The 55,673-nt window shown below is 61.9% G+C and carries 54 protein-coding genes, 1 other RNA gene and 1 pseudogene (2 of these 56 running past the window's edge); 28 read left to right on the top strand and 28 right to left on the bottom strand.

Translation table 11 applies throughout. The features are described 5' to 3' along the window. From AB4O22_RS28185 to AB4O22_RS28165, 5 genes are all read left to right on the top strand, one after another. Window positions 1-203: the 3' portion of a hypothetical protein gene (locus AB4O22_RS28185; RefSeq protein WP_460097637.1), read on the top strand. It extends 136 nt beyond the left edge of the window; 203 of the gene's 339 nt are visible here — the last part of the coding sequence; its start codon lies off the left edge, out of view; it ends in the stop codon at window positions 201-203. A gap of 144 nt (window positions 204-347) precedes the next feature. Continuing rightward, window positions 348-2,132 (top strand): GspE/PulE family protein, encoded by a 1,785-nt coding sequence (locus tag AB4O22_RS28180; protein ID WP_003206666.1) that lies wholly within the window; start codon window positions 348-350, stop codon window positions 2,130-2,132. Between the two features lie 186 nt (window positions 2,133-2,318). Beyond that, window positions 2,319-3,239, top strand: a complete 921-nt coding sequence (locus AB4O22_RS28175; RefSeq protein ID WP_003206668.1) for an SPFH domain-containing protein — start codon at window positions 2,319-2,321, stop codon at window positions 3,237-3,239. A 9-nt stretch (window positions 3,240-3,248) separates the two neighbouring features. Next, window positions 3,249-3,698: an NfeD family protein gene (locus tag AB4O22_RS28170; RefSeq protein WP_003206671.1), complete on the top strand. Its 450-nt coding sequence runs from the start codon at window positions 3,249-3,251 to the stop codon at window positions 3,696-3,698. A 65-nt stretch (window positions 3,699-3,763) separates the two neighbouring features. Next, on the top strand, window positions 3,764-4,084 hold the full coding sequence (locus AB4O22_RS28165; protein ID WP_170846005.1) for a DUF2388 domain-containing protein: 321 nt from the start codon (window positions 3,764-3,766) through the stop codon (window positions 4,082-4,084). Window positions 4,085-4,203: 119 nt separating this feature from the next. On the opposite strand, the gene gcvH is transcribed toward AB4O22_RS28165, so the two are convergent. The 8 genes from gcvH to AB4O22_RS28125 form a co-directional block, all read right to left on the bottom strand. Further along, window positions 4,204-4,587 (bottom strand): glycine cleavage system protein GcvH, encoded by a 384-nt coding sequence (gcvH, locus tag AB4O22_RS28160; RefSeq protein WP_223472086.1) that lies wholly within the window; start codon window positions 4,585-4,587, stop codon window positions 4,204-4,206. 51 nt (window positions 4,588-4,638) lie between these two features. Beyond that, window positions 4,639-5,721 carry a glycine cleavage system aminomethyltransferase GcvT gene (gcvT, locus tag AB4O22_RS28155; protein WP_003206676.1) on the bottom strand — a complete coding sequence of 361 codons (1,083 nt, stop codon included), beginning with the start codon at window positions 5,719-5,721 and terminating at the stop codon, window positions 4,639-4,641. A gap of 155 nt (window positions 5,722-5,876) precedes the next feature. After that, the gene (locus tag AB4O22_RS28150) at window positions 5,877-7,493 is read right to left on the bottom strand and encodes an ABC transporter permease (RefSeq protein ID WP_223472085.1); all 1,617 of its coding nucleotides are present in this window, start codon (window positions 7,491-7,493) and stop codon (window positions 5,877-5,879) included. A gap of 87 nt (window positions 7,494-7,580) precedes the next feature. Further along, window positions 7,581-8,585 carry an extracellular solute-binding protein gene (locus tag AB4O22_RS28145; protein WP_013694512.1) on the bottom strand — a complete coding sequence of 335 codons (1,005 nt, stop codon included), beginning with the start codon at window positions 8,583-8,585 and terminating at the stop codon, window positions 7,581-7,583. Window positions 8,586-8,831: 246 nt separating this feature from the next. Further along, a complete protein-coding gene (locus tag AB4O22_RS28140; protein WP_460097764.1) occupies window positions 8,832-10,049 on the bottom strand; it encodes a 2-octaprenyl-3-methyl-6-methoxy-1,4-benzoquinol hydroxylase in 1,218 nt (405 codons plus the stop codon). A gap of 67 nt (window positions 10,050-10,116) precedes the next feature. Further along, complete coding sequence (ubiH, locus tag AB4O22_RS28135; protein WP_223472083.1) at window positions 10,117-11,304, bottom strand: 2-octaprenyl-6-methoxyphenyl hydroxylase; 1,188 nt, start codon at window positions 11,302-11,304, stop codon at window positions 10,117-10,119. Continuing rightward, on the bottom strand, window positions 11,301-12,635 hold the full coding sequence (gene pepP, locus AB4O22_RS28130; protein WP_013694516.1) for a Xaa-Pro aminopeptidase: 1,335 nt from the start codon (window positions 12,633-12,635) through the stop codon (window positions 11,301-11,303). The genes ubiH and pepP overlap by 4 nt, the downstream gene beginning before the upstream one ends. 25 nt (window positions 12,636-12,660) lie before the next feature. Then, window positions 12,661-13,215 carry a YecA/YgfB family protein gene (locus AB4O22_RS28125; RefSeq protein WP_003206685.1) on the bottom strand — a complete coding sequence of 185 codons (555 nt, stop codon included), beginning with the start codon at window positions 13,213-13,215 and terminating at the stop codon, window positions 12,661-12,663. A gap of 129 nt (window positions 13,216-13,344) precedes the next feature. Between AB4O22_RS28125 and AB4O22_RS28120 the strand changes: the two genes are divergently transcribed. From AB4O22_RS28120 to AB4O22_RS28105, 4 genes are all read left to right on the top strand, one after another. Next, entirely contained in the window at window positions 13,345-13,554 is a 210-nt protein-coding gene (locus AB4O22_RS28120; protein WP_003177365.1) for a TIGR02449 family protein, read from the top strand. After that, window positions 13,551-13,868 (top strand): cell division protein ZapA, encoded by a 318-nt coding sequence (locus AB4O22_RS28115; protein WP_003177364.1) that lies wholly within the window; start codon window positions 13,551-13,553, stop codon window positions 13,866-13,868. Before AB4O22_RS28120 ends, AB4O22_RS28115 begins: the two co-directional genes overlap by 4 nt. A gap of 30 nt (window positions 13,869-13,898) precedes the next feature. Then, window positions 13,899-14,078, top strand: a non-coding RNA gene (gene ssrS / locus AB4O22_RS28110) — 6S RNA. Between the two features lie 114 nt (window positions 14,079-14,192). After that, window positions 14,193-14,798, top strand: a complete 606-nt coding sequence (locus AB4O22_RS28105; RefSeq protein ID WP_013694517.1) for a 5-formyltetrahydrofolate cyclo-ligase — start codon at window positions 14,193-14,195, stop codon at window positions 14,796-14,798. 35 nt (window positions 14,799-14,833) lie between these two features. Here the strand turns inward: AB4O22_RS28105 and AB4O22_RS28100 are convergent, their stop codons facing one another. Further along, a complete protein-coding gene (locus AB4O22_RS28100; protein WP_003206689.1) occupies window positions 14,834-14,980 on the bottom strand; it encodes a hypothetical protein in 147 nt (48 codons plus the stop codon). A 195-nt stretch (window positions 14,981-15,175) separates the two neighbouring features. On the opposite strand from AB4O22_RS28100, the gene AB4O22_RS28095 reads away from it, so the two are divergent. From AB4O22_RS28095 to AB4O22_RS28080, 4 genes and pseudogenes are all read left to right on the top strand, one after another. Further along, window positions 15,176-15,625, top strand: a complete 450-nt coding sequence (locus AB4O22_RS28095; RefSeq protein WP_003206690.1) for an EVE domain-containing protein — start codon at window positions 15,176-15,178, stop codon at window positions 15,623-15,625. A gap of 81 nt (window positions 15,626-15,706) precedes the next feature. Next, the gene (locus AB4O22_RS28090; protein WP_003206693.1) at window positions 15,707-16,672 is read left to right on the top strand and encodes an HlyD family secretion protein; all 966 of its coding nucleotides are present in this window, start codon (window positions 15,707-15,709) and stop codon (window positions 16,670-16,672) included. Next, a pseudogene (gene rbbA / locus AB4O22_RS28085) lies at window positions 16,669-19,391 on the top strand (ribosome-associated ATPase/putative transporter RbbA). Before AB4O22_RS28090 ends, rbbA begins: the two are co-directional and overlap by 4 nt. Continuing rightward, window positions 19,391-20,509, top strand: coding sequence for an ABC transporter permease (locus AB4O22_RS28080; protein ID WP_013694520.1), 1,119 nt, complete (start codon window positions 19,391-19,393; stop codon window positions 20,507-20,509). The pseudogene rbbA and the gene AB4O22_RS28080 overlap by 1 nt, the downstream one beginning before the upstream one ends. Before the next feature lie 67 nt (window positions 20,510-20,576). Here the strand turns inward: AB4O22_RS28080 and AB4O22_RS28075 are convergent, their stop codons facing one another. Further along, window positions 20,577-20,993: a flagellar basal body-associated protein FliL gene (locus AB4O22_RS28075; protein WP_003206698.1), complete on the bottom strand. Its 417-nt coding sequence runs from the start codon at window positions 20,991-20,993 to the stop codon at window positions 20,577-20,579. Window positions 20,994-21,143: 150 nt separating this feature from the next. Between AB4O22_RS28075 and AB4O22_RS28070 the strand changes: the two genes are divergently transcribed. Next, complete coding sequence (locus AB4O22_RS28070; protein WP_013694521.1) at window positions 21,144-22,121, top strand: NADPH:quinone oxidoreductase family protein; 978 nt, start codon at window positions 21,144-21,146, stop codon at window positions 22,119-22,121. A gap of 216 nt (window positions 22,122-22,337) precedes the next feature. Beyond that, window positions 22,338-23,687 (top strand): glycerol-3-phosphate transporter, encoded by a 1,350-nt coding sequence (gene glpT, locus AB4O22_RS28065; protein WP_003206703.1) that lies wholly within the window; start codon window positions 22,338-22,340, stop codon window positions 23,685-23,687. On the opposite strand, the gene AB4O22_RS28060 is transcribed toward glpT, so the two are convergent. The 6 genes from AB4O22_RS28060 to AB4O22_RS28035 form a co-directional block, all read right to left on the bottom strand. Beyond that, entirely contained in the window at window positions 23,663-24,331 is a 669-nt protein-coding gene (locus tag AB4O22_RS28060) for a gamma-glutamylcyclotransferase (protein WP_003206704.1), read from the bottom strand. The two genes, glpT and AB4O22_RS28060, sit on opposite strands and share 25 nt — an antisense overlap. A 322-nt stretch (window positions 24,332-24,653) precedes the next feature. After that, window positions 24,654-25,622, bottom strand: a complete 969-nt coding sequence (locus tag AB4O22_RS28055; RefSeq protein ID WP_003206708.1) for a CDP-6-deoxy-delta-3,4-glucoseen reductase — start codon at window positions 25,620-25,622, stop codon at window positions 24,654-24,656. After that, window positions 25,622-27,088 carry a 4-hydroxy-3-polyprenylbenzoate decarboxylase gene (gene ubiD, locus AB4O22_RS28050; protein ID WP_460097634.1) on the bottom strand — a complete coding sequence of 489 codons (1,467 nt, stop codon included), beginning with the start codon at window positions 27,086-27,088 and terminating at the stop codon, window positions 25,622-25,624. The genes AB4O22_RS28055 and ubiD overlap by 1 nt, the downstream gene beginning before the upstream one ends. 124 nt (window positions 27,089-27,212) lie before the next feature. Then, on the bottom strand, window positions 27,213-28,472 hold the full coding sequence (gene rho, locus AB4O22_RS28045) for a transcription termination factor Rho (protein ID WP_003206716.1): 1,260 nt from the start codon (window positions 28,470-28,472) through the stop codon (window positions 27,213-27,215). 241 nt (window positions 28,473-28,713) lie between these two features. Then, a complete protein-coding gene (gene trxA, locus AB4O22_RS28040) occupies window positions 28,714-29,043 on the bottom strand; it encodes a thioredoxin TrxA (RefSeq protein ID WP_003206727.1) in 330 nt (109 codons plus the stop codon). Window positions 29,044-29,164: 121 nt separating this feature from the next. Continuing rightward, complete coding sequence (locus tag AB4O22_RS28035; RefSeq protein WP_003206729.1) at window positions 29,165-29,872, bottom strand: FadR/GntR family transcriptional regulator; 708 nt, start codon at window positions 29,870-29,872, stop codon at window positions 29,165-29,167. Window positions 29,873-30,125: 253 nt separating this feature from the next. Between AB4O22_RS28035 and AB4O22_RS28030 the strand changes: the two genes are divergently transcribed. The 5 genes from AB4O22_RS28030 to ppx all read left to right on the top strand — a co-directional run bounded on the left by AB4O22_RS28030 (window position 30,126) and on the right by ppx (window position 34,688). Continuing rightward, complete coding sequence (locus AB4O22_RS28030) at window positions 30,126-30,911, top strand: transporter substrate-binding domain-containing protein (RefSeq protein WP_460097633.1); 786 nt, start codon at window positions 30,126-30,128, stop codon at window positions 30,909-30,911. A gap of 21 nt (window positions 30,912-30,932) precedes the next feature. Next, complete coding sequence (locus AB4O22_RS28025) at window positions 30,933-31,613, top strand: amino acid ABC transporter permease (RefSeq protein WP_003206733.1); 681 nt, start codon at window positions 30,933-30,935, stop codon at window positions 31,611-31,613. Further along, on the top strand, window positions 31,610-32,260 hold the full coding sequence (locus AB4O22_RS28020) for an amino acid ABC transporter permease (protein ID WP_003206735.1): 651 nt from the start codon (window positions 31,610-31,612) through the stop codon (window positions 32,258-32,260). Before AB4O22_RS28025 ends, AB4O22_RS28020 begins: the two co-directional genes overlap by 4 nt. After that, on the top strand, window positions 32,247-32,984 hold the full coding sequence (locus tag AB4O22_RS28015) for an amino acid ABC transporter ATP-binding protein (RefSeq protein ID WP_003206736.1): 738 nt from the start codon (window positions 32,247-32,249) through the stop codon (window positions 32,982-32,984). Before AB4O22_RS28020 ends, AB4O22_RS28015 begins: the two co-directional genes overlap by 14 nt. Before the next feature lie 201 nt (window positions 32,985-33,185). Continuing rightward, window positions 33,186-34,688, top strand: coding sequence for an exopolyphosphatase (gene ppx / locus AB4O22_RS28010; protein WP_003206738.1), 1,503 nt, complete (start codon window positions 33,186-33,188; stop codon window positions 34,686-34,688). A 100-nt stretch (window positions 34,689-34,788) separates the two neighbouring features. Here the strand turns inward: ppx and ppk1 are convergent, their stop codons facing one another. Then, window positions 34,789-37,005 carry a polyphosphate kinase 1 gene (ppk1, locus tag AB4O22_RS28005; RefSeq protein WP_003206739.1) on the bottom strand — a complete coding sequence of 739 codons (2,217 nt, stop codon included), beginning with the start codon at window positions 37,003-37,005 and terminating at the stop codon, window positions 34,789-34,791. Window positions 37,006-37,022: 17 nt separating this feature from the next. After that, window positions 37,023-38,036 (bottom strand): porphobilinogen synthase, encoded by a 1,014-nt coding sequence (gene hemB / locus AB4O22_RS28000; protein ID WP_003206741.1) that lies wholly within the window; start codon window positions 38,034-38,036, stop codon window positions 37,023-37,025. Window positions 38,037-38,241: 205 nt separating this feature from the next. On the opposite strand from hemB, the gene AB4O22_RS27995 reads away from it, so the two are divergent. After that, window positions 38,242-38,865 carry a DedA family protein gene (locus tag AB4O22_RS27995; protein WP_057449464.1) on the top strand — a complete coding sequence of 208 codons (624 nt, stop codon included), beginning with the start codon at window positions 38,242-38,244 and terminating at the stop codon, window positions 38,863-38,865. Here the strand turns inward: AB4O22_RS27995 and AB4O22_RS27990 are convergent. Continuing rightward, complete coding sequence (locus AB4O22_RS27990; protein WP_223472077.1) at window positions 38,846-40,093, bottom strand: sterol desaturase family protein; 1,248 nt, start codon at window positions 40,091-40,093, stop codon at window positions 38,846-38,848. The genes AB4O22_RS27995 and AB4O22_RS27990 overlap by 20 nt on opposite strands. A gap of 123 nt (window positions 40,094-40,216) precedes the next feature. On the opposite strand from AB4O22_RS27990, the gene elbB reads away from it, so the two are divergent. Then, entirely contained in the window at window positions 40,217-40,885 is a 669-nt protein-coding gene (gene elbB / locus AB4O22_RS27985) for an isoprenoid biosynthesis glyoxalase ElbB (RefSeq protein ID WP_003206746.1), read from the top strand. A 122-nt stretch (window positions 40,886-41,007) separates the two neighbouring features. Here elbB and AB4O22_RS27980 read toward each other — a convergent pair whose 3' ends face one another. Together AB4O22_RS27980 and AB4O22_RS27975 are read right to left on the bottom strand one after the other, a co-directional pair. Beyond that, window positions 41,008-41,463, bottom strand: a complete 456-nt coding sequence (locus AB4O22_RS27980; RefSeq protein WP_003206748.1) for a YaiI/YqxD family protein — start codon at window positions 41,461-41,463, stop codon at window positions 41,008-41,010. A 111-nt stretch (window positions 41,464-41,574) separates the two neighbouring features. Next, window positions 41,575-43,473 (bottom strand): FTR1 family protein, encoded by a 1,899-nt coding sequence (locus AB4O22_RS27975; RefSeq protein ID WP_460097630.1) that lies wholly within the window; start codon window positions 43,471-43,473, stop codon window positions 41,575-41,577. A gap of 313 nt (window positions 43,474-43,786) precedes the next feature. On the opposite strand from AB4O22_RS27975, the gene AB4O22_RS27970 reads away from it, so the two are divergent. The 4 genes from AB4O22_RS27970 (at window position 43,787) to AB4O22_RS27955 (ending at window position 47,102) form a co-directional block, all read left to right on the top strand. Next, on the top strand, window positions 43,787-45,181 hold the full coding sequence (locus AB4O22_RS27970) for a COG3014 family protein (RefSeq protein WP_027912773.1): 1,395 nt from the start codon (window positions 43,787-43,789) through the stop codon (window positions 45,179-45,181). An 18-nt stretch (window positions 45,182-45,199) separates the two neighbouring features. Beyond that, window positions 45,200-45,571, top strand: coding sequence for a YcfL family protein (locus AB4O22_RS27965; RefSeq protein WP_460097629.1), 372 nt, complete (start codon window positions 45,200-45,202; stop codon window positions 45,569-45,571). 196 nt (window positions 45,572-45,767) lie between these two features. Beyond that, window positions 45,768-46,355, top strand: a complete 588-nt coding sequence (lpoB, locus tag AB4O22_RS27960) for a penicillin-binding protein activator LpoB (protein ID WP_003177333.1) — start codon at window positions 45,768-45,770, stop codon at window positions 46,353-46,355. Between the two features lie 3 nt (window positions 46,356-46,358). Further along, on the top strand, window positions 46,359-47,102 hold the full coding sequence (locus AB4O22_RS27955; protein WP_003206756.1) for a hypothetical protein: 744 nt from the start codon (window positions 46,359-46,361) through the stop codon (window positions 47,100-47,102). A 100-nt stretch (window positions 47,103-47,202) separates the two neighbouring features. Here AB4O22_RS27955 and rhtB read toward each other — a convergent pair whose 3' ends face one another. The 3 genes from rhtB to AB4O22_RS27940 form a co-directional block, all read right to left on the bottom strand. Beyond that, complete coding sequence (rhtB, locus tag AB4O22_RS27950) at window positions 47,203-47,835, bottom strand: homoserine/homoserine lactone efflux protein (protein ID WP_460097628.1); 633 nt, start codon at window positions 47,833-47,835, stop codon at window positions 47,203-47,205. A gap of 142 nt (window positions 47,836-47,977) precedes the next feature. After that, window positions 47,978-48,559 carry a mechanosensitive ion channel family protein gene (locus AB4O22_RS27945; protein WP_003206760.1) on the bottom strand — a complete coding sequence of 194 codons (582 nt, stop codon included), beginning with the start codon at window positions 48,557-48,559 and terminating at the stop codon, window positions 47,978-47,980. After that, the gene (locus AB4O22_RS27940) at window positions 48,559-50,469 is read right to left on the bottom strand and encodes an ATP-binding cassette domain-containing protein (RefSeq protein ID WP_460097626.1); all 1,911 of its coding nucleotides are present in this window, start codon (window positions 50,467-50,469) and stop codon (window positions 48,559-48,561) included. The genes AB4O22_RS27945 and AB4O22_RS27940 overlap by 1 nt, the downstream gene beginning before the upstream one ends. A gap of 50 nt (window positions 50,470-50,519) precedes the next feature. Here AB4O22_RS27940 and AB4O22_RS27935 point away from each other — a divergent pair, with 50 nt between their 5' ends. Continuing rightward, a complete protein-coding gene (locus AB4O22_RS27935; RefSeq protein ID WP_223472075.1) occupies window positions 50,520-50,984 on the top strand; it encodes a TIGR02444 family protein in 465 nt (154 codons plus the stop codon). Here the strand turns inward: AB4O22_RS27935 and AB4O22_RS27930 are convergent. Then, window positions 50,981-52,126 (bottom strand): AlgP family protein, encoded by a 1,146-nt coding sequence (locus AB4O22_RS27930; RefSeq protein ID WP_223472074.1) that lies wholly within the window; start codon window positions 52,124-52,126, stop codon window positions 50,981-50,983. The two genes, AB4O22_RS27935 and AB4O22_RS27930, sit on opposite strands and share 4 nt — an antisense overlap. A 191-nt stretch (window positions 52,127-52,317) precedes the next feature. Here AB4O22_RS27930 and AB4O22_RS27925 point away from each other — a divergent pair, with 191 nt between their 5' ends. Continuing rightward, on the top strand, window positions 52,318-52,983 hold the full coding sequence (locus AB4O22_RS27925) for an FKBP-type peptidyl-prolyl cis-trans isomerase (protein ID WP_013694534.1): 666 nt from the start codon (window positions 52,318-52,320) through the stop codon (window positions 52,981-52,983). 59 nt (window positions 52,984-53,042) lie between these two features. Here AB4O22_RS27925 and AB4O22_RS27920 read toward each other — a convergent pair whose 3' ends face one another. The 3 genes from AB4O22_RS27920 to AB4O22_RS27910 all read right to left on the bottom strand — a co-directional run. After that, window positions 53,043-53,501: an Rsd/AlgQ family anti-sigma factor gene (locus AB4O22_RS27920; RefSeq protein WP_003206770.1), complete on the bottom strand. Its 459-nt coding sequence runs from the start codon at window positions 53,499-53,501 to the stop codon at window positions 53,043-53,045. 174 nt (window positions 53,502-53,675) lie between these two features. After that, window positions 53,676-54,218, bottom strand: a complete 543-nt coding sequence (locus AB4O22_RS27915) for a disulfide bond formation protein B (RefSeq protein ID WP_003206773.1) — start codon at window positions 54,216-54,218, stop codon at window positions 53,676-53,678. A 304-nt stretch (window positions 54,219-54,522) separates the two neighbouring features. Continuing rightward, window positions 54,523-55,673: the 3' portion of a heme biosynthesis protein HemY gene (locus tag AB4O22_RS27910; protein ID WP_003206775.1), read on the bottom strand. 97 nt of this gene lie beyond the right edge of the window; only the last 1,151 of its 1,248 coding nucleotides appear in the window; its start codon lies off the right edge, out of view; it ends in the stop codon at window positions 54,523-54,525.

Raw genomic sequence — 55,673 nt, 5'->3', positions numbered from 1 at the left:
TTGCCTTGCAGGGCCTGACGCCGCAGCAGGTTCATGTCGAGCGCCTCGGCGATGTGCTGGCGCTGGACATCGTCATGGATGGGCTGAGCTGGCACCGTGCCCAGGTCATCGCTGAAAAATTACGTAACCTGATCAGCGTCTGTTCGGTGGACCTGCAAGACGCTGATATTGCGCACGTTGGGCCGGCCCAAGGCGTCTGTTGAACGCCCATGGGCAAGAACTGGTAACGCATTGGTCGGGTAGTGGCCCAACGGTCTACGGGGTCGGGACTATTCTTTTGCAGACCGAGCGAGGACGCCGAAGCGTCTGTATCGCGGCTTTGCTGCAATTGTCCAATAGGAACCCGCATGTCCACCAAACACGCCACTCAGGACCGCTGGCTGGACCTCAACGATCTGCTGCGCCAACTGGTCACCCAGGGCCTCATCAGCCAGGACTCAGCCGAAACCGCGCTGAACGCCCGCCGACGCCACAGCGCCAATAGCCAGTTGCATCCGCTGGAGTTCATCGCCAACCAGCATCTGGACGACCTCAGCCGGCCCGGCAAGCGCCTGGACCTGGAGAACCTGACCCTGTGGCTGTCCCAGCAGGCCGACCAGCCCTACATGCGCATCGACCCGTTGAAAATCAACGTCGCGGCCGTGACGCCCTTGATGTCCTATGCCTTTGCCCAGCGCCACAAGATCCTTGCGGTGGCGGTCGATCGTGACGCCGTCACCGTCGCCAGCGCACAGCCCTACGTCAACAGCTGGGAAGCCGACCTGACCCACGTGCTCAAGCTGCCGATCAAGCGGGTGATCGCCAACCCGGTGGACATCCAGCGCTTGAGCGTGGAGTTCTATCGCCTGGCCAAATCGGTCAGCGGCGCCACCGCGGTCGATCAGCAGCCGAGCAACCTGAGCAATTTCGAACAGTTGCTCAACCTGGGGGCCAGCGACCAGGAGCCGGACGCCAACGACGCCCACATCGTCAACATTGTCGACTGGCTGTTCCAGTACGCCTTCCAGCAGCGCGCCAGTGATATCCACATCGAACCGCGCCGCGAGCAGGGCACCGTGCGGTTTCGCATCGACGGGGTGCTGCACACCGTCTATCAGTTCCCACCGCAGGTCACGATGGCGATCGTCAGCCGTCTCAAGAGCCTGGGGCGGATGAACGTCGCGGAAAAACGCAAACCCCAGGACGGCCGGGTCAAGACCAAGACCCCGGACGGTGGCGAAGTGGAGTTGCGCCTGTCGACCTTGCCCACCGCGTTCGGCGAAAAAATGGTCATGCGGATCTTCGACCCGGAAGTGTTGCTCAAGGACTTCGACCAACTCGGCTTCTCCGCCGACGACCTGCGTCGCTGGCAGGACATGACCCGCCAGCCCAACGGCATCATCCTGGTGACCGGGCCCACCGGTTCCGGCAAGACCACCACCCTCTACACCACCCTCAAGAAACTGGCGACGCCGGAAGTGAACCTCTGCACCATCGAGGACCCGATTGAAATGGTCGAGGCCTCCTTCAACCAGATGCAGGTCCAGCACAACATCGACCTGTCCTTCGCCGCCGGGGTGCGGGCGCTGATGCGACAAGACCCGGACATCATCATGATCGGTGAGATCCGCGACCTGGAGACCGCCGAGATGGCGATCCAGGCGGCGCTCACCGGGCACCTTGTGCTGTCGACGCTGCACACCAACGACGCACCGAGCGCCATCAGTCGCCTGCTGGAGCTGGGTGTGCCCCATTACCTGATCAAGGCCACCGTGCTCGGGGTCATGGCCCAGCGGCTGGTCCGCACGCTGTGCCCTCAATGCAAGGCCCCCCTGACCCTGGATGAAGACGACTGGCAAACCCTGACGCGGCCCTGGCAGGCGCCGCTGCCGAGCAATGCCCAACAGGCCGTCGGTTGCCTGGAGTGCCGCGACACCGGTTACCGCGGCCGCGCCGGCGTCTACGAAATCATGCAACTGACCGACAGCGTCAAGGCCTTGATCCACCCCGACACCGACCTGCTGGCAGTACGCCGCCAGGCATTCAAGGAAGGCATGCGCAGCCTGCGCTTGTCGGGGGCGCAAAAGGTGGCGGCGGGCTTGACCACGGTCGAGGAAGTGCTGCGGGTGACGCCGCAGAGCGAGCAGAAGTAGTTGTGGCGGCACCTGTGGCGAGAGGTTCTGGGAGCAAGGCTTGCCCGCGATGAAAATGACGCGGTCTCCCGGGGAAGCAAGGCGCCTGCATCGCGAGCAAGCTTTGCTCCCACATAGCGAAGATACTGGCCGCGTGCCCTACACTCAGGGCTCGCAGGTCCATCTCAATTCGCACAGGGAACCGTCATGCAGATCGGTAGTGTACTTTTACTTTTCATCGGCCTCGTGGTCGCCATCCTGTTCATGGGGTTCAAGGTCGTGCCCCAAGGCTACCAATGGACCGTCGAGCGGTTCGGCCGCTACACCAACACGCTCAAACCCGGCCTGAATATCATCATCCCGGTGATGGATCGCATCGGGCGCAAGATCAATGTCATGGAAAGCGTACTGGACATCCCGCCCCAGGAAGTCATTACCGCCGACAACGCCACGGTGCAGATCGACGCCGTGTGCTTCTTCCAGGTGGTCAACACCGCCCAGGCTGCCTATGAGGTCAACAATCTCGAGCACGCCATTCGCAACCTGCTGCAAACCAATATCCGTACCGTGCTGGGGTCCATGGAGCTGGACGCGATGCTGAGCCAGCGCGACGGTATCAACGAAAAACTGCTGCGCACCGTCGATGAAGCCACAGCGCCGTGGGGCATCAAGATCACCCGGATCGAGATCAAGGACATCAGCCCGCCGGCCGACCTGATGGCCGCCATGTCGGGGCAGATGAAAGCCGAACGCATCAAGCGCGCCCAGATCCTCGAAGCCGAAGGCCTGCGAGCGTCGGCGATTCTCACCGCCGAAGGCAAGAAGCAGGCGCAAATCCTCGAGGCCGAGGGCAGCCGCCAGGCCGCGTTCCTGGAGTCCGAGGCCCGCGAGCGCCAGGCACAAGCCGAAGCGCTGGCCACCCAGGTGGTGTCCCAGGCGATTGCCGACGGTAACGTCCAGGCGGTGAACTACTTCGTCGCGCAGAAATACATCGATGCGCTGGGCAAACTGGCTTCGGCCAACAACAGCAAGGTAATCCTGATGCCACTGGAAGCCAGCCAGGTCATCGGTGCGGTCGGCGGCATTGGCGAGATCGTCAAGGCCACCTTCGACAGCAAGAAAGCCTGAGGCGCGCGTATGTGGATGTTCCTGCAACACATGTCGTACTGGGACTGGCTGGCGCTGGGCGTCATCCTGCTGATCCTCGAAGTGTTCGGCGCCGGCGGCTACTTGCTGTGGATCGGCATGGCCGCCGCGGCAGTCGGCGTGCTCACGTTCATCCTGCCGCAGATGCCGTGGGAGCTGCAGTTCCTGTTGTTCGGCCTGTTCGCCATCGCGACGGCACTGTACTGGTGGCGACGCCAGCGCAGCGCGGTGCGCCAAAGCGATCAACCGCACCTGAACCTGCGCGGGCAAGAGCTGATCGGCAAGGTCTTCCAGGTTCATGAAGCGATTGTCGATGGCCGCGGCAAGATCAAGGTGGCTGACAGCGTCTGGCTGGCCAAGGGACCCGAGTCGTCCGTGGGCACGCGGGTCAGGGTGGTGGCGCAGGAAGGCGCGGTGCTGCAGGTGGAGCGGGCTGACTGAGAGGTCATGGAACTGAATAGAGGCGCCGGTAATCCAACGTCATAGTTAACCCAGTGGAGTCACCTATCATGCGTCTCAAACTTGCTGTCGCTACCCTAGCCTTGCTGTCTCTTCCTGTTGGCTCGGCAATGGCCGACACGTTTTGGCGTAACGTCATCTCATCCGGTGCAACCACCGGTTCCACCTACCTGACCTTCAAGGATCACAAGCTGATCGTCGCCGCCCAGGATGATGCCGGCAGCTTCGTCGCCAGTGACGGCGGTATTCGTGGCCCTTACCTGGAAGCGGCGATGCAGAAAGTGCGCGCCGACAACCCAGGCCTGCAAGCCACCGACATGGAACTGGCCAACGCTATCCTGGCGAAAAACGCCGTCGCCCAGGACTGATGCCCGGCCAATAAAAAATGCCGCTCGATTGAGCGGCATTTTTTTTGCCGGTGAACACCCCAAGGCTGTCCCAACACTTGTGGGAGCGAGCTTGCTCGCTCCCACAAGTGCAGTCGTCCTTATTCGCCAATAGCAGCCTTGTAGCCTGCCGCATCAAGCAACTTGCCCACCTCGGCCTTGTCGCTTGGCTTGAGCTTGAAGATCCAGGCGCCATACGGATCGGAATTCAGCAGCTCCGGCGAACCGCTCAGCTCTTCATTGACCGCAATCACTTCACCTGCAACCGGCGAGTAGATATCGGAAGCCGCTTTGACCGACTCGACCACACCCGCCGGGTCATTGGCGGAAAAAACCGTACCGACTTCTGTCAGCTCGACAAATACCACATCGCCCAAGGCTTCCTGCGCATGATCACTGATGCCCACGGTGACGGTACCGTCAGCTTCCAGGCGTGCCCACTCATGGCTTTCGGCAAAACGCAGTTCGGCAGGGATATCACTCATATTCTGTGTCCTCAAGAGAAGTGTCAGCGGCCAGCGGCCCGCCGCAAAAGGTTAGATCAGGGTTTTGCCATGGCGGACGAAGGTCGGTTTGACCACCCGTACCGGATACCACTTGCCGCGAATTTCTACCTCGGCACGGTCGGCGGTAGCCATCGGAACACGTGCCAGGGCGATCGACTTGCTAAGCGTAGGAGAAAAACTACCACTGGTGATCTCCCCTTCGCCAACATTGGCGATGCGGACCACCTGATGGGCGCGCAAGACACCCCGTTCTTCCAGCACCAGCCCGACCAATTTGTGCTGCACACCGCTGGCAAGCTCGGCTTGCAGCGCACTGCGCCCGATGAACTGACGGCTCGCCGGTTCCCAGGCGATGCTCCAGGCCATGTTCGAGGCCAGGGGCGAAACATCCTGATTGATGTCCTGGCCGTAGAGGTTCATGCCGGCCTCCAGGCGCAAGGTATCGCGGGCGCCGAGGCCAATCGGCGAAATACCGGCCCCTACCAGGTCGTTGAAGAAACTCGGGGCTTCCTGGGCGGGCAGGACGATTTCCAGGCCATCTTCGCCGGTGTAGCCGGTCCGGGCGATGAACCATTCGCCGTCGGCGCGACCTTCGAAAGGCTTGAGTTGCTGGATGATCTGCCCACGCGGTTGCGTCACCAGTTCGGCAATCTTCTGCCGGGCCTGGGGGCCCTGGATCGCCAGCATCGCCAGTTCGGGGCGCTCATGCAACTGCACGTCGTAGCCACCGAGCTGTGCCTGCATCCAGGCCAGATCCTGATCGCGGGTCGAGGCGTTGAAGACCAACCGATAACCGTCCTCGACACGATAGATGATCATGTCGTCGACGATGCCGCCGCGCTCGTTGAGCATCGCGCTGTACAAGGCACTGCCTGTGTCCTGCAAACGATCGACGTCATTGGCCAGCAAACGCTGCAACCAAACCTTGGCCTGGGGGCCGGCGACATCGATCACGGTCATGTGGGATACATCGAACACTCCGCAGTCGCGACGCACCTGATGGTGTTCTTCGACTTGCGAGCCGTAGTGCAAAGGCATATCCCAACCGCCAAAATCGACCATCTTCGCGCCAAGGGCGAGATGAAGGTCATACAGAGGCGTACGCTGTCCCATGGGTTTCTCCTTCCGGGCTTGGCGAAGGTGCGGACGGGCACTGCATAACGCGAACGTCTGAAAAAAGGAGTTTTCTGACGTTCTCAGTTGCCCGGTCCGACAGACGGACCGCACCGAATGCCGCGCATTGTAGCCGCATGAGGTGGGACTGACACCTAGCTGTTTCGATGGGCCGAACGTCGTATCAATCCGATGACTGGCAACAACCCCACCAGTACCAACGTCAGCGCCGGCAGCGCGGCCCGGGCCCACTCCCCTTCGCTGGTCATCTCGAAGATCCGCACCGCCAGCGTATCCCAGCCGAACGGGCGCATCAGCAGGGTCGCGGGCATTTCCTTGAGCACGTCGACGAACACCAGCAACGCCGCGCTCAAGGTGCCGGGCAACAGCAAGGGCAGATACACTTTGAAAAACAGTCGTGGCCCACTGACCCCAAGGCTGCGTGCAGCCTCGGGCAAGGACGGACGAATTCGCGCCAGGCTGCTCTCCAACGGACCGTAGGCCACGGCCAGGAAGCGCACCAGATACGCCAGCAACAGCGCCGACAGGCTACCCAGCAACAACGGTTTGCCTGCCCCACCGAGCCAGGTCGACAGCGGGATGACCAGCTCACGGTCCAGGTAGCTGAATGCAAGCATGATCGATACCGCGAGCACCGAACCGGGCAAGGCATAGCCCAGGTTCGCCAGGCCGACGCCGGCACGAATCGGGCGGGTTGGCGCCAGCCGTCGGGCGAACGCCAGCAGCAAGGCCACGCAAACGGTGATCAGCGCGGCCAGGCCGCCCAGGTAGAGGGTGTGGACGATCAGCCCGGCATAACGTTCGTCCAGGTCGAAACGACCGCGTTGCCAGAACCACACCACCAACTGCAGCACCGGAATGACAAAGGCACAGGCGAACACCAGGAAACACCAACTGCTGGCTGCCACGGCCTTGAGACCGCGCAACGTATACAAAGCCTTGGCTCGGGGACGCTCGTTGCTGGCTCGGTGGGCACCGCGGGCCCGGCGTTCGCCATAGAGCACCAGCATCACCGCCAGTAACAGCAGGCTGGCCAGTTGGGCTGCGCTGGAGAGGCTGAAGAAGCCGTACCAGGTCTTGTAGATCGCGGTGGTAAAGGTGTCGAAGTTGAACACCGATACCGCGCCGAAATCCGCCAGGGTCTCCATCAGCGCCAACGCCACGCCCGCACCGATGGCCGGCCGGGCCATCGGCAGCGCCACGCGCCAGAACGCCTGCCACGGCGACTGCCCGAGCACCCGTGCGGCTTCCATCAAGCCCTTGCCCTGGGCCAGGAATGCACTGCGCGCCAGCAGATAGACGTAAGGGTAAAAGACCAGCACCAGCACCAGGATCACCCCACCGGTGGAACGGACCCGGGGCAGGCGCAGGCCGCTGCCGAACCATTCACGCATGAGTGTCTGCACGGGGCCTGCAAAGTCCAGCAGGCCAACGAAGACAAACGCCAACACGTAGGCCGGAATCGCAAACGGCAGCATCAACGCCCAGTCGAGCCAGCGTCGCCCGGGGAATTCACACAGGCTGGTGAGCCAGGCGAGACTGACACCCAGCAACGTCACCCCGACACCCACGCCAAGGATCAACGTGAGGGTGTTGCCCAGCAAGCGCGGCATTTGCGTGTCCCACAAGTGGGACCAGATCTGTTGGTCGATGCTCTGCCAGGACAGCAGCAAGACGCTCAAGGGCAACAGGACCAGCGCGGCAATGGCAAAGACCAGGGGGTACCAACGGCGTTGGGCGGGGTGGGCCAAGGGGTGCTCTCGTTTAAATGATGATGCCCGCGCATTCGCGCGGGCACCTATCTTACAACCGCCACAGGGAGCCGTGCCTGAGTTGGATTAATTCCAGCCAGCGCGATCCATCATGCGTATGGCTTCGGCCTGGCGTCTACCCGCGACTTCCACCGGCAGGGTATCGGCCTTGAACTTGCCCCAGGCCGCCACTTCCTTGGACGGCTCGACTTTCGGGTTGGCCGGGAATTCCTGGTTCACGTCGGCGAAGATGCTTTGCGCTTCTGGCGTGGTCATCCACTCCACCAGCTTCTTCGCAGCGTCCGGATGCGGTGCATGCTTGGTCAAGCCAATCCCCGAGAGGTTGATGTGCACGCCACGGTCGGCCTGGTTCGGCCAGAACAGCTTCACCTTCAGGTCCGGCTTCTGCTGGTGCAGGCGGCCGTAGTAGTAGGTATTGACGATGCCGACGTCGCACTGCCCGGCGTTGATCGCCTCAAGCAGCGCGGTGTCATCGGAGAAGACGTCGGTGGACAGGTTCCGGACCCAGCCCTTGAGGATCTCCTCGGTTTTTTCCGCACCGTGGGTTTCGATCAGGGTGGCGGTCAGCGACTGGTTATAGACCTTCTTCGACGTGCGCAGGCACAGGCGGCCCTCCCACTCGTCACCCGCCAAGGCCTCGTAGGTGCTCAGCTCACTGGGTTTGACCCGATCAGTGGAGTAGACGATGGTCCGCGCCCGCAGGCTCAAGCCGGTCCAGGCGTGGGAAGAGGCGCGGTATTGAGACGGGATGTTGGCGTCGATCACCGGCGAGGTGAACGGTTGGAGGATGCCCATCTGCTCGGCCTGCCAGAGGTTGCCGGCGTCGACGGTGAGCAGCAGGTCGGCGGTGGCGTTCTCACCCTCGGCCTTGATCCGCTGCATCAGCGGCGCTTCCTTGTCGGTGATGAACTTCACCGACACGCCGGTCTTCCTGGTGTAGGCATCGAAGACCGGTTTGATCAGTTCGTCGATGCGCGAAGAGTAGACCACCACCTCATCGGCGGCCTGGGCGGCAGTGGTGCCGATCAGGGTCAAGGCGAGGGCGGACAGCAGGCGCTTGGGTGCCGACATGGTAGCGGTCTCTGGATTGTGAACGAAGCGCAAATGATAAGGACTCACATTTGGCATCTCAATCGAACAATGGCTGGACACATTTCCAAATGTTGCAACTTTGAGATGCGCAGTGTTTTTGCGTCCGCCATCGCGGGCAAGCCTTGCTCCCACAAAAGCTCGTCCCACATTGCACACCTGTGGGAGCAAGAGCTTGTGTGGGAGCAAGGCTTGCCCGCGATGAGGCCATAAGCCCCAACCCACCTCTCAGGCCTTGGCCAGATCCGGCAAATCCCCAATCAACCCCAGCGCCTCGCGCACAAACAACGCCTTGGCCTCGGGCATGCGGTCCACCAGCTTCAACCCGGTATTACGCAACCAGCGCACCGGCAATGGATCGGCCTGGAACAAGCGCTCGAAACCTTCCATCGCCGCCATCAACGCCAGGTTATGGGGCATGCGTCGCCGCTCGTAGCGGCTCAGCACCTTCACGTCCGCCAGTCGTTCGCCACGCCCGGCCGCCTGCAACAGCACTTCGGCCAGCACGGCGGCGTCGAGGAAGCCCAGGTTCACGCCCTGCCCGGCCAACGGATGAATGGTATGGGCCGCGTCGCCGATCAATGCCAGCCCTTCGGCCACATAGCGCTTGGCATGTCGTTGGCGCAGCGGCACGCACAGGCGTGGGTCGGCACTCAGTACCGTGCCGAGCTGGCCTTCAAAGGCCCGTTCCAGTTCGCTGCAGAATTGAGTTTCATCGAGCGCCATCAAGCGCTGCGCTTCACCGGGGGTGGTGGACCAGACGATCGAGCACCAGTCGTGCTGGCCGTCACGCTCAAGTGGCAGGAACGCCAGCGGACCGTTGTCGGTAAACCGTTGCCAGGCCGTCATTCGATGCGACCGGGCGCTGCGCACGCTGGTGACGATGGCGTGGTGCAGGTAATCCCATTCCCGCGTGGCAACGCCGGTCAGGCGACGCACGGCGGAATTCGCGCCGTCAGCCGCGATGACCAGGGGCGCGCGCAACGTGCGGCCATCGGCCAGGGTCAGCAGCCAGTCGTCACCGGAACGACGCATCTGTTCCAGCCGGGCATTGGCCAGCAGGCCCAGGTCGCAGTCATGCAGTCGATCCAGCAAGGCGTCCTGCACAACGCGGTTTTCAACGATGTGCCCAAGCGCCTCGGCGTGCAGGCTGGCGGCCGAGAAATGGATCTGCCCGGTGCCGCTGCCGTCCCAGACGTGCATGTCGGTATAGGGGCTGGCGCGCCGGGCGGTGATGCCGTCCCAGACGCCCAGGCGATCGAGGATCCGCTGGCTGGCCGTCGACAAGGCACTGACTCGGGGCTCGAACGCGGCCTGGGGATCGAAGGGTTTGACGCTCATCGGGCTGCCGTCGAGCAACAGCACTTGCAGGCCACTGCCCTGCAACGCCAGCGCCAGGGCGCTGCCGACCATACCGGCGCCGACAATCAGCAGATCTGCACGCAATTCCATGCTCTAAGCCTGTTTTGCTGGCGACATCGGTCGCCCATGAAAAGAAATGACAGCCCCGGCCTCAAGCATCGGGACGCGTCCCCAGCCCCATGGCCTGACGGGCGAACCAGCGCTTGGCCGGCGGCAGCAAGTCGAGGCCCAACAGGCCGAGGTTACGGCCCAGGGACACCAATGGCAGGTTGCTGGCGAACAGGCGCGTGACCTGGTCGGAGAAGCCCACGGTCAGGACCTGATCCATTCGCTGGCGCTCGCGATAGGCTTGCAACACGGCAAAATCCCCAGGCTCGCTTTCGCTGTCGAGCAGGGCATCGGCCAGGGCCTGGGCGTCGCGCAGGGACAGGTTGAACCCCTGCCCGGCAATCGGGTGCAGGCTGTGGGCGGCGTTGCCCAGGATCGCCAGGTGCGGACGGACCTGTTCTTCGGCCTCCACCAGCGCCAGCGGGTACAGATGTCGTATGCCCACCTGTTTCAGGGTGCCCAGGCGATAGCCGAACACGCCCTGCAATTCACTGAGGAAACTGCGCTCGTCGAGGGCCGCCAGCCGTTGTGCGTCCATGCCCTGGCGGGTCCAGACCAGCGCGCAACGATTCTCCGGCAGTGGCAACAAGGCCATCGGGCCGTCATCGGTGAAACGCTCGAAGGCCATGCCGTTGTGGGCTTCGCTGGGGGTGATGTTGGCGATCAAGGCGCTCTGGTCGTAGGGTCGACTGCGCACGCCGATACCCAACTGCTCGCGCAGGCTGGAGCGGCCGCCATCAGCCAGTACGGCAAGGTCGCATTCCAGAGTGGTTTCGTCGTCCAGGGTCAAGCGATAACCGCCGACCAGCGGCTCCATGCGGGTGACCTGCGCCGGGCAGCGCCAACTGACCACCTCCGGGTCCAGGCCTTGCCACAGGCACTGGCCGAGCCAGGCATTTTCCACCACGTAGCCCAGCGCCGGCACGCCCTCTTCCATGGCCGACAGCCGCGCCGTGGAAAACCGCCCGCGGTCGGACACATGGATCTGTTTGATCGGTTCGGCGCGGCGGGAAATCTCCTGCCAGACACCCAGGCGTTGATAAATCTGCCGGGCACCGTAGGACAATGCCGAAGACCGAGCGTCGTAGCTTGGCTGCCAGGCATCGCCGGGGGCGAAGGGCTCGATCAGCATGATCTTCCAGCCACGGGCCTTGGCACCGGCCTGCAGGGCCAGCGCCAGGCTCGCGCCGACCAGGCCGCCGCCGACGATCGCCAGATTGACCCGGCTCATGCCACTTGCGTCCGGGCAGCGGCCATCAGGGCCTCGATGTCGGCGACCGTCTTCGGTACGCCGTGGCTCAGGATTTCACAACCGGTTTTGGTCACTACCACGTCATCCTCGATGCGCACGCCAATGCCGCGCCATTTTTTCGCTACGCTGCGGTTGTTCGGGCCGATGTAGATGCCCGGCTCCACCGTCAGCGTCATGCCGACCTCAAGTACCCGCCACTCGCCGCCGACCCGATATTCACCCACGTCATGCACGTCCATGCCCAGCCAGTGGCCAGCGCGGTGCATGTAGAACGCCCGGTAGGCCTCGCTGGCGATCAACGCGTCCACCTCACCCTCCAGCAGGCCAAGGCGCACCAATCCTTCGGTAATCACCCGCACCGTCGCTTCGTGAGCCTGGTTCCAGTGTTTGTCCGGCGCAATCTGGGCGAACGCGGCTTCCTGGGCAGCCAGCACCACTTCGTAGATCGCCTTCTGCTCGGGTGAGAACTTGCCACTGACCGGCCAGGTACGGGTGATATCGCTGGCGTAGCAGTCGATTTCACAGCCTGCGTCGATCAGTACCAGGTCGCCGTCCTTGAGCAGCGCGTCATTCTGCTGGTAGTGCAGGATGCAGCTGTTGCGCCCCGCCGCGACGATCGAACCATAGGCCGGCATCTTCGCCCCGCCCTTGCGGAACTCATAGTCCAGCTCGGCTTCCAGGCTGAACTCATGCAGCCCCGGACGCGCCGCCTGCATCGCCCGAATGTGCGCCTGGGCGGAAATCCGCGCCGCTTCGCGCATCACTTTCACTTCTGCCGCCGATTTATACAGGCGCATGTCATGCAGCAGATGATCCAGGGCAACGAATTCGTTCGGCGGCTGGGCGCCGAGGTGGGCCTTGGAGCGAATCACGTTGATCCACTCCATCAGGTGCCGGTCGAATTCCGGGTTGCTGCCCATGGCCGAATACACCCGGTCGCGGCCTTCGATCAGGCCCGGCAGGATGTCGTCGATGTCGGTGATGGGAAACGCGTCGTCGGCGGCGTAGTCACGGATCGCCCCTTCCTGGCCGGCGCGCAGGCCATCCCACAACTCACGTTCGGCGTTGCGTTCGCGGCAAAAGAGGATGTATTCGCCATGGGCGCGGCCCGGCATCAGCACCAGCACCGCCTGCGGCTCGGGAAAGCCGCTGAGGTACTGGAAGTCGCTGTCCTGGCGATAGACGTGCTCGACGTCGCGGTTGCGGATCGCAACGGCGGCGGCGGGCAGGATTGCGATACTGTTGGGTTCCATCTGCGCCATCAGGGCCTTGCGGCGACGGCTGTATTCCGATTTCGGGATATGAATCATGGGCAGACGGTGTTCCCTCTAAAAATTAATGCAAGGACGGCTTGGGGGCCGCTGCATCGGTTTTCTTGGTCTCGGTGAACAGCAGCAATGGCGCGACCCGCAGGTACTCCATCACTTCCATGTAGTCGCTTTCGCCGTCATCGGACTCTTCCAGGGCATCCTGGACCTGGGAGATCGCGGCCAAGTCCTGCAACACTTCCTTGGCCTCTTCGCTCAAGGCGTATTCGCGACGGGTCAGGCCGAAGCCGGCGAGGAAGCCTTGGCACCATTGGCCCAGCGCAGCGGCGCGGTCGGCCAAGGGGGCGTCGTCAGTGGGCAGCAGCAGGACGACGGTCATGTCGTCGCTGGTCAGCTCGCCCTTGACCATTTCCTGCAGGCCGATGAGCGCGTTGCGGACGTTGTCCGCCGGCTCGCCTTCCAGCAGTTCGGCGGCGTCGGCCAACCAGCCGTCGGCATCGAAGCCGGCGCCGGCGCAGCTGCGACCGAGCAGCAGGCCATGCAGTTCGGCAGGCGAGACAGGATGACCGCTGGTGCTCAGCAGGGTGGCGAATGCTTGATACGGGGAATTCTGAATGGGCATGGGCAGCTAGGCGCCAGACGGCGCTATGTCTAGAATGGAGGCCTTGTATCCTACATCGACAGACTCGCCAAGACTATCAGAGGCTGTGCGACCCATACCCTCCATCAGACACAATCTTCAGTGGACACAATGGAAGACACCGACCTGCAAGCGCTGATGGCCAGACTCGAACTGCTAATTGACCGGGTCGAGCAACTTAAGAGCCAAAACGGACTCCTATTAGCTCAGGAAAAAACCTGGCGCGAGGAACGCGCGCACCTCATTGAAAAAAACGAAATCGCCCGGCGTAAGGTCGAATCGATGATTTCGCGCCTCAAGGCCCTGGAGCAAGACTCATGAGTTCAAGCAATAGCGTTACCGTGCAGATCCTCGACAAAGAATATTCGATCATCTGCCCCCAGGAAGAGCGTAGCAACCTGGTGAGCGCCGCCCGTTACCTGGATGGCAAGATGCGCGAGATCCGCAGCAGCGGCAAAGTCATCGGTGCCGACCGCATCGCCGTGATGGCCGCCTTGAACATCACCCACGACCTGCTGCATCGCCAGGATACACCGGACCTGCAGGTCAGCGGCTCGACCCGTGAACAGGTGCGCGACCTGCTCGATCGGGTGGATCTGGTGCTCGCCACCGATCCAGACGTCAGCAAGGGCTGATTCGCGAGGCTGCCTGGGGTATACTCGCATCACTCCCTGGGGTGCTTGCCAGTTGGTGATGTCCCTGAGCCGATACGCACAACCACGGGGGTTGCACGTTGGGGCCGGTGTGCATGTCCGCTTGACGGAAAGCCTTAACGCCCCCTGCAACTTCCACCTTGAACTTTCGGGTTCAAGGGCTAAGCCGACAGCGGTTCATCCGGGGAGCCTGATTCCAGACAATGCCAGTCCATGCGGACTGGCATTGTCGTTTCTGGCGCCGGCATTTCTGGGCAGCCTGTTTTGCGGTTACGCTGTGGCATCGCCACTGCGTGAAGCACTGATATGACCGAACCTGCGCTGCTGCCCCGCCCGCAACTTCGACGCCTGCTGCGCCAGGCCCGTCGCGCCCTGACACCCGCCCAGCAACGGCAAGCCGCCCGCGGGCTGTACAAGCAACTGGCCCAGCATCCGCTGTTTCGCCGTGCGCGGCACATCGCCCTGTACCTGCCCAACGACGGCGAGATCGATCCGCGCCTGCTGCTGCGCGCAGCCCAACGCCGGGGCAAGGCTACTTACCTGCCGGTGCTCAGCCCGTGGCCGCAGACCAAGATGGTGTTCCAGCGCATCCACCCCGGCGAAAAAATGCAGCCCAACCGGTTTCGTATTCCTGAACCGCGCAAGAACCTCGCCCGGCAACGCAAGGTCTGGACGCTGGACCTGGTGCTGTTGCCACTGGTGGGGTTTGACGATGCGGGAGGTCGATTGGGCATGGGCGGCGGCTTTTATGACCGCAGCCTGGCGTATCTGGCGCGACGCAAGCAGTGGCGCAAGCCGACGCTATTGGGGCTGGCCCATGAATGCCAAAAAGTCGAACGATTGGCGCAGGCAAGCTGGGACGTGCCGCTGCAGGGAACGGTCAGCGACAGGCAATGGTATATCGCGGGGTAGACGCCGCGGTCATCAGCGGCGCCAGGAAAGCGGGTTCAGCGTTTGAACGATGACGCGGGCTGGGTGATTTCCACCGGCGCGTCGGTCTTGTTGGCCCACAGGCTTTGAGCGTAACCCGTGGTCACGACACCTAGACCGAACAGAATGACCAAGATCCACAACAAATCCGGTTTGCGTTTCATCGATTGCCCCCCTCAAGGCATATCACACACGATGACAGCAGCGGTTTTCTTATTGGCCGTGCAGCAGCGTCAAGCTTGGAAGGCCGGCATTTTGCGGCAACCGGCCCCGACACGCAAACTCTGGCGTCAACCGACTGTCGGTTTGTCATAAAATCGCTGAACTATTTTTTTCAACACCGCCAAGGAGTAGCAATCATGGCCTATTGGCTGATGAAGTCCGAGCCCGACGAATTATCCATCCAAGGCTTGGAAAAGCTCGGCCAGGCACGCTGGGACGGGGTTCGCAACTACCAGGCGCGTAATTTCCTGCGGACCATGGCGGTGGGCGACGCGTTCTTTTTCTACCACTCCAGTTGCCCCGAGCCAGGCATTGCCGGGATCGGCCGGATCGTCCGCGCGGCCTACCCCGATCCGACAGCGCTGGAACCCGATAGCCATTACTTCGACCCCAAGGCCGGCCCGGACAAAAACCCCTGGACCGCGATCGACGTAGCCCACGTCGAAACGTTTCCCCACGTGCTGAAGCTCGACTACCTCAAGCAACAGACCGCGCTGGCTGAAATGCCACTGGTGCAGAAAGGCTCGCGACTGTCGGTGATGCCTGTCACGGCCGAACAGTGGGCCGCAGTGATTGCCCTGCGCTGATCGCCGATGAGTTGATGGATATCAAGCTGGATCGGTCATTGATCCCGCAGACTTCGATGCTATAGCCGCAGGATGCCGGACATGTCGACGAACCATCGTACCTCGCGTTTTTTTGCCTTTGCCTTGATGACCGTGTTGCTGGCCGCCGGCGGTTTCGGCTACTGGAAGTCACGCCACGATCGCCTGCCGGAAGGCTTGAGCATGGGCAACGGCCGCCTGGAGGCCACCGAGGTCCAGATCGCCAGCAAGACGCCCGGACGCCTGGCCGAAGTTCATGTCGACGAAGGCGACAACGTCATCAAGGGCCAAGTGCTGGCGCGCATGGACACCCGCACCCTGGAGGCCCAGCGCAATCAGGCCGAGGCCGAAGTCGTGCGTGCCCGACAGAACCTTGCCGCCACCGAAGCCAACGTACAGTTGCGCCAGAGCGAACAATTGCTCGCTCACCAGGAACTCAAGCGGACCCAGGAACTGTTCAAGCGCGGTTACGCCAGCGGCCAGGTCATCGACCAGCAACAAGCCCGCGTCGACACCGCCAACGCTGCGGTCAACGCCGCTCGGGCCCAGGTATCGGCGGCGAATGCGGCCATCGGCGCGACCCTGGCCCAAGTGGCCCAGCTCACCAGTGAAATAGATGACAGTACGTTGCGGGCGCCACTCGACGGCGTGATCCAGTTGCGCCTGGCCGAGCCGGGTGAAGTGCTGGGCGCCGGCGGCCGGGTGTTGCTGATGATCGATCCGAACGATCAATACATGAACCTCTACCTGCCGGCCTCGGTGGCCGGAAAACTGGCGGTGGGCAATGAAGCGCGCCTGCTGCTCGACGCCCTGCCCGAGCGACCGCTGCCGGCCAAGGTCAGCTTCGTCGCGGCCAAATCCCAGTTCACCCCGAAAGAAGTCGAGACCCGTGATGAACGCCAGAAACTGGTGTTCCGCGTCAAAGTACGCCTGACCCAACCCGGCGAAGTGCCCCAGGCCAAACCCGGCATGCCCGGTGCCGGCTATGTACGCACCGCCCCCATCGACTGGCCGGCCAACCTGCAATGAGCACCGTCCTCGACGAGGCATTGCACGCCTCGGGCATCGAGCATCGCTACGGCCAGCAGGTGGCATTGAGCGATATCGCCTTCAGCCTGCCCGTCGGCACTCGCTGCGGCCTGATCGGCCCGGACGGCGCCGGCAAGTCGAGCCTGCTGGGGCTGATTGCCGGAGTGAAGAAACTCCAGCACGGCCAACTGGACGTGCTCGGCGCCTCGATCGACGACCGACGCCATCGCAACACCCTCTACCGACGCATTGCCTTCATGCCCCAAGGGCTTGGGGGCAACCTTTACCCGGACCTGTCGATACGCGAGAACATTCGCTTCTTCGGCACGCTGTTCGGGTTATCGCGGGCAGACTGCGAACAACGCATGGGCACTTTGCTGCTGGCCACCGATCTGCAGCGTTTTGCCGATCGTCCGGCGGGCAAGCTGTCCGGCGGCATGAAACAGAAGCTCGGCCTGTGTTGCGCGCTGATCCATGAACCGGACCTGCTGATTCTCGACGAACCCACCACCGGCGTGGACCCGCTGTCCCGGCGGCGCTTCTGGGAACTGATAGAAGACGTGCGCCGACAACGCCCGCAACTGACCCTGCTGGTCGCCACCGCGTACATGGAAGAGGCCGAACAGTTCGAGCATTGCCTGATGCTCGACAACGGTCGCTTGATCGCCAAGGGCCTGAGTGCGGAGCTGGCCAAGGTCACCCCGGACGGCAAGCTCGATTCGGCCTTCACCCATTTCCAGGGCGACAGCGGCCGCGATGCCGAGCCGCTGGTGATCCCCCCCAGGAGCGCCAACACCATCGACATTGCCATCGAAGCCCACGACCTCACTTTGCGCTTCGGTGATTTCACCGCCGTCGACAACGTCAGCTTCGCGATTGGTCGCGGCGAGATCTTTGGGTTCCTGGGTTCCAACGGTTGCGGCAAGACCACCACCATGAAGGTGCTGACCGGGCTGATCCCTGCCAGCGAAGGCAGTGCCCGGCTGCTGGGCAACCCGGTCAACGCCAAGGACCTCGCCACCCGCAAGCGGGTGGGTTTCATGTCCCAGAGTTTTTCGCTGTACGGCGAACTGAGCGTGCGCCAAAACCTGGAGCTGCACGCCAAGCTCTTCGACCTGCCCACGACGGACAGTCGCCAGCGCATCGACGAACTGATCCAGCGCTTCAATCTCCAGGCGCTGGCGGACCAGCCTTCCGGCTCGCTGCCACTGGGCCTGCGCCAACGTTTGTCCCTGGCGGTGGCAGTGTTGCATCGCCCGGAAGTGCTGATCCTCGATGAGCCGACCTCGGGTGTCGATCCGGCTGCGCGGGATGATTTCTGGCGGCTGTTGATCGAGTTGTCTCGCGAACAGGGCGTGACAATTTTCCTTTCCACCCATTTCATGAACGAGGCCCAGCGCTGCGATCGCATTTCGCTGATGCACGCCGGCAAGGTCCTGGCTTGTGACACGCCGGCGGCCTTGCAGGCGCAGTTCAACGGCCAGACGCTGGAAGCCGCGTTCGTCACCTGCCTGGAGAAAGCCCAGGGCGAGACGCAACAAGACGCCGCTCCCGTGACCCTCGACAGTGCCGACGCCCCCCGGGACCGGCGCGGCCTGAGCCTCGGTCGCCTGTGGGCCGTTGCCAGCCGGGAGGGCAAGGAGCTGCTGCGCGACAAGGTGCGGATGGCATTCGCCTTGCTGGGCGCCTTGTTCATGATGGTGGTCTTCGGCTTCGGTATTTCCCTCGATGTGGAGAAACTGGCCTTCGCCGTGTATGACCAGGATCAGAGCCCGCAAAGCCGTGCCTACCTGGAAGCGTTCCGCAGCTCGCGCTACTTCGAGGAGCAGCCGATCATCCGCGACGCGAAGGAGCTGCATCGACGTTTGCAGCGCTCGGAGATCAAGCTGGCCCTGGAAATCCCCCTGGGTTTGGACGTGACCTTTACGCTGGCCGCCAGCCGACAGTGGGCGCCTGGCTGGACGGCGGCATACCGTTTCGGGCCGAGACCAGTCGCAACTACGTCCAGGCCGTGCACCAGGCCAACCTTGAGCAACTGGCCGAACTCAGCAGCCGCGCACCGAACCGGCAACCCGGCGCGACGCTGGAGACGCGCTTTCGCTACAACCAGGACGTGGTCAGCGTCAACGCCATCGGCCCTGGGGTCATGGCGCTGATCCTGGCGTTCATTCCGGCCATGTTGACGGCGCTGGGCATCGTGCGGGAGAAGGAGCTGGGTTCGATCACCAATTTCTACGCCACGCCGCTGACCCGCCTGGAGTTCCTGCTGGGCAAACAAGTGCCCTACCTGGCGGTCAGCCTGATCAACCTGGCCCTGCTGACAGCGATGAACCGCTGGCTGTTCGGTGTGCCGTTCAAGGGCAGCGGCCTGACGCTGGCGGTGGGCGGCCTCCTCTATGTACTGGCGACCACCAGCATGGGGCTGCTGATCTCGGCGTTCACCCGCACCCAGATCGCGGCGATCCTCGGCACCATGATCATCACCAGCCTGCCGACCATCCAGTTCTCGGGGCTGATCGTGCCGCGTTCGTCCCTGGACGGCGCGGCCTCGGTGATGGGCCAGTTGTTTCCCGCCGGTTATTTCCTCGATATAGCCGTCGGCACCTTCACCAAGGCCCTGGATCTGCGCCAGCTATGGCCGCAATGCCTGGCGCTGGGCGGGTTTTTCCTGGGTTTCACCGGGCTCAGCCTGATCATGCTGAAAAAGCAGGAGGCCTGATGCACACGCTTTCACATATCTGGCGTCTGGGGCTCAAGGAACTGACCAGCCTGCGGTACGACTCCGTCCTGCTGCTGTTTTTGGGCTACGCCTTCACGGTGGCGATCTACATGCCGGCCGCCGGTTCGGTAATCGGCGTCCACAACGCCAGTGTCGCAATAGTGGACGAAGACCAGAGCCATCTCTCGCGCCAATTGGCCCAGGTCCTGCAACCGCCGGAGTTCCAGAACCCGGTGGCCCTGCCCTATGCCGAACTGGACAAAGTCATGGACAGTGGCCGCTACACCTTTGTCATTAATGTGCCCGCCAACTTCCAGGCCGACCTGCTCGCAGGACGCGAACCGACGCTGCAACTCAACGTCGACGCCACGGCCATGAGCCAGGCGTTCATGGGCGCCGGCTATATAGGACGGATTTTCCAACAGGAACTGACGACCTACGCCGGCCAGGCACAAACGAGCGAAGCAACACCCGTGAGGCTGACCACGCGTTCGCTGTTCAATACCAACCTGGAAGGTGGCTGGTTCCTGGCGGTGATCCAGATCGTCAACAACATCACGATCCTGGCCATCATCCTGACGGGGACCGCGCTGCTGCGCGAGCGCGAGCACGGCACCCTCGACCACTTGCTGGTGCTGCCGCTGACGGCATTGGAAATCATGCTGGCGAAAATCTGGAGCAACCTGCTGGTGGTGGTACTGTGCACATGGGCGTCGCTGGAAATCATCGTCAAGTTCGCCTTGGGGGTTCCACTCGCCGGCTCCATGGTGCTCTTCCTGCTGGTGACCGCACTCTACCTGTTCGCCAGCACCTCACTGGGCATCTTCCTCGCCACCCTCGCTCGTTCGACGCCGCAGTTCGGTTTGCTGGCGATCCCGGTCATCATCCCGATGCTGCTGTTGTCGGGCGGCAGCACACCGCTGGACAGCATGCCGCAATGGTTGCAATGGGTGATGCAAGGCTCGCCCTCGACGCATTTCGTCAGCCTCAGCGCGGCGATCCTGTTCCGTGATGCCGGCCCTGGCGTGATCTGGCCGGACCTGCTGGCGCTGGCGGCCATCGGGCTTTTGTTCTTTGCAATCGCCCTGGCCCGGTTTCGGAAAAGCCTGGCGTCTTGACGAAAAAAAGCAGCCTTGGGCAGCGCCAGGAGATCCGGGCACTGCCAAAGGCTGCGATCGAGCCGGTTTACTGAATGATCAGGTTGTTGAACAACAGGTCATCGACCATCGGCTTGCCGGTTTCGTCGTTCATCACCTGCTGGGTCTGCTTCAACGCTTCCTGGCGCAGCTTTTCCTTGGCTTCCAGGTTATTCATGGCCTCGGTGGTCTGCTGGGCGAACAGCGCCACCAACTGGTTGCGAATCAACGGTTCATTGGCCTTGACCGCCGCCGCAGCAGCATCTCCCGTCACACGCAGGGCCACATCGGCCTTGTAGACCCTCAGCTTCGCCGAACCGTCGAGCCCATAGTTGCCGACAAAGGGTGGGCTGAGGGTGATGTAGCTGACCTTCGGCGCCTCACCTTCCTTCGCTTCCTTGCCCTCTTCGGCCATCGCTGCCACAGGCAACGACAGGGCCAGCATCAACATGATCCACGCTTTCACAATTGATTCCTCATCCGGTTTGCGGCCCAGCATACCGCCCCGCCGTTCAAGCACAAGCTTATAGCCGGCTATCAGGGCAGGGCATGCTCGTTGACCCGTTGTCTCTCACACCTACACTTATCGGCCATCACTCCCAAAGGAATAGCCCTGATGAAAGCCGTGCTGTGCAAAGAATTCGGCCCCGCCGATTCGCTGGTGCTGGAAGACGTCGCCAGCCCCGTCGCCAAGAAGAACGAAGTGCTGCTGGAGGTGCATGCCGCCGGGGTGAACTTCCCTGACACGCTGATCATCGAGGGCAAATACCAATTCAAGCCACCCTTCCCGTTTTCCCCAGGAGGCGAAGCCGCCGGCGTGGTCAGCGAAGTGGGAGAGAAAGTCAGCCACTTGAAGGTTGGCGACCGGGTGATGGCGCTGACCGGCTGGGGCAGCTTTGCCGAACAGGTGGCGGTACCTGGCTACAACGTGTTGCCGATTCCTGCGTCCATGGATTTCAACACCGCCGCCGCCTTCAGCATGACGTACGGCACCTCGATGCACGCCCTCAAGCAACGGGCCAACCTGCAACCCGGCGAAACCCTGCTGGTGCTCGGCGCATCCGGTGGTGTCGGCCTGGCGGCGGTGGAGATCGGCAAAGCCATGGGCGCCCGGGTGATCGCTGCCGCCAGCAGCGCAGAGAAACTCGCCGTGGCGAAGGCTGCTGGCGCCGACGAATTGATCAACTACAACGAAACCAGCCTGAAGGATGAAATCAAGCGTCTCACCGACGGCCAGGGTGCCGATGTGATCTACGATCCGGTGGGTGGCGACCTGTTCGACCAGGCCATCCGCGCCATCGCCTGGAACGGCCGGTTGCTGGTGGTCGGCTTCGCCAGCGGACGCATCCCCGAACTGCCGGTGAACCTGGCCCTGCTCAAGGGCGCCGCCGTGGTGGGTGTGTTCTGGGGCTCCTTCGCCCAGCGCCAGCCTCAGGACAACGCCGCCAACTTCCAGCAATTGTTCGGCTGGTTTGCCGAGGGCAAGCTCAAGCCGCTGGTGTCGCAGGTGTACCCGCTGAGCAATGCGGCACAAGCCATCAATGATCTTGGCCAACGCAAGGCGGTCGGAAAAGTGGTGATTCAGGTTCGCTGATTGCTTACCTGAATTGTTTTATACCGGGCCGTAACCCTACGACCCGGTTTCGCCATTCCCACACCGCCCTTCAGTTATACCTGAGCGACATGTTCATAAAAGAACACAACATCTCCAACATTCCTGCTTTTTTGTTGATGCGAACCGATGCTATTTTCGGTAACGAAACTGTAACATTCGCATCCGCAGTCAAAACAAGAAATCTGGAGCTCTTGAATGTTTGCTTTCTTTCGCCCTGCCGCACATCAGGCTCCATTGCCTGAAGAAAAAATAGACAGCACCTATCGACGCCTTCGCTGGCAGATTTTCGCCGGGATTTTCATTGGGTATGCGGGTTACTACCTGCTACGCAAGAACTTCACCCTGGCATTTCCGGATCTGATCGCCCAAGGCTATACAAAAGGCCAACTGGGGGTGGCGATGTCGGCGATCGCGATCGCCTACGGCCTTTCCAAGTTTTTGATGGGCATCGTGTCCGACCGCTCCAACCCTCGTTACTTCCTGCCCTTTGGCCTGATCGTGTCCGCCGGCGTCATGTTCGTTTTCGGTTTCGCACCGTGGGCAACCTCCAGCGTGACCATGATGTTCATCCTGTTGTTCATCAACGGTTGGGCCCAAGGCATGGGTTGGCCACCTAGCGGGCGCACCATGGTCCACTGGTGGTCGCAGAAAGAACGCGGCGGTGTGGTTTCGGTATGGAACACCGCCCACAACGTCGGCGGCGGCCTGATCGGTCCACTGGCGATACTTGGCATGGGCTGGTTCAACGACTGGCACAGCAAGTTCTACGTACCGGCAGCGGTGGCGCTGCTGGTCGCTGTATTTGCCTTCATTGTCATGCGCGACACGCCGCAATCGACGGGCTTGCCACCCATCGAGAAGTACAAGAACGATTACCCGGAAGGCTACGATGCCAGCCACGAAGAAGAGTTCAGCGCCAAGGACATCTTCGTCAAATACGTGCTGCGCAACAAAATGCTCTGGTTCATCGCGCTGGCCAACGTCTTCGTCTACTTGTTGCGCTACGGCATCCTGGATTGGGCGCCGACCTACCTTAAAGAGGTCAAGCACTTCAACTTCGACAAGACGTCCTGGGCTTACTTCCTGTACGAGTGGGCCGGCATTCCCGGCACGCTGCTGTGCGGGTGGATGTCGGACAAGATCTTCCGGGGCAACCGTGGCCTGACGGGCATGGTGTTCATGGCATTGGTGACCGTTGCGACGATCGTTTACTGGCTGAATCCGCCGGGCAACCCGATGGTCGACATGATCTCGCTGTTCGCGATCGGCTTTCTGATCTACGGTCCGGTCATGCTGGTAGGCCTGCAGGCGCTGGAGCTGGTGCCCAAGAAAGCGGCGGGCACGGCTGCCGGCTTTACCGGTCTGTTTGGCTATCTCGGTGGTTCGGTCGCGGCCAGTGCCATGATGGGCTACACGGTGGACTATTTCGGCTGGGATGGCGGTTTCATCCTACTGGTTGTCGCCTGCCTGCTGGCGATGGCCTTCCTCGCGCCAACCCTGTGGCACAAGCAGATCGCCAGTCAGAGCCGCGAAGCGGTCGCCTGATCCAGCGCTGATTTGCAGCGCTTGAGCCGCGCCTCCAGATTCCGGTCTGGCATGGCGTGGCTGCGCAGGGCGTGGATGGTCTGCTCGACATAATCGCGAGTGGTGCCGTAACGCCCACAGGCGCTTTCAAATACCTGGCTCAGCACATGGTCCGGCAGGTTGCCGGCATAGCTGGGCAGGTGTCGCTCCAGCACGAACCCCAAGGCTTGCACCCGGCTGCCATCCTCGAGACGGCAACTGAGCCAGTGCGGGCGATAGGACGGGACCGGCATCTCGCGTTGCCACAAGGCAAACAGCGAGTCCTCGAGATTCTCCTCCGGCAATCGGTAGGCGAAACCGCTGCACGAGCCGCCGCGATCCAGCCCGAACACCAGCCCCGGCAACTCCGGTGTACCGCGATGCTCGTGGGACCACAGGTACAAACCGCGATGATAACCATGGACCCGGCCGCGCATCCGCTCCACCGCCGTGCATTCGGGCCGCCAGATCAATGAACCGTATGCGAACAGCCAGACCGGACCGCCCTGGTGGAGGCTCATGGTCAATTGCATCGAGGCGAGCAGTTGCTCACGGGTCAATTGCGGCCCCAGCTCGAGTCGTGGCGGGTACAAGGCACAGCTAATGGCGGATTCGATAGCGGTCATGGCCGGTAGCGTTTGGCTCCTCGCGGGTCAAAGAGTTCGGTCGCGCGCCGTCATGATGCTGGCGCACATAGAGATCAAGGCAAGTTGGATGCCACTCCTGCCTATGATGTTGGCATATACCTTAACGACATCTAGTGCGCACGCTAAATATCGAATAGATATATCGTCAGGCCTATAACCCTGTGGGAGCAAGGCTTGCCCGCGATGAGAGCGATGCGGTCTTTCAGAGACCAAGTTGCCTGTTTCGCGGGCAAGGCTTGCTCCCACAAAGCGGAAATTCCCTCGCCACAAAAGCAGACCTCAGGCAAATTTCAAGAGTGGCTCAAGCCCGCGGCGCATACGCAAACACGTCGGCGCGCATTTGATGGGCGTCCATGCCGGCTTCCACCAGCGCATCGAGCGTGGCGTAGATCATGGCCGGCGAGCCGCTGGCGTAGACGTGCACGCCGGAAAGATCGCTGATGTCCTCGCACACGGCTTCGTGGAGCATGCCGCAGCGCCCTTCCCAGCCGCACAAGTCGCTGACGACTTTATGCAGGAACAGGTTCGGCAGTTTTTTCCATTCGTCCCAATGCTCGATTTCATAGAAATCTTCCGGCCGCCGCACACCCCAATACAGGTGCACCGGGTGCTTGAAACCCGCTGCCCGGCAATGCTCGATCAGGCTGTGCATCTGCGCCATGCCGGTTCCGGCGGCGATCAACACCAACGGTCCGTCCGGCAGTTCGGACAAATGCGTGTCGCCAAAAGGCATCTCGATACGCACGCTGGGGTTGCGTCGCAGTTGCTCCAGCAGGGCTTGTGCACTGCTTTCGCGCACCAATACGTGTAATTGCAGCTCGCGCCCCGAATGTGGTGCCGAGGCCAGGGAGAAGGCCGATTTTTCGCCGTTTTCCCGTTCGATCATCAGGTACTGCCCGGCGTGATAGCGCGGCGGCTTGCCGGCCGGCGCACGCAGGTGCACGCGCCAGACATCGCCCCCCACGTCGGCGCACTCGACCACCTGGCACGCCAGGTTGCGTACCGGTAGCTCACCCGGCGACAGCACGCCATCCCACAACACCACGCAGTCCTCCAGCGGCTCGGCGATGCACGTGAAGATCTCACCATGATCGCGCACCTCGCCCGCCTGCTCCACGCGGCCTTCCACCAACAACGCGCCACAGACATGGCAGTTGCCGTTACGGCAGCTTTGCGGGCATTCATAGCCCAGGCGCCGCGCGCCATCGAGAATCCGCTCGGCGGGCCGGATCTCCAGCACCGCCCCGGAAGGCTGCAAGGTTACACGCATCAATCTATTCCTAACTGATTCCAGATGGCATCGATCCGTTGGGTAACGGCCTCATCCTTGACGATAACCCGGCCCCACTCACGGGTGGTTTCACCGGGCCATTTATGCGTGGCATCGAGCCCCATCTTCGACCCCAGGCCGGACACCGGCGAGGCGAAGTCGAGGTAGTCGATCGGCGTATTCTCGATCATCACCGTGTCGCGCTTGGGGTCCATGCGCGTGGTGATGGCCCAGATCACGTCGTTCCAGTCCCGTGCGTTGATATCGTCGTCGGTGACGATAACGAACTTGGTGTACATGAACTGTCGCAAAAACGACCAGACACCGAGCATCACCCGCTTGGCATGCCCCGGATACGACTTCTTCATGGTCACCACGGCCATGCGATACGAACAGCCTTCCGGCGGCAAATAGAAATCGGTGATTTCCGGAAACTGCTTCTGCAGGATCGGCACGAACACTTCGTTCAACGCCACCCCCAGAATAGCCGGCTCATCGGGCGGACGACCGGTGTAGGTGCTGTGGTAAATCGGCTTGATCCGATGGGTGATGCGCTCGACGGTGAACACCGGGAAGCTGTCAACTTCGTTGTAGTAACCGGTGTGGTCGCCGTACGGACCTTCATCAGCCATTTCACCAGGATGGATCACCCCTTCGAGGATGATCTCGGCGGTGGCCGGCACTTGCAGGTCGTTGCCGCGGCATTTCACCAGTTCGGTGCGGTTGCCTCGCAACAGGCCGGCGAACGCATATTCGGAGAGGCTGTCAGGCACCGGCGTGACGGCACCGAGGATGGTCGCCGGGTCCGCGCCCAGGGCCACCGACACCGGGAATGGCTGGCCGGGGTGTTTTTCACACCACTCACGGTAGTCCAGTGCGCCGCCGCGATGGCTCAGCCAGCGCATGATGACCTTGTTGCGACCAATCACCTGCTGACGATAGATGCCCAGGTTCTGGCGATCCTTGTTCGGGCCTTTGGTAACGGTCAGGCCCCAGGTGATCAGTGGCCCTACATCACCCGGCCAGCAGGTCTGCACCGGGAGCATGGACAGGTCGACATCTTCGCCCTCGATCACCACTTCCTGGCAGATCGCGTCCTTGACGACTTTCGGCGCCATGGAAATGATCTTGCGGAAAATCGGCAGCTTGGACCAAGCGTCCTTCAGGCCTTTGGGCGGCTCGGGCTCCTTGAGGAACGCCAGCAGCTTACCGATTTCGCGCAGTTCGCTGACGGCTTCGGCACCCATGCCCAGGGCCACGCGTTCCGGCGTGCCGAACAGGTTGCCCAAGACCGGAATGTCGTAGCCCGTCGGGTTTTCGAACAACAGCGCCGGGCCTTTTGCACGCAGGGTGCGGTCGCAGACCTCGGTCATTTCCAGGACGGGGGACACCGGCACCTGGATGCGCTTGAGTTCGCCGCGCTGTTCCAGCCCGCTGATAAAGTCGCGCAAGTCGCGATACTGCATGCAAAAGCCTCATGGTGGCCGTGGCGTTCGGGGGCCCGAGTTTAACGCCGCCCGTCCAGAATAGTGAATGCACAGATAGCAAAAAGCCGGGTTTCCCCGGCTCTTGCTGGCCTGTCTTGTCGAGTTACTTGCGTTTCATCGACAGGAAGAACTCGTCGTTGGTCTTGGTCGTCTTCAGCTTGTCGACCAGGAACTCGATGGCGGCGACTTCATCCATCGGATGCAGCAGCTTGCGCAGGATCCACATGCGCTGCAACTCGTCGTCGGCGGTCAGCAACTCTTCGCGGCGTGTGCCGGAACGGTTGATGTTGATGGCCGGGAATACACGCTTCTCGGCGATACGGCGATCCAGAGGCAGCTCCATGTTGCCGGTGCCCTTGAATTCCTCGTAGATCACTTCGTCCATCTTCGAACCGGTTTCAACCAGCGCGGTGGCGATGATGGTCAGCGAACCGCCTTCCTCGATGTTCCGCGCGGCGCCGAAGAAACGCTTCGGTTTTTCCAGCGCGTGGGCATCGACACCACCGGTCAGCACCTTGCCGGAGCTCGGGATCACGGTGTTGTAGGCACGGGCCAGACGGGTGATGGAGTCCAGCAGGATCACCACGTCCTTCTTGTGCTCGACCAGGCGCTTGGCCTTCTCGATCACCATTTCGGCAACCTGCACGTGGCGGGTCGGCGGCTCGTCGAACGTCGAGGCGACCACTTCGCCGCGCACGGTGCGCTGCATCTCGGTCACTTCTTCCGGACGTTCGTCGATCAGCAGCACGATCAGGTGAACTTCAGGGTTGTTACGGGCGATGTTGGCCGCGATGTTCTGCAGCATGATCGTCTTGCCCGCTTTCGGCGGCGCCACGATCAGGCCACGCTGACCCTTGCCGATGGGTGCGCACAGGTCGATGACACGACCGGTGAGGTCTTCGGTGGAACCGTTGCCGGCTTCCATCTTCATGCGCACGGTCGGAAACAGCGGGGTCAGGTTCTCGAAGAGAATCTTGTTTTTCGCGTTTTCCGGACGGTCGAAGTTGATCGTGTCGACCTTGAGCAGGGCGAAGTAACGCTCGCCTTCCTTCGGAGGGCGGATCTTGCCAACGATGGTGTCACCGGTGCGCAAGTTGAAGCGACGGATCTGGCTCGGCGAGACGTAGATATCGTCTGGGCCGGCGAGATAGGAAGCGTCTGCGGAGCGAAGGAAGCCGAAGCCGTCCTGGAGAATCTCCAGCACGCCATCACCGGAGATTTCCTCGCCGCTTTTCGCGTGCTTCTTGAGCAGGGAGAAAATCACGTCCTGCTTGCGCGAACGGGCCATATTTTCTATGCCCATCTGTTCGGCCAATTCGAGCAGTTCGGTAATCGGCTTTTGCTTGAGTTCAGTCAGATTCATATAGGAATGACGTAATCATTTATGGAGGGGGGAAATTAAGCTTTTGGCTTAATGAGGCCGCGCCGCGGAGAAGGCGACAGGATCGCGTACTTATTCGAAAGGAGAGCGTCGGCGACGGCTTGCAGGGGGCAATGGAGAAACCAGTGCGGGGCCGAATGTACCACCTGGGTTTGCAAGCGTCTAGCCCCGAATAACGAAAAAGCCCCGCGATTTGCGGGGCTTTTCCAGTGGCATTCGGCGCTTAGATGTTGGCGTCGAGGAAAGCAGCCAGTTGCGACTTCGACAGCGCACCCACTTTGGTGGCTTCGACGTTGCCGTTCTTGAACAGCATCAGGGTCGGGATACCACGTACGCCGTGCTTGGCCGGAGTCTCCTGGTTTTCGTCGATGTTCAGCTTGGCAACGGTCAGCTTGCCTTTGTAGGTCTCGGCAATCTCGTCCAGGACCGGGGCAATCATTTTGCAGGGACCGCACCACTCAGCCCAATAGTCGACCAGTACCGCGCCTTCGGCCTTGAGTACGTCAGCCTCGAAGCTAGCGTCGCTAACGTGTTTGATCAGATCGCTGCTCATGGAAATCTCCGGGGTTGTCAGCAAAAAAACGTGGCCCATCATAGCGGCCCTTCCCGGGTTCAGGAAGCCGCAGTTGATTGAGTCTCGCTATGGCGGTCGATGGCTTTGGGTATGGCCGAGGTCACGAAGCCGCGGGGGCGACGAAGGAAATCCCGGTACGCAGTGCAGCGTTACGTACATGTTCCTGCATGGCTTTTTGCGCAGCGCCTGAAGCCCGACGAGCCAGGGCGCGAAGGATCTTGCGATGCTCCTGCCAGGTTTCCATCGCCCGCTCCGCCCTGATGAACGGTAGTTTCTGGCTTTCCAGGAAGATGTCGGCGCTGGCAGTAAGGATGCTCAGCATCGCCTGATTGCCGCTGGCCAACAGGATTCGCCGATGAAATTCGAAATCCAGCCGCGCGGCGGCGTCGAAATCGCCGATCTTCAGTTCACGGCGCATGGCTTCGACATTGTCTTGCAGCGTGTCCAGCTCATCGGCGCTGAGGGTCACCGCCGCCAACCCCGCCGCGAAACCCTCCAGGGCGTAGCGCAACTGGAAGATATCCACTGGCGAGGCCTGGGCCGCGAACGGCCAGCCCGGCGCCGATTCGCTGCGCGGGGCCTCTACCGGGGCCTGCACGAACACCCCCTTGCCCGGCTGCACGCTAATCATGCCCAGGGCACTGAGGGATGACAGCGCTTCGCGCAGCGACGCCCGACTCACCCCCAATTGCAGCGCCAGGTCCCGTTGCGACGGCAACGCATCGCCCGGGCCGAAGCCTTCATCGACAATCAGTTTGCGGATGGCTTGCAGGGCCACTTCAGGAACGGCGCGAGCGATGGAATTCATGATTTTCAAGACGAACCGGGCCAGTGAGCGGCTAGTTGTAAAGCTATTCGCCGCGCCCGGCAAGTCGTGCCCCAGCAGGGTTCGGCGACAAATACCGACGCCCGATAACGGTGCGAAAAATGCCACGACTGTTCAGACCAGTAAGACCGCTCCCCACCAGCAAAACCGTGGCTTGCCCGCTGAAAAGTCGCCTTGGCATGGCCTGTGCTCTGTCCGAACGCAGAAATCACATCACCGATTGCGGAGATTCGCCATGATTCAGCGTTGCAGCGCCCTGCTCACAGCCCTGTTTGCCAGCCTGATGCTCTGTCAGCTACCCGCCCACGCCGATGGCCTGGAAGACGTGGTCAAGCGTGGCACCCTCAAGGTTGCCGTGCCCCAGGACTTCCCTCCATTCGGTTCGGTAGGCCCGGACATGAAACCCCGCGGCCTGGACATCGACACTGCAAAACTGCTGGCCGACCAGCTCAAGGTCAAGCTTGAACTGACGCCGGTCAACAGCACCAACCGCATCCCCTTCCTGACCACGGGCAAGGTCGACCTGGTGATTTCCAGCCTGGGCAAGAACCCGGAGCGAGAAAAGGTCATCGACTTCTCCAGCGCCTACGCGCCGTTCTACCTGGCCGTGTTCGGCCCGCCTGACGCCGCCATCAACAACCTGGACGACCTCAAGGGCAAGACCATCAGCGTCACCCGTGGCGCCATCGAAGACATCGAGCTGACCAAGGTCGCCCCCGAAGGCACCACCATCAAGCGCTTCGAAGACAACAACTCGACCATCGCCGCCTACCTGGCCGGTCAAGTGGACCTGATCGCCAGCGGCAACGTGGTGATGGTCGCCATCAGCGAACGCAACCCCAAGCGTGTTCCAGCGCTGAAGGTAAAACTCAAGGACTCGCCGGTGTACGTAGGCGTGAACAAGAACGAGCCGGCGCTATTGGACAAGGTCAACCAGATCCTCGCCACCGCCAAGACCGATGGCAGCTTGGAGCAAAACTCCCAGACCTGGCTCAAGCAGCCGCTGCCGGCCGATCTCTGATCGTCGCTTGAGAGGCTGAGCATGGCTTATCAGTTCGATTTTCTGCCGGTGGTGCAAAACACCGAGCTGCTGTTGCGCGGCGCGCTGTTCACCCTGGAACTGACGGCCATCGGTACGTTGCTCGGGGTCAGCCTGGGCATCGTCGGGGCCGTGGTGCGGGCGTGGAACATTCGCCCGTTCGCGGCGATCTTCGGCGTGTACGTGGAATTGATCCGCAACACACCGTTCCTGGTGCAGCTATTTTTCATCTTCTTCGGCTTGCCGTCCCTGGGCCTGCAGATTTCCGAATGGCAGGCGGCGGTATTGGCGATGGTGATCAACCTCGGCGCCTACTCCACCGAGATCATCCGCGCCGGCATCCAGGCGATCCCGCGGGGGCAACTGGAAGCCGCCGCGGCCCTGGCGATGAGCCGTTTCGAGGCCTTCCGCCATGTGGTGCTGCTGCCGGCACTGGGCAAGGTCTGGCCGGCGTTGAGCAGCCAGATCATCATCGTGATGCTCGGCTCGGCGGTCTGCTCGCAGATCGCCACCGAAGAGTTGAGCTTTGCCGCCAACTTCATCCAGTCGCGCAACTTCCGCGCCTTCGAAACCTATGCGCTGACCACGCTCATCTACTTGTGCATGGCGCTGTTGATCCGCCAGTTCCTGAACTGGGTGGGTCGCCGCTGCCTGTACAAAAGCAGCAACGGGAGCGGCCGATGAGCGATTTCACTTTCTGGGACGTGGTGCGCAACCTGCTCACCGGCCTGCAATGGACCCTGGCGCTGTCGCTGGTGGCGTTTATCGGTGGCGGCGTGATCGGCTTGCTGATCATGGTGTTGCGCATCTCCAAGAGCGCCCTGCCCCGCAACATCGCCCGCACCTACATTGAGCTGTTCCAAGGCACACCGCTGTTGATGCAACTGTTCCTGGTGTTCTTCGGCGTGGCCCTGGCCGGGGTGGAGATTTCCCCCTGGATGGCGGCGGCGATTGCCTTGACGCTGTTTACTAGCGCCTACCTGGCGGAGATCTGGCGCGGTTGTGTCGACTCGATTTCCCACGGCCAGTGGGAAGCCTCGGCGAGCCTGGCCCTCAACCCGCTGGAGCAGTTGCGCTACGTGATCCTGCCCCAGGCCCTGCGCATCGCCGTGGCGCCGACCGTGGGCTTTTCCGTGCAGGTGGTCAAGGGCACGGCCGTGACCTCGATCATTGGCTTTACCGAACTGACCAAGACCGGCGGCATGCTCGCCAACGCCACGTTCGAGCCGTTCATGGTCTATGGCCTGGTCGCCCTCGGCTATTTCCTGCTCTGCTACCCCTTGTCCCTCAGTGCGCGCTACCTGGAAAGGAGACTGCATGCCTCTGCTTAGAATTACCGCCCTGCATAAATACTACGGCGATCATCACGTGCTCAAAGGCATCGACCTGAGTGTCGAGGAAGGCCAGGTGGTGGCGATCATCGGCCGCAGCGGCTCGGGCAAATCCACCTTGCTGCGCACCCTAAATGGATTGGAATCGATCAACGACGGCGTGATCGAAGTCGACGGCGAATACCTCGATGCGGCCCGCGCCGACCTGCGCAGCCTGCGGCAGAAAGTCGGAATGGTGTTCCAGCAGTTCAACCTGTTCCCGCACCTGACGGTGGGCGAGAACGTCATGCTCGCACCGCAAGTTGTGCAAAAAGTGCCCAAGGCCAAGGCGGCCGTGCTGGCGCGGCAGATGCTGGAACGGGTCGGGCTTGGCGAGAAATTCGATGCCTTCCCGGACCGCTTGTCTGGTGGCCAGCAACAACGGGTCGCGATTGCCCGGGCGCTGGCGATGTCGCCGAAGGTGCTGCTGTGTGACGAAATCACCTCGGCCCTGGACCCGGAGCTGGTCAATGAAGTGCTCAGTGTGGTGCGCCAATTGGCCAAGGAAGGCATGACGCTGATCATGGTCACCCATGAAATGCGTTTTGCCCGGGAAGTCGGCGACAAGCTGGTATTCATGCACCAGGGCAAGGTGCATGAGGTGGGCGATCCCAAGGTGCTGTTCGCCAATCCGCAGACGGCGGAGCTGGCGAACTTTATCGGGATGGTCGAGCCGGCAGCCTGAGAATCTGCGTTACCGGCTCAGGCCTCATCGCGAGCAAGCTCGCTCCCACAGGATTATCGGTTGCCTGCGATTGTGCACACGACGCAGAACCCATGTGGGAGCGAGCTTGCTCGCGATTGACCGCAAAGCGGTCGCCTTTGCGTTGGCGTAAGCGGTCGATCGTGGCAGGATGACGTGGTTATCGACCGAGACTTTTTGACCATGCCGCCATCCCAAGCCAAGAATCTGTCCCTGATCGCTGCCATAGACCTGGGCTCCAACAGCTTCCACATGGTCGTCGCCAAGGCCCAGAACGGGGAAATCCGCATTCTTGAGCGGCTCGGCGAGAAGGTCCAACTGGCCGCCGGTATCGACGAAGAGCGCAAGCTGAGCGAAGAATCCATCCAGCGCGGGCTCGATTGCCTCAAGCGGTTTGCCCAACTGATCAATGGCATGCCCCTGGGCGCGGTGCGGATCGTGGGCACCAACGCCCTGCGCGAGGCGCGCAACCGTGGCGAGTTTATCCGCCGCGCCGAAGAAATCCTCGGGCATCCGGTAGAAGTCATTTCCGGCCGTGAAGAAGCCCGCCTGATCTATCTGGGCGTTTCCCACACATTGGCCGACACCCCGGGCAAGCGCCTGGTGGCGGACATCGGTGGCGGCAGTACCGAATTCATCATCGGCCAGCGCTTCGAACCACTGCTGCGCGAAAGCCTGCAGATGGGTTGCGTCAGCTACACCCAGCGCTATTTCCGCGACGGCAAGATCACCCCGGCCCGCTACGCCCAGGCCTACACGGCGGCGCGCCTGGAAATCATGAGCATCGAACACGCCCTGCACCGCCTGACCTGGGACGAAGCCATCGGCTCCTCAGGGACCATTCGGGCCATAGGCCTGGCTCTCAAGGCCGGCGGTCACGGCACTGGCGAGGTCAACGCCGAGGGCCTGGCCTGGCTCAAGCGCAGGGTGTTCAAGCTCGGCGAAGCGGACAAGATCGATTTCGAAGGCATCAAGCCTGATCGCCGGGCGATTTTCCCCGCGGGCCTGGCCATCCTCGAGGCGATTTTCGACGCCCTCGAACTGCAACGCATGGACCACTGTGAAGGCGCCCTGCGCGAAGGCGTGCTGTATGACCTGCTGGGGCGTCATCATCACGAAGACGTGCGCGAGCGCACCCTGGGCTCGCTCATGGAGCGTTATCACGTCGACCTGGAACAGGCCGTACGGGTCGAACGCAAGGCGCTGCACGCCTTCGACCAGGTGGCCGACGATTGGGACTTGAACGACGGGGTCTGGCGCGAGTTGCTGGGCTGGGCCGCCAAGGTCCATGAAGTAGGCCTGGACATCGCCCACTATCACTACCACAAGCATGGCGCCTACCTGATCGAGCATTCGGACCTGGCGGGGTTTTCCCGGGAAGACCAGCAAATGCTCGCGCTGTTGGTGCGCGGCCATCGGCGCAACATTCCCAAGGATAAATTTGCCGAGTTCGGCGATGACGGCATCAAGCTGATTCGCCTGTGCGTGCTGCTGCGCTTTGCGATCCTGTTCCATCACATCCGTGGCACCCAGGAAATGCCCCAGGTGGTCCTGCACGCCAATGGCGATCAGTTGGATGTGCTGTTTCCCGAAAATTGGCTGGAAGAGAACCAACTGACCCAGGCCGACTTCGCCCAGGAAGCGGAATGGCTGACCCGGGTCGGGATTGTGCTGAACATTCACTGATTGCTTGCTGGAGTCCCTTGTGGTCCAGCTGCAACCCCTGTGGCGAGGGGATTTATCCCCTCGCCACAAAAGCTAAGCCTGCCCCCCAACCTTCAAGCGCTTAACGAACCGCCAACACCGGGCTGCTCAAGCGCTCGAGCAAGGTCGCCTGGGCGCTGCGCGGGTTCTGGTTGCCGGTCGGCGTGTTGCGGATGTAACGGCCATCCGACTGCAAGCTCCAGCTGTGGGTGTTGTCGGTAAGGTAGCTTTCCAGCTCTTTCTTGACCCGCAGGATCAGCTTCTTGCCTTCCACCGGGAAGCAGGTCTCGACCCGCTTGTCGAGGTTGCGCTCCATCCAGTCGGCGCTGGACAGAAACATCTGCTCCTCTCCGCCGTTGAGGAAGTAGAACACCCGCGTATGTTCCAGGAAGCGCCCGATGATCGAGCGTACGTGGATGTTGTGGGACACCCCCGGAATGCCCGGTCGCAGGCAGCACATGCCACGCACCACCAGGTCGATGCGCACGCCCGACTGGCTGGCCTTGTACAACGCACGAATGATCTTCGGGTCGGTCAGCGAGTTGAACTTGGCAATGATGTGGGCCGGCTTGCCGTCCAGGGCGAACTGCGTCTCCCGGGCGATCATGTCGAGCATGCCCTTTTTCAGGGTGAACGGCGCATGCAGCAGTTTCTTCATGCGCAGGGTCTTGCCCATGCCGATCAACTGGCTGAACAGCTTGCCGACGTCTTCGCACAAGGCATCGTCAGAGGTCAGCAGGCTGTAGTCGGTGTACAGGCGGGCGTTGGCAGCGTGGTAGTTGCCGGTGCCCAAGTGGGCGTAACGCACGATCTCACCGGCTTCACGACGCAGGATGAGCATCATCTTGGCGTGGGTCTTGAAGCCGACCACGCCGTAGATCACCACCGCACCGGCCGCTTGCAAGCGGCTGGCCAGTTGCAGGTTGGATTCTTCGTCGAAGCGCGCACGCAATTCGATCACGGCCGTGACTTCCTTGCCATTTCGCGCCGCGTCCACCAGGGCATCGACGATTTCCGAGTTGGCGCCGCTGCGGTACAGGGTCTGGCGCACCGCCAGGACGTGGGGGTCCTTGGCGGCCTGGCGCAGCAGGTCGACCACCGGCGTGAACGACTCGAACGGGTGCAGCAGCAGGATGTCCTGCTTGCTGACCACGCTGAAGATGTTCTCGCTGTTCTGCAGCAGTTTCGGGATCTGCGGCGTGAACGGCAGGTATTGCAGTTCCGGATGGCTGTCCAGGCCGGTGATGCTGAACAGTCGGGTCAGGTTGACCGGGCCGTTGACCTGATACAGCTCGGTCTCATGCAGGTTGAACTGCTTGAGCAGGTAGTCGGACAGGTGTTTCGGACAGGTGTCGGCCACCTCCAGGCGCACCGCATCGCCGTAGCGACGGGAGAACAGCTCGCCGCGCAGGGCGCGAGCCAGGTCTTCGACGTCCTCGGTGTCCACCGACAAGTCGGCGTTACGCGTCAGGCGGAACTGATAGCAACCCTTCACCTTCATGCCCTGGAACAGGTCATCGGCATGGGCGTGGATCATCGACGACAGGAACACATAATTATCGCCAGGGCCGCCAACGTCTTCCGGCACGCGGATGATACGCGGCAGCAGGCGTGGCGCCGGAATGATCGCCAGGCCGGAATCGCGACCGAAGGCGTCGATGCCTTCCAGTTCAACGATGAAGTTCAGGCTCTTGTTGACCAGCAGCGGGAACGGGTGCGTCGGATCGAGGCCGATCGGGGTGATGATCGGCGCGATCTCGTCGCGGAAATAGCGGCGCACCCAAGTCTTGAGCTTGGTGGTCCAGTAGCGGCGACGGATGAAGCGCACCTGGTGCTTTTCCAACTCCGGCAACAGGATGTCGTTGAGGATCGCGTATTGCCGGTCAACGTGGCCGTGGACCAGCTCGCTGATGCGCGCCAGGGCCTGGTGCGGTTGCAGGCCGTCGGCACCGGCCTGTTCACGGGCGAAGGTGATCTGCTTCTTCAGCCCGGCGACGCGGATCTCGAAAAACTCATCCAGGTTGCTGGAAAAGATCAGCAGGAACTTCAACCGCTCCAGCAGCGGGTAGGACTCGTCCAGCGCCTGCTCCAGCACGCGGATGTTGAACTGCAGTTGCGACAGCTCCCGATGGATGTACAGGCTGCTGTCATCCAGGTTGGGAATCACAATCGCCGGGGCCGGCGCGGGCTCGACGACCGCCGGGGCAGCAGGCTCCAGCGTCGGCGGTGTCTCGGCAATCTGCTCGACCACGGGCTGAGCATCTTTTACGGCAACTTCGGAGAGTCCTTCGGTATTCATCGCAAGTTCCTGGGAGGCTATTTCTGCTCTCGTAACAATTGGGCGGCGCGCACAGCAAAGTAAGTCAGGATGCCATCAGCACCTGCGCGCTTGAAAGCGGTCAAGGACTCCAGGATCACCCCTTCGCCCAACCAGCCGTTCTGGATCGCGGCCATGTGCATCGCGTACTCGCCGCTGACCTGATAAACAAAGGTCGGCACTTTGAATTCGTCTTTGACCCGGCAAAGAATGTCGAGGTAGGGCATGCCAGGCTTGACCATGACCATGTCTGCCCCTTCTGACAAGTCAGCCGCCACTTCGTGCAAGGCTTCCTGACTGTTGGCCGGGTCCATCTGATAAGAGGCCTTGTTGGCCTTGCCCAGGTTCAGGGCCGAGCCGACCGCATCGCGGAACGGGCCGTAATAGGCGCTGGCGTACTTGGCCGAGTAGGCCATGATCCGCACGTTGACGTGACCGGCCACCTCGAGGGCTTCGCGGATCGCCTGGATGCGCCCGTCCATCATGTCCGACGGCGCCACCACCTGGGCACCGGCCTCGGCGTGGGACAGGGCCTGCCTGACCAGTGCATCGACGGTAATGTCGTTCTGCACGTAGCCTTCTTCATCGAGGATACCGTCCTGCCCGTGGGTGGTGAACGGGTCCAGCGCCACGTCGGTGATCACCCCCAGCTCCGGGAAGCGCGCGCGCAGGGCACGGGTCGCGCGTTGGGCGATGCCTTGCGGGTTCCAGGCTTCAGCGGCGTCCAGGGACTTGAGGGTCGGCGGCGTGACCGGGAACAGCGCCAGCGCCGGAATGCCCAGCTCGACCCAGTGGGCGGCTTCTTCGAGCAGCAGGTCGATGGTCAGGCGTTCCACCCCGGGCATCGACGCCACCGCTTCGCGACGGTTCTCACCGTCCAGCACGAATACCGGCAGGATCAGGTCATTGGTGGTCAGCACGTTTTCACGCACCAGCCGACGAGAGAACTCATCACGACGGTTGCGACGCAGGCGGGTAGCAGGGAACAGACGATTGGCGGGGGTAAAGCTCACGGCAGACTCCTGAGCCCGTGCTGACGGGCGAGCGTGACAGTTATAAGCGCCCATTATGACGAAGACATTACAGTTGTGTGCACCTGCGTCCTGTCGTCGCAGTTATTGTCATTGTAGGAATTGTTCACGTCGAGACACATTTCGATACTTTCCTGAATGTGCCTGAAGGGTTAGGCTGCGCGTTCATTTCGCCAGCACCCAGACAATGCTCCAACAATTTCTGCATGACTTCGGCTACTTGGCCTTGTTTATCGGCACGTTCTTCGAAGGCGAAACTATCCTCGTGCTCGCAGGTTTCCTGGCGTTCCGTGGCTACATGGACATCAATCTGGTGGTCGTCGTGGCGTTCTGCGGCAGCTACGCGGGCGATCAGCTGTGGTATTTCCTGGGACGCAAGCACGGGCGCAAGCTCCTGGCGCGCAAGCCGCGCTGGCAGTTGATGGGGGATCGGGCGCTGGAGCACATTCGCCGGCATCCGGACATCTGGGTCCTGAGCTTCCGCTTCGTCTATGGCCTGCGCACGGTGATGCCGGTGGCGATCGGCCTGTCAGGCTATCCGCCGGGTCGCTACCTGTTGCTCAACGGCATCGGTGCGGCGGTCTGGGCCACGGCGTTGGCCGCAGCCGCGTACCACTTTGGCGCGGTGCTCGAAGGCATGCTGGGCAGCATCAAGAAGTATGAGTTGTGGGTCCTCGGCGCATTGCTGGTGCTGGGCCTGGTCTTGTGGCTGCGCCGACGCATCAAGAATGCGCGCCTGGCCAGGAAAGTCCTCGAAGCCGAGCGCCTGGAGCAAGCCAGGTCTGGCGAACCTACGACGCCAACCGAGTAAACCGAGTGCGGCAGCAATACAGCCCGATGCCGCTGAGCAGGCTGTAGCTGAGCAGCCCGGCCCAGGCCCCATGGCTCATCACAGCGCTGGCCGGCCACAACCCGGCCAAGGGCGCCAGCCATACCAGCGGCAGGTTCGAGGCCAGCCGCAACAGCTCCAGCCGCAACGCCCACGGGCGATTCTCCAGGGCCACGCCCAACACGAACAGACCGAACGCCACCGCGCCCCAACCCAGCACCAGGGCGGCGACCGACAGGCTGGTTTCAAGGTTCATCAGATAACTGCCCAAGGCAATGTAGGCGCAGAACTGCAGCCCCACGTACCACTGCTGACGTGCATCCAGCGGCACCTCGAATTTGCGGAACTGGCTCAAGTCCGGCTTGTTCAGCGGGTACTTGGCCGCGACGTCCGCCGGTCGCCAACCGGTGGGCATGAGCCAGATCCGCAGCTTGTCCCACCAACGCCCCGCCCGCCGCGCATCGGCCCATAGCTGCGCATAGAACTGCAGGTTGGCCCACAACGGATTCCAGCTCGCCAGCGGCGTGGTCACGCCGAAAATCACCGGTTCGTTGACGTCTTCTTCCTGGAAGGTGCCAAACAGACGGTCCCAAATAATGAACACCCCGCCGTAGTTGCGATCCATGTAGAGAGGGTTCTGTGCATGGTGGGCACGATGATTGGACGGCGTGACGAAACACCACTCCAGCCAGCCGAGCTTGGGAATGTGCTGGGTGTGGACCCAGAACTGGTACAGCAGATTCAACGCCGCGACGCTGACGAAGACCACCAGCGGCACGCCCAGTACGGCGAGCGGGAGGTAGAAGATCCAGCTCAGCAGGAACCCGGTACTGGTCTGGCGCAGCGCCGTGGAAAGGTTGTAGTCCTCGCTCTGGTGGTGCACCGAATGGGCGGCCCAGAGGATGTTGCGTTCATGGCCCATGCGGTGCAGCCAGTAATAGCAGAAGTCGTAGAGCACAAAGGCAAACACCCAGGTCCAGGCCCGGTCGGCCGGCAGCTCGATGACAGCCAGGTGTTTCAACGCAAAGGCGTAGGTCACCAGCCCCACGCCCTTGGTCAACAGGCCCGTTGTGGTCGACAGCACGCCGGTGCTCAAGCTGTTGATCGCGTCTGCCACACGATAGTGGCTCACACCCCGCCAGCGATCAGCCAGCAACTCGACGGCGATCAGCACGAAGAAGAACGGCACGGCATACAGGATGAAGTTCATGACGCAACCCGGGCATGCAAGGCGGGGAGATAGTCGGCAGATTAGGTGTAGCTGCCCGATCCCCCTATGGCAACGAGTGACAAATTAGTAGACATTTAACGCCATGAATCTGGAGAAAAGCCCATGAGCAAAAAAATTGCAGTGATCCTTTCCGGCTGTGGCGTGTATGACGGCGCCGAGATCCACGAAAGCGTGATCACCTTGCTGCGCCTCGATCAGCGTGGGGCTCACGTCCAGTGCTTCGCCCCCAACATTGCCCAGTTGCATGTGATCAATCACCTGACCGGCGAGGAAATGCCCGAGAGCCGCAATGTGTTGGTGGAATCGGCACGGATCGCCCGAGGCAACGTGAAGGACTTGCGTGAAGCCAGGGCCGAGGACTTCGACGCCCTGATCGTACCCGGCGGTTTTGGCTCGGCGAAAAACCTCTCCAACTTTGCCGTCGAAGGCGCTGGCTGCACGGTCCAACCAGAAGTCCTGGCGCTGACCGAGGCCTTTGCCGAGGCCGGCAAACCGGTCGGGCTGATCTGCATCTCACCGGCCCTGGCGGCGAAAATCTATGGCCCGGGTGTGGTCTGCACCATCGGCAACGACGTCGACACTGCCGCCGCCGTGACCAAAATGGGGGCTACTCACGAAGAGTGCGCCGTCACCGATATCGTTGAAGACCGCGCGCGCAAACTGGTCAGCACCCCGGCCTACATGCTGGCGCAGAACATCAGCGAAGCGGCTTCTGGCATCAACAAGCTGGTGGACCGGGTGTTGGAACTGACGCACGAGAACGACGCCTGACCCCACCACCACTACCCCTGTGGGAGCGAGCTTGCTCGCGATAGCGTCGGCTCAGCTACATTTGCATTGGCTGATACACCGCATCGCGAGCAAGCTCGCTCCCACAGGGGGTCGGGCAAGGCTCAAGCGATTCGGGTCAGGCGCGTCAGGATCCGATCCAGCGCATTGGCAAACCCCTGCTTGTCCCGCTCGCCATACGCCGCCGGGCCGCCGCCCATGTGGCCCTGTTCGCGCAAATCGGTGAACAGGTTGCGCACCGCCAGCCGATCGCCCATGTTCTGGGCATCGAACTCTTTGCCTCGTGGGTCCAGGGCGGCGACGCCCTTCTTCACCAACCGGTCGGCCAAGGGCACATCGCTGCAGATCACCAGCTCACCCGGCTCGGCGTGCTCCACCAGGTAATCGTCCGCCGCATCAGGGCCACTGGGCACCACGATCAGCTTCACACAAGCCAGGGCTGGCTTGATCTGCGGCTGACCAGCCACCAGCACCACCTGGAACCGGCGCTTCAAGGCGAACTTGACCACCAGGTCTTTCGCGGCCTTGGGACAGGCATCGGCGTCGATCCATACGCGCATTGAATGGTTTCCTCTAAATTAAAATGCATCGCGGGCAAGCCTTGCTCCCACAGGCGAGTGCCGACTGTGGGAGCAAGGCTTGCCCGCGATTATGAGCGCAGCGAATGGTTTTCAGGAAACCTGGAGCCGACGCTTCTCCACCACCCAACTGCGCCCATACAGCACCACGATCGCCAGGATCGCCACCACTTGAGCGGCCAGCGAATAGGCGTCGGCATGAATGCCCAGCCAGTCGAAGTCGAAGAACGCCACCGGATGGGTGCCGAAGATCCCGGCTTCCTGCAACGCCTTCACGCCGTGACCGGCGAATACCACCGACAGCGCGCACAGCAACGCGGCATTGATACTGAAGAACAGCGCCAGCGGCAGTTTCGCCGAGCCGCGCAGGATCACCCAGGCCAGCCCCACCAACAACACCAGCGCCGTCGCGCCACCGGCCAGCACCGCGTTGTGCCCGGCAGGGCCCGCTTGCAGCCACAGGGTTTCGTAGAACAGGATCACTTCGAACAGTTCGCGGTAGACCGAGAAGAACGCCAGGATCGCAAAACCAAAACGCCCACCGCCGCCCACCAGGCTGCTCTTGATGTAGTCCTGCCAGGCCGCTGCGTGGCGACGGTCGTGCATCCACACACCCAGCCACAGCACCATCACACTGGCGAACAACGCCGTCGCGCCTTCAAGCAGCTCACGCTGGGCACCGCTGACGTCGATCACATACGCCGCCAGCCCCCAGGTCGCCAGGCCGGCCAACAGCGCCAGGCCCCAACCGGCGTTGACGCTGCGCACGGCCGACTGCTGGCCGGTGTTGCGCAGGAACGCCAGGATCGCCGCCAGCACCAGGATCGCTTCCAGCCCTTCGCGCAGCAGAATCAGCAACCCGGAGATGTAGCTCAACGACCAGCTCAAGCCATCGCCGCCCAGCAAGCCGGCTGACTCCTTCAACTTGGCCTTGGCCGCGTCCAGGCGCTGTACCGCCTGCTCGATTGGCAAACCGTCCTGCAAAGACTGACGGTAGGCCATCAGGGACTTTTCGGTGTCCTTGCGCACATTGGCGTCGACGTTATCCAGCGAGCTTTCCACCAGCTCGAAACCTTCCAGGTAAGCGGCTACCGACAGATCGTAGGCCTGGTCGTGGTCACCGGCACGGTACGCCGCGATGCTTTTATCCAGGGTGGCCGCCGTGTAGTCGAGCAACTGCGCCGGGCCACGTTGCACCTGCGGCGGCTGGGCGCGCTGGGCACGGAACGTCGCCGCCGCTGCCGGGCCTTGCGCGGCGAGGACTTCGGCCGGGGTCTGGCGCGCCAGGTCAGCGAGGTTGAAGACCTGTTCACCTTTGGCCGCGGACGGGTCGGCGCTGAAACTGGCGATGTAGGTCGCCAGGTCCCAGCGCTGACGGTCGTCGAGCTGATCGGCGAAGGCCGGCATGTCGGTGCCTTCGATGCCCATGCCGACGGTGTTGTAGATCGCATAGAGACTCAGGCGATCCAGGCGCTGGGCGTCCCGCATGTTGGCGGGCGGCGGTTCCATGCCGACACCTGCTGGACCGTCGCCGGCACCGTTGGCCCCATGGCACACCGAGCAATTCTGGGCATACAGCGGCGCGCCGCGGGAGGGATCGGGGGTGATCACCGGCGCCTGGCTGACTTCATATGCCACCGCCAGCTTGGCCCCTAGTTGCCGCGCCAGGCGCGCGACGTCGCCGCCGTCCTGGCGCTGGGTGATCGCGCTGCGCAAGGTGTCGATACCCTGGATCAATTCAGCCTTTTCCGGTTTGGCCGGCAGCCCGGCGATCAACCCTGCCAGCACCTGGGTGAATTCCAGCTGCTCGCGATATTCCCCGTCCTCGATGACCTTGCCTGCCTCGACCGTCGCCGGGTAGTCCGCACCGATGTAATCCAGCAAATGCAGTGCCTGGGGGGCGCCCTCGACGGTGTCGGCCAGCAGCGAGGTGCTGCAAAGCGCAAGCCATGGCAGTACAAGCCAGGCCAGGAAACGGAACGGCGCAGTCATGAATGACTCTCGATTGGTAATAAGAAGTAACACATTGTTCACTTCCAATGACTTTGGCTCAAGAGCTGATGTGCTTTGACGGCACATTTTCATCGGATTCCTGCTTTGGAGGTGATGTCACAAAAACAGCATTTCGAGATTGAAAAGCCATTACATAGCCAAGCGCCATGTTTATAATCGCGCCGCCTTCTTATTGTTCGATGGCATAAAAGCTCCTCTTCTTATGAGGAACCGACAGCGTCCCGACGTTTGTCCGTGGGATCGCTCCAGCCCGACCCGCAAACCCCGGCTGTTACTCAGGGAAGAAATGTTCATGGCATCCCGTGCCGTTTTTTCGGTCGCCCTCGGTGCGATCACCTTGTTGTCCGGCTGTTCAGCCTTTCGCAACTACGACAGCGAATTGGCCCAGACCAACCAGCAGTTGGCTTCCGGCAACGTCGACGGCGCATTGACGCTGCTGGAAAAGAACAACACCAGCCAGGACAAGGACCTGCTGTATTACTTCGAAAAAGGCGAGTTGCTGCGCGCCAAGGGCGACCTGTCTGGCAGCCAGACGGCCTGGACCAGCGCCGATCAACAGGTTGGCCAATGGGAGGACGCGGTCAAACTCGACACGGCCAAGTACCTGGCCCAGTTCGGCAGCTTCCTGGTCAACGATAAAGTGCGCCGCTACGAAGGCTACGATTACGAAAAGGTCATGCTGACCACGCAGATGGCGCTGAACCTGCTGGCCGTGAATGACTTCGACGGGGCGCGGACCCAGATCAAGAAGACCCACGAACGCGAAGCGGTGATCGCCGACCTGCGGGACAAGGAATACCTCAAGCGCGAGGAAGACGCCGAGAAACAAGGCGTCAAGACCGAATACAAGGACCTCAAGGGTTACCCGGTGGCCAGCCTCGACGCCCCGGAAGTGGTCAGCCTGAAAAACAGTTACCAGAGCGCGTTCAGCCATTACCTGGCCGGCTTCGTCTATGAAGCCCTGGGTGAAAAGGACCTGGCCGCACCGGGTTACCGCAAGGCCGCCGAACTGCGCCCCAACACGCCGCTGCTGGAGCAGGCCCTGCTCAACCTCGACAAGCCTGCCACCAAGAACGATGACAGCGACATCCTGATCGTAGTGCAGAGTGGCCTGGCACCGTCCCGGGACTCGATCCGCATTCCCCTGCCCTTGCCGATCAGCGGCAACGTGGTCATCACGCCGTTGTCGTTCCCGCTGATCAAGCCTGATACCTCCACGGCCACCTTCAGCCAGATCGGTGTCGACGGTCGTCAGTTGGACCTGACCCAGCTCAACAGCACCACCGCCATGTCCCGCCGCGCCCTGCGCGACGACATGCCGGGCATCATCCTGCGCACCACCGTGCGCGCCGTCACCCGTGGCGTGGCGCAAAAGCAGATCAACGACACCAATCCCTTGGCCGGCCTGGCCGTCGGCCTCACCTCGGCCGTACTCGAAGGTGCCGATACCCGAACCTGGCGCACCCTGCCCGACTACACCCAGGTGGTGCGCCTGCGCCTGAAGAAAGGCGAGCACCAGGTCACCTTGCCAAGCTCGGTGGGCGGCTCGGTGGTCAAGGTCACCGTCGACCAGCGCTATCAGGTCATCAGCCTGCGGGCGGTGGGTAACCAGGTGTTCGCCGGTGGCCTGGCGGCCCAGGTGATGCCAAGCGCCAACCCGACCGCCCTTGCCCTCAAGCAACCTTAAGAACGGAGTCTTGTTCACATGCGTTTAAAACTGATCGCCGTCGGTGCCCTGGCCTTGCTGGCCGGGTGCGCCACCCCACCGCCACCGGAGCCGGGCAGCGCCGCCAGCAAGGTCGTGGAGATGGGCAAGACCAAAAACATCGTGGTCGGCGCCATGCGCGTGGCCCGGGAAAACGGCTACATGACCGTCAACGTGCAGCTGAGCAACACCAGCTACAACAACAAGACGATGTATTACCGCTTTGCCTGGCTGGGGCCGGAAGGCTTTCCGATCGCCGAGGAAGAAACCTGGAAAAGCCTGACGCTGTACGGCGAACAGACCAGTTTCCTGCCGGCCATCGCACCGACACCCAAGGCGGTGGATTTCCGCTTGGAAATCAATACCCCTTGAGCCTGGGCCATAGGAGCTGATGTAGGCACTGTGTAGGAGCTGACGAGTGCAACGAGGCTGCGATCCTTCCCCAGACACTTGAGTCGCAAGCGAAAGATCAAAAGATCGCAGCCTTCGGCAGCCCCTACAGTGCGCAGCCAGCGGGGATAAATCCCCTCGCCACTAAACCTTTTATACAGTTATTGAGAGCACCCACATGTTCGTACGCATCTCCTCCCTCGCCCTCGCCGCCTTGCTGGTCAGCGGCTGTGCCAACAACTCGCCGGTCCTGGGCAACAAGAACATCAGCTACGGCGACACCAAGGCCGTGGAAACCGTGACCAACGAGTTCGGTTCCACCGACCTGCAAATGATCGCCGAGTCCATGACCCGCTCCCTGGCCCAGTCCGGCATCCTGCAGGGTCGCCCGGTTGTCCAGGTCTATGACGTGAAGAACAAGACCAGCGAATACATCGACACCCGTGAAATCACCACCAGCATCAAGACCCAGCTGATGAAGACCGGGGCTGCCCGTTTTGCCAGCGACAACACCGCCATGGACAGCCAGGTCGACCAGCTCAAGCTGCAGAACCAGAGCGGCCTGTACAAGAAAAGCACCGTGGCAAAGACCGGCAACATGATCGCTGCCAAGTACCGTCTCGAAGGCTCCATCAGCTCGATCGTCAAGCGCAGCAGCGACTACAAGGACGTCTTCTACAAATTCAGCCTGCAATTGATCGACGTCGAAAGCGGTCTGGCCGAGTGGATGGACGAAAAAGAAATCCGCAAGACCACGGAGCGTTAAGCCATGCGCACATGGATAGGCATCATGGCCCTGGCCTGCGCATTTGGCGCGCAGGCGGCCCCGAAAGTCGCAGTGACCGACCTTGCGTACCAGGAACGGGTGGAGGAATACATCCACACCGTTTCAGCGCAGAGCAACTTCCAGGCGAACCCTTACAGCGCCAGTGCTTCCTCGAGCTACGACGAGATGGAAGCCACCAGCAGCTACATCGAGCAGGGCGAACTGCGCAAGTTCACCGGCGACATCAAGGGCGAGATCCTGCGCAGCGGGATGTTCCAGCTGACCCAGGGCACGCCCCACACCGCGGCGTCCACGGGTGACGTCTATGACGTGATCAAACGCATCAAGGCCGGGAACTTCAAGGGCGCCGACTACGTGCTGTTCGGCACGGTGTCTGACATCGACTTCACCCGCGACATCAACGAGCTGGCCAATACCGACAGCTACTCGGCGGTGCTGGCGCTGACCCTGGTGGCAGACTTCAGCCTGATCAACACCAAGACCTACGAAATCACCTCGGCCTTTACGGCCATGGGCGAAGGCCAGGACACCAAGCTGTTGAACCACCGGGACGTGCACATCAGCCTCAACCGCCCGCGGGTGGTGCGCGATGTGTCCAAGGCCCTGGGGGAAGACGTGGCGCGGCAACTGAGCGAACAGCTCGGCGGCCCGAGCTACCAACAACCCAGCGAGCCGGTGCAGCGCAACAACCTGCCACGGGATACGGCGCCGGTGATTTTGCGCTGAATCACTGAGCGAATGCTCTGTGGCGCAGAGGTCTTGTGGGAGCAAGGCTATGTGGGAGCAAGGCTTGCTCCCACAAAGTAACCTCGCCACGGGTTTTGTTTTACGCCGCAGCCTTGCGAATCGTCGCCAGCAAACCCGCCGCGCTAATGAACATACCCGCGAAGGCACGGTTCATTCGCCGTTGCTGTTTCGGGGTGCGCAACAACCGCAGGACTTTGGACGCCAGCCCGGTGTACCCGGCCATGACGATGAGATCGACCACGACCATCGTTACACCCAGGATCAGGTATTGCTGGATCAACGGGGCATGGGGATTGATGAACTGCGGCAACACCGCCAGCATGAACACCAGCGCCTTGGGGTTGCTGATGTTGACCAGGAAGCCGCGAAAAACCAGCGCCAAGGGCTTGCCGATGGGCCGCGGGCCCGTATCGTCGGTCATTTCACCGGGAATGGCTCGCCACTGTTTGACCCCCAGGTAGACCAGGTAGGCCACGCCGAACCATTTGATTGCATAGAACGCAGTGGCCGACGCAGTGAGGATCGCGCCAACACCGGCGGCGACGATCACGATTTGCAACGCCAGGCCCAATTGCAGGCCCAAGGCGTTCCAGTAACCGCGCCAGAAGCCGTAGCGCAAGCCACTGGACATCGATGCAATGGCACCGGCACCAGGGGAAAGACTGATCACCCAACATGCGGCAAAAAACGCCAGCCATGTTTCCAGCAACATTGCACACCTCAGCTCGGATTCATCGAAACGACTAAGCTAATGCGCCGCCAGGCCGTTGACCACCGTTTTTTGCGCAAGCACTTAAGCCGGCTTGAACACCGTGGCAAGGGAGCTTGCCCCCGCTGGGCTGCGCAGCAGTCCCTTACTCGACGAAACCACCCACCGGAAACGCCTCGCTGCCGCGCCAGCGCCGCACCGAACGCTGGAAGAACAGGCTGTTGGGTACTTGCACCATGGCGCTGCCGGTGCCGAGTTCCTCGGGCTCGATCAGTGTGGTGTACAGCAGATTGATCGCCACCACGCGTCCCTTGATGCCGGGCTTGTCGGTGGTGTCCACCAACTCGACCACATCGCCCAGGCGAAACGGTCCGACGGTGTAGATCAAAACGGCGCAGAACAGGTTCGACAGCACGCTCCAGATGGCAAAGAACGCCACCGCTGCCACCGCGACGAAGCCCGACAATGCGGTCCATAGCACCGTGGCCGAGACGCCCAAGCGCTCGAGCACCACCAGCACCGCAGTGCCCATGATCAGCCAGCGCAGCACACCCCGCAGGATAATGACCAGTTGGGGTGGGAACGGGTAACGCTCACCCAGGCCGGTAAGGGCCCGCGCCACGACACGCTGCGCGACATAACCGGCCAGCAGGATCAGCAGGATTTGCACACCCAGCCAGATCGGCTCGATCCACATGACGGGTACAGGCAACGCCAACGCTTCCATCAGGACAACGCCTCCAGCTCCGCTTGCAGGTTTTCCAGCAGTTCCAGCGCTTGCATCCACGCCTCCTCGAGCTCCGCTTCCCGAACCTTCAGCTTGGCCTGCTCGGCCAGCAAGTCGCGCAACTCATCTTTGCGCGCCGCCTCGTAGAGACCACTGTCGCCAAGGCTGGTTTCGATCTTCTGCAGTTTTTCATGCAGCTTGCCCAGCTCGGCTTCGAGCTTGTCGGCCTCACGCTTGTGCGGCGCCAGTTGCTGGCGCAATGCGGCGGCGGCCTGCCGTTGGGCTTTCTTGTCGGTCTTGTCCGGGTTGACCGGCGTGCTGCTGACCGGCGCGTTGCGCTGACGGTATTCCACCAGCCAACGGGCGTAGTCTTCCAGGTCGCCGTCGAATTCCTCGACCTTGCCATCGGCCACCAGGAAGAAGTTATCCGTGGTGCTCTTGAGCAAATGCCGATCGTGGGACACCACCAGCACCGCGCCACTGAATTCCTGCAAGGCCATGGTCAAAGCCAGGCGCATCTCCAGGTCCAGGTGGTTGGTCGGTTCGTCGAGCAGCAACAGGTTTGGCCGGCCCCAAGCGATCAACGCCAGCGCCAGGCGCGCCTTTTCGCCACCGGAGAAATTCAGCACCGGCTCGTCGATGCGCGCCCCGCGGAAATCGAAACCGCCGAGGAAATCCCGCAGAACCTGCTCGCGCTCGGTCGGCGCCAGGCGTTGCAGGTGCAACAGCGGGCTGGCCTTGGAATCCAGGGAATCGAGCTGATGCTGGGCGAAGTAGCCGACCACCGTGTTCTCGCCCCGGGCGAGACGCCCGGCCAGTGGCTCGAGTTCACCGGAAAGGTTCTTGATCAGGGTCGACTTACCGGCACCGTTGGGGCCCAGCAGACCGATCCGCGCACCCGGGGTCAGTTGCAGCTTGACCTTCTCCAGCACGGTCTTGTCGCCGTAGCCCAGGCGCGCGTCGGACAGGTCGATCAACGGGCTGGAAATCTTGGTCGATTCGCGGAAGACAAAATCGAACGGCGAATCGACGTGGGCCGCCGACAACTCTTCCATCCGCTCCAGCGCCTTGATCCGGCTCTGGGCCTGGCGCGCCTTGGTGGCCTGGGCCTTGAAGCGGGCGATGTAGCTTTCCATGTGCGCACGTTGCGCCTGTTGCTTCTCGTAGGCCTGCTGTTGCTGGGCCAGGCGTTCGGCACGCGCGCGCTCGAAGGCGCTGTAGCCGCCGCGGTACAAGGTGAGCTTGCGCTGATCGACATGGGCCACGTGATCCACCACCGCGTCGAGGAAATCACGGTCGTGGGAAATCAGCAGCAGCGTGCCCGGGTAACTCTTGAGCCAGTCTTCGAGCCAGATGATAGCGTCGAGGTCCAAGTGGTTGGTCGGCTCATCGAGCAACAGCAGATCCGAAGGACACATCAAGGCCTGGGCCAAGTTCAGGCGCATCCGCCAGCCACCGGAGAAGTCCCCGACCTGGCGATCCATCTGCTCATTGGTAAAACCCAGGCCGGCGAGCAATTTGCGCGCACGGGCATCGGCGGTGTAGCCGTCGGCACTGTCGAGTTCCGCGTGCAGGCGGGCCTGTGCGGCACCGTCGTGGGCCGCTTCGGCCGCAGCCAGGTCACGTTGCACCTGGCGCAGGCGCAGGTCGCCATCGAGCACGTAGTCCACCGCCAGGCGCTCGAGGGTGTCGACCTCCTGGCGCATGTGGGCGATGCGCCAATCGGACGGCAACAGGCAATCACCCGAGTCCGGGTGCAGCTCGCCTCGCAGCAAGGCGAACAGGCTCGATTTGCCGGCGCCGTTGGCACCGATGAGGCCGGCTTTGTGGCCGGCGTGCAGGGTCAGCTCGGCGTCTTCTAGCAGACGTTGCGGGCCACGCTGTAAAGTCAGGTTCTGAAGTCGGATCATAATGGCGGCGGAGTCTACCAGCTTCGCTCGCAACTGGCGCGAGTAGCACGATGTCCCCAGACCTGTGGAGCTTTTCCCTCGACCTCTATGCCAAGCCTGGCGTAGAGCCTGCCTGCCTGACGTCGCAAGACGCGGGCGCCAACGTCTGCCTGCTGCTTTGTGGCCTGTGGCTGGCGCAGCGCGGCGTGGCCTGCAATGAACACAGGCTGCAGCAGCTTCGACTATTGGCCGAGCCGTGGGATGCCGAGGTGGTGCGGCCACTGCGCACACTTCGCAGCCAATGGAAAACCAGCGCCCTCCAGGACACGGCACTCAATGGCCTGCGCGAGCAGGTCAAGCAACTGGAGTTGGCAGCCGAACGGCAATTGCTGGAGCGATTGGAAGCGCTGGCCAAGGATTGGCCCGGGGAACAACAGAACGACTCAGCGCAATGGCTGCAAGGGCTGGCGGCGAATGCCGGGCCAGCGAGCCGCGACGCGCTGCATCAGCTGCGCGTCGCGGTGTCCGGCACTTAGGAAGCGCTGGTTGGGGTGCTGCTGGAGCTCGGCGCAACGGCGGCGGATGGGCTGGTCGCCGCAGCCGGAGCGCTGGCGGTTGAAGCCGGTGCCGCGGTCGGAGCCGGTGTCGCTGGCTTGGCAGCTGGCGCAGTCGCAGGTTTTGCAGCGACTGGCTTTTTCACGGCAGGCTTGGCCGCTGGCTTGGCAGCAGGTTTTGCAGCGGCCGGCTTCGCGACAGCTGGCTTGGCAGCAGGTTTTGCCGCAGCCGGTTTGGCGGCGGGTTTAGCCGCTACTTTGGCGGGTGCTTTGGCAGCGACTGGCTTGGCAGCCGTTTTCGCAGCAGGCTTGGCCGCAGCCGTTTTGGTTGCTGCTGGTTTGGCAGCCGGCTTGGCGGCAGCAGGTTTTGCAGTGGCTTTTACCGCCGCTTTGGCAGCAGGTTTAGCGGCGGCGGTTTTAGCGGCAGGTTTGGCTGCAACTTTTGCCGCAGGTTTGGCGGCTGGTTTAGCAGCAGCTTTTACCGCGGGCTTGGCGGCAGCAGGTTTAGCGGCCGCCGTTTTAGCGGCAGGCTTGGCCGCAGCTTTGACGACTGGTTTTTTTGCCGCAGGTTTTGCAGCGCTGGCAGCGACCGGCTTGGCAGCAGGCTTGCTGGCAGCTTTGGCCGGTGCTTTCGCCGCAGGCTTGGCAGCGACTTTGACCGGAGCTTTTGCCGCGACGGGTTTAGCCGCCGGCTTCTTGGCCGATACAGCGGCAGGCTTGGCAGCACGAAGCGTCAGCGCCTTGCCTGCGGCTTCCTGCACGCGACCGACACCCTGGGCCAGTTTCAGGCTTTCCTGGGCATCACGCTTGAGTTGCAGAATGTAGGTGCGGGTCTCGGACTGACGATCCTTCAAGGCATCGAGCAGGTCCTCGAGTTCTTTCACGACATCTTTGGCCTTGGCTTGTGCCTTGGCCTTGCCAGCGGTGGCTGCGTCTTGCAATTTGGTGCGCGACTTGTGCAGTTTTTCCTGCGCTTTGCCGCGTTGTTTTTCAAGTTTGGCGAGCAGTTTTTCAGCATCAGCCAGGGCTTGGGAGCAGGCATTTTCCAGATGTTCGAGCAAGCTGCCCGAGAGTTGTTGGAGCAAGTGCAACGGAGTGTTTACAGGCTTCTTGGTGGCCGACATGGTTTACCTCCTGACTGACGTGAGTGCGGCTCATACTAGACCTCTGCTTCAACCGCCGCTAGGGCATGTTGACAGTACACAAGACGTTGCGTTGCAAGAGACGAAAAATCTTCTGCGCCAGTGCCTTGGCAATCCACCTCTATAGATATCGGCACTGGCATAATTCCTCGATTCGAGGCCGGAGAGCATACATGTCGCGTCACCTGTTTTTATTCCTGTGCATGGCTTGCTCCACGGTCCAGGCCGTTGAAAAAACCAACGCAAACGATGCCCACGATTTGGCTTACAGCCTGGGCGCAAGCCTTGGCGAACGCCTGCGCCAGGACGTGCCGGACCTGCAGATCAAAGCCTTGGTCGAAGGCTTGCAACAGGCCTACCTGGGCAAGCCGCTGGCCCTCAAGGATGAACGCATCGAACAGATCCTCGCCGAGCACCAGGCACAACTGAATTCGCAATCGACGACGCCGCAGATCGAAGCCGCGTTGAAAACGGAGCAGAAATTTCTCAACGAAGAAAAGAACCGTCCCGGCGTCCAGCAACTCGCAGACGGCATCCTGCTGACCGAGATCAAGCCAGGCCACGGCGCGAAAGCCGGCCCTCACGGCAAAGTCCAGGTGCTGTATACCGGTCGATTGCCGGACGGCACCGTATTCGATTCCAACCACCAGGCACAGTGGTTCAACCTCGACAGCGTGATTGACGGTTGGCGCAGTGCATTGCCGCAAATGCCGGTAGGCGCAAAATGGCGGCTGGTGATTCCGTCGACCCTGGCCTATGGCGCCGATGGGGCGGGAGATGTGATCCCGCCGTACACGCCACTGGTGTTTGAAATCGAATTGCTGGGCGCGACGACCTGACGCGGGCCCAATAAAAAACGGTGCGCAATGCGCACCGTTTTTTCATGACCGCGAAACCCTCAGGCCTGGACCGCAGCTTCTTCCTTGTGAGCGTTGTGCAGCACTTCGATCAGGCAGTCTTCCAGTTCGAAACGTTCATGCAGCAAGCCGCCCAGCTCCTTGAATTTTTCCGCTACGCACTTGCCTTCATCGCAGAGGTCGTTGAACGCCAGCAGCTTTTCGGTGATGACATCGATGCGCGGGTAGATCTGCTCGGCCAGTTCCAGGCCGCGCTTGTCGTTGAAGGCCTTGGCCTCGCCCGTCAGTTGTTCGTAGATCTCGAAATGACCGGCAGACACATAGTCGACCAGCACACCGCAGAATTCCTGCAAGGGTTTGCGGCTTTCGCTCAGCGCTTCAGGCTTATCGCCGAGGGCATCGTAGGCCCGAACCAGTTCGTGACGCTCCTGCAACCAACGATCGATCAGCAGATGCACCCCACCCCAGCGTTCCTGAGCATTCTGACAACTTTCGAGCATGGTGATTTCTTCCCTTGTGAGTCATGCCACTCGCAGCCTGTGCACGCCTGATGATCAGGGACAAGCCAGACACAACATGATCGAGCGGCACAATTCCAATAACACGTGCGGGCCAGATTATGCCCGCACGACAATGGCTTCAAGGTACGCAGGAGATAAAGTTCATACAAGTGTTTAATCCACGGCCCTGAGCATCTGCGACGTATCGCCGCTGAGCGGTCGTACCAGAGCACTCCAGGCAAGGCGCAGCAGTAGATAGGCCATCGCGCTGGACACCGCGAGAAAAAACAACAGGCTCCATTCGGGGATACTCAGGTCGAACAGCGTCCAGGTGATGTTCGCGCAATCGACCGCGCCGTCGAGGACGCGATGCAACGCGCACCACCACGAATCCATCAGCTTGGGCTGGGCAATACAATCAGGAAACGGCTCGAACGAATGGCTTTGCATCAAGACCTGACGCCATGCCAGGGTCATTCCCCCCGTCGCAAAAACCAACCCTGCCGCGCCATAGAAGAGACTGCCTCTTTGGCCTGGACCGTGTACGCATGCCACAAGGCTGTTCACCAGGAGCAGCATCAGACACAACCGCTGCAAGACACACAGGCTGCAAGGCGTCAGGCCGACCGAATATTCCAGATAAGTGGCGATGCCCAAAGCCAGGGCTGCGGCGATGGAAGCCATGAAAAACAAGAAGCGTGAGCTGGCCAAAGACATGGCGGTTCCGTAACAGAAGAGACAAGCAGTTACGGTAGAGGAAAGCCCTCGGGCCTTTCAAGGCAGGCCCGCGCAGACACTTCACCAGGGATGTAGGGAATTCCCGACAGGCCAAAGAGGATTCAGCGCGATGGACTGTAGGACTTTACTGATGGCATGACCAAAGCCCCAAAAACAAACGGGTATCACCAGTGGGAGCAAGGCTTGCCCGCGATGAAGACGACGCGGTCCTTCAGAAACCGAGGCGCCTGTTTCGCGAGCAGGCTTTGCTCCCACCCGTACAGGCGCGCCACAATGACTCATCTCAAGTGGACAACACCTGGGCCGGAACCGGCAACGGCGCGGCCAGCAGGCGCTCGTCCAGCAGCCCCAACCCCTCCTGAAACAACTGGTTGCTGCGCTCGGCATCCCCCAGTTGCGCCAGCAATCGCGCCAGTTCAGCACAGGCTTCGGGATTGCGTTGGACGCGCAGGCTGCTTTCCAGATAGTCCCGCGCCTTGCCCCACAAACTGCTCTGCAGGCATAGGCGCCCCAAGGTCAGCAACAGGCTTGGATCGGCCGGATGATCCTTGAGCCAGCCTTCGGCCGTTTGCAACTGGCGGACCGGATCATTGCCCCGGACCAACCCATACAAGCGCGCCAGATGGCTGTCATAGTGACGCTTGAGCGCACTTCGCAGTACTTCTTCGGCCTCGACCTGGGCCCCCAACTGGCGCAACTGCTCGGCATAGGCCAGCACCAGCGCCGACTCCTGGCGCTGCGCGGAGGTCAGTTGTTGCCAGGCGCGATTGAGCGACTGCAAACCGACGCTGCCATCCTCCTCACGGTGGGCTGCCAGGGTGAGATTTTCGCCCCAGGCACGACGCTCCAGTTCCGCCAGTTCAGCCGGTGGCAGGACCTTGTCCTTGCGCAGCTCCGGCAACAGTCGGATCAATGCCGACCAGTCGCCGCGCTGCTGATGCAGTCGTTGCAGTTGGCGCAGGACCTGGACGTTATGGGGATGACGCTCATGCATGGCCTGCAGCGTGGTCAATGCGCCGTCCGTGTCGCCTCGGTCCGTCTGCAGTTGTGCGTGCGTCAGGGCAATGGCCAACTCCGCCTGGGGCTGACGCTCCAGGGCGCGTTCGAGCAAACTGTCGCTCTGTTCGTAGAGACCTTGTTCGTTGGCCGCACGGGCGGCACCGAGGTAATACAGCAGCGGCTGGCGCTCGGCTTCGGCGGCACGATGCAGGTGTCTTTGGGCACTGGCCCAGCGACCTTCGGCCAGGTCCAACTGGCCGTGCTCGATCGCCACTTGCACCCGCCGGCTGCGGTTGCGCCGCGACCACGGGTTGACCACACCACTCGACGTAGTCACCAGCCCAATCAGCGCCCTCAGACCTCGCCATAGCAGCCAGAGCACCGCCACCAGCGCCAGGGTGACCCACAGGCCGGCTTCATAACGGAAGTTCTTGT

This window comes from Pseudomonas sp. S3_B11, assembly GCF_054667715.1.
This window is presented reverse-complemented; position numbering and strand designations above follow the sequence as displayed.

What these genes read in the sequence shown, in the direction of transcription:
- AB4O22_RS27995 (WP_057449464.1), top strand. Translation starts at nt 38,242, where the DNA reads ATGCTCCAACAATTTCTGCATGACTTCGGCTACTTGGCCTTGTTTATC.
- AB4O22_RS28080 (WP_013694520.1), top strand. Translation starts at nt 19,391, where the DNA reads ATGCACACGCTTTCACATATCTGGCGTCTGGGGCTCAAGGAACTGACC.
- AB4O22_RS27965 (WP_460097629.1), top strand. Translation starts at nt 45,200, where the DNA reads ATGCGTTTAAAACTGATCGCCGTCGGTGCCCTGGCCTTGCTGGCCGGG.
- AB4O22_RS28095 (WP_003206690.1), top strand. Translation starts at nt 15,176, where the DNA reads ATGGCCTATTGGCTGATGAAGTCCGAGCCCGACGAATTATCCATCCAA.
- AB4O22_RS28105 (WP_013694517.1), top strand. Translation starts at nt 14,193, where the DNA reads ATGACCGAACCTGCGCTGCTGCCCCGCCCGCAACTTCGACGCCTGCTG.
- AB4O22_RS28020 (WP_003206735.1), top strand. Translation starts at nt 31,610, where the DNA reads ATGAGCGATTTCACTTTCTGGGACGTGGTGCGCAACCTGCTCACCGGC.
- ppk1 (WP_003206739.1), bottom strand. Translation starts at nt 37,005, where the DNA reads ATGAATACCGAAGGACTCTCCGAAGTTGCCGTAAAAGATGCTCAGCCC.
- AB4O22_RS27970 (WP_027912773.1), top strand. Translation starts at nt 43,787, where the DNA reads ATGGCATCCCGTGCCGTTTTTTCGGTCGCCCTCGGTGCGATCACCTTG.
- rhtB (WP_460097628.1), bottom strand. Translation starts at nt 47,835, where the DNA reads ATGTTGCTGGAAACATGGCTGGCGTTTTTTGCCGCATGTTGGGTGATC.
- ubiD (WP_460097634.1), bottom strand. Translation starts at nt 27,088, where the DNA reads ATGCAGTATCGCGACTTGCGCGACTTTATCAGCGGGCTGGAACAGCGC.
- ubiH (WP_223472083.1), bottom strand. Translation starts at nt 11,304, where the DNA reads ATGAGCCGGGTCAATCTGGCGATCGTCGGCGGCGGCCTGGTCGGCGCG.
- AB4O22_RS27930 (WP_223472074.1), bottom strand. Translation starts at nt 52,126, where the DNA reads ATGTCGGCCACCAAGAAGCCTGTAAACACTCCGTTGCACTTGCTCCAA.
- elbB (WP_003206746.1), top strand. Translation starts at nt 40,217, where the DNA reads ATGAGCAAAAAAATTGCAGTGATCCTTTCCGGCTGTGGCGTGTATGAC.
- rho (WP_003206716.1), bottom strand. Translation starts at nt 28,472, where the DNA reads ATGAATCTGACTGAACTCAAGCAAAAGCCGATTACCGAACTGCTCGAA.
- gcvT (WP_003206676.1), bottom strand. Translation starts at nt 5,721, where the DNA reads ATGGGACAGCGTACGCCTCTGTATGACCTTCATCTCGCCCTTGGCGCG.
- AB4O22_RS27920 (WP_003206770.1), bottom strand. Translation starts at nt 53,501, where the DNA reads ATGCTCGAAAGTTGTCAGAATGCTCAGGAACGCTGGGGTGGGGTGCAT.
- AB4O22_RS28170 (WP_003206671.1), top strand. Translation starts at nt 3,249, where the DNA reads ATGTGGATGTTCCTGCAACACATGTCGTACTGGGACTGGCTGGCGCTG.
- ppx (WP_003206738.1), top strand. Translation starts at nt 33,186, where the DNA reads ATGCCGCCATCCCAAGCCAAGAATCTGTCCCTGATCGCTGCCATAGAC.
- glpT (WP_003206703.1), top strand. Translation starts at nt 22,338, where the DNA reads ATGTTTGCTTTCTTTCGCCCTGCCGCACATCAGGCTCCATTGCCTGAA.
- AB4O22_RS28115 (WP_003177364.1), top strand. Translation starts at nt 13,551, where the DNA reads ATGAGTTCAAGCAATAGCGTTACCGTGCAGATCCTCGACAAAGAATAT.
- AB4O22_RS28070 (WP_013694521.1), top strand. Translation starts at nt 21,144, where the DNA reads ATGAAAGCCGTGCTGTGCAAAGAATTCGGCCCCGCCGATTCGCTGGTG.
- AB4O22_RS27925 (WP_013694534.1), top strand. Translation starts at nt 52,318, where the DNA reads ATGTCGCGTCACCTGTTTTTATTCCTGTGCATGGCTTGCTCCACGGTC.
- AB4O22_RS28015 (WP_003206736.1), top strand. Translation starts at nt 32,247, where the DNA reads ATGCCTCTGCTTAGAATTACCGCCCTGCATAAATACTACGGCGATCAT.
- AB4O22_RS28125 (WP_003206685.1), bottom strand. Translation starts at nt 13,215, where the DNA reads ATGCCCATTCAGAATTCCCCGTATCAAGCATTCGCCACCCTGCTGAGC.
- AB4O22_RS27940 (WP_460097626.1), bottom strand. Translation starts at nt 50,469, where the DNA reads ATGATCCGACTTCAGAACCTGACTTTACAGCGTGGCCCGCAACGTCTG.
- gcvH (WP_223472086.1), bottom strand. Translation starts at nt 4,587, where the DNA reads ATGAGTGATATCCCTGCCGAACTGCGTTTTGCCGAAAGCCATGAGTGG.
- AB4O22_RS28090 (WP_003206693.1), top strand. Translation starts at nt 15,707, where the DNA reads ATGTCGACGAACCATCGTACCTCGCGTTTTTTTGCCTTTGCCTTGATG.
- AB4O22_RS28035 (WP_003206729.1), bottom strand. Translation starts at nt 29,872, where the DNA reads ATGAATTCCATCGCTCGCGCCGTTCCTGAAGTGGCCCTGCAAGCCATC.
- AB4O22_RS28060 (WP_003206704.1), bottom strand. Translation starts at nt 24,331, where the DNA reads ATGACCGCTATCGAATCCGCCATTAGCTGTGCCTTGTACCCGCCACGA.
- AB4O22_RS27915 (WP_003206773.1), bottom strand. Translation starts at nt 54,218, where the DNA reads ATGTCTTTGGCCAGCTCACGCTTCTTGTTTTTCATGGCTTCCATCGCC.
- AB4O22_RS28180 (WP_003206666.1), top strand. Translation starts at nt 348, where the DNA reads ATGTCCACCAAACACGCCACTCAGGACCGCTGGCTGGACCTCAACGAT.
- AB4O22_RS28145 (WP_013694512.1), bottom strand. Translation starts at nt 8,585, where the DNA reads ATGTCGGCACCCAAGCGCCTGCTGTCCGCCCTCGCCTTGACCCTGATC.
- AB4O22_RS27975 (WP_460097630.1), bottom strand. Translation starts at nt 43,473, where the DNA reads ATGACTGCGCCGTTCCGTTTCCTGGCCTGGCTTGTACTGCCATGGCTT.
- AB4O22_RS28055 (WP_003206708.1), bottom strand. Translation starts at nt 25,622, where the DNA reads ATGCGTGTAACCTTGCAGCCTTCCGGGGCGGTGCTGGAGATCCGGCCC.
- AB4O22_RS27945 (WP_003206760.1), bottom strand. Translation starts at nt 48,559, where the DNA reads ATGGAAGCGTTGGCGTTGCCTGTACCCGTCATGTGGATCGAGCCGATC.
- AB4O22_RS28030 (WP_460097633.1), top strand. Translation starts at nt 30,126, where the DNA reads ATGATTCAGCGTTGCAGCGCCCTGCTCACAGCCCTGTTTGCCAGCCTG.
- lpoB (WP_003177333.1), top strand. Translation starts at nt 45,768, where the DNA reads ATGTTCGTACGCATCTCCTCCCTCGCCCTCGCCGCCTTGCTGGTCAGC.
- trxA (WP_003206727.1), bottom strand. Translation starts at nt 29,043, where the DNA reads ATGAGCAGCGATCTGATCAAACACGTTAGCGACGCTAGCTTCGAGGCT.
- AB4O22_RS27955 (WP_003206756.1), top strand. Translation starts at nt 46,359, where the DNA reads ATGCGCACATGGATAGGCATCATGGCCCTGGCCTGCGCATTTGGCGCG.
- AB4O22_RS28025 (WP_003206733.1), top strand. Translation starts at nt 30,933, where the DNA reads ATGGCTTATCAGTTCGATTTTCTGCCGGTGGTGCAAAACACCGAGCTG.
- AB4O22_RS28175 (WP_003206668.1), top strand. Translation starts at nt 2,319, where the DNA reads ATGCAGATCGGTAGTGTACTTTTACTTTTCATCGGCCTCGTGGTCGCC.
- AB4O22_RS27980 (WP_003206748.1), bottom strand. Translation starts at nt 41,463, where the DNA reads ATGCGCGTATGGATCGACGCCGATGCCTGTCCCAAGGCCGCGAAAGAC.
- AB4O22_RS28120 (WP_003177365.1), top strand. Translation starts at nt 13,345, where the DNA reads ATGGAAGACACCGACCTGCAAGCGCTGATGGCCAGACTCGAACTGCTA.
- AB4O22_RS28100 (WP_003206689.1), bottom strand. Translation starts at nt 14,980, where the DNA reads ATGAAACGCAAACCGGATTTGTTGTGGATCTTGGTCATTCTGTTCGGT.
- AB4O22_RS27990 (WP_223472077.1), bottom strand. Translation starts at nt 40,093, where the DNA reads ATGAACTTCATCCTGTATGCCGTGCCGTTCTTCTTCGTGCTGATCGCC.
- pepP (WP_013694516.1), bottom strand. Translation starts at nt 12,635, where the DNA reads ATGATTCATATCCCGAAATCGGAATACAGCCGTCGCCGCAAGGCCCTG.
- AB4O22_RS27935 (WP_223472075.1), top strand. Translation starts at nt 50,520, where the DNA reads ATGTCCCCAGACCTGTGGAGCTTTTCCCTCGACCTCTATGCCAAGCCT.